Genomic DNA, 54,463 nt, shown 5'->3' with positions numbered 1-54,463 from the left:
CCGCGACTGGGATCCCGTCCCCCTCTCCCCGGTGGAATCCGTGCCCCTCATCGCCCCGACCCCCCTGCTGATAGTCCACGGCGACCGGGACGGCTATTTCCCGCTCGACCACCCGGAGATGCTGGCCGCTGCGGCGGGCGACGACGGGGAACTCTGGCTGGAGCGGGGGATGGGCCACGCGGAGAACGCGGCGAGCGTGGAATTGCTGGAGAGGATCGGGGAGTGGGTGGTGAAAGGGGTCGCGGACAGGGGCGTAGCCTGACCCCGTCACGACTCATACAAGAGGAACGCAGATGCCAAAGGGCACCGTCCGCTACTGGGCCGCAGCCAAGTCCGCAGCCGGCGTCGCCGAGGAGCCCTACGACGCGGCCACTCTCGCGGACGCCCTGACCGCCGCCCGTGACCGGCACCCCGGCGAACTCGACCGAGTCCTGCGACGATGCTCGTTCCTCGTCGACGGAAACCCCGTGGGTACCCGTGCGCATGAGACGGTACGTCTGGCCGAGGGCGGCACGGTCGAGGTGCTCCCGCCGTTCGCAGGAGGGTGACCCCCACATCATGAGCAACCAGCCGTACGGGTACGAGGGCCACCAGGGGCACGACCACCAGGGCAACCAGGGCTACGACGCGTACCAGCAGCCGCAGCCGCAGCCGCACTGGCAGGGCTACGACGACGGCCAGGCCGCCCACGCCCAGCAGTGGGAGGGGCAGACCTGGGAGACCCAGATGCAGCCCCGGACCTCGCCCGCCGCCAACCTGACGGAGACGGCGTACCTGCCCCAGCAGACGGACGCCGGCCAGTACGCCCCGCAGGCCCAGCACGACCCACAGCACCCGCACCAGCCCCAGCACCAGCCCCCGGCGCAGCCGCAGTTCCAGGCGCAGCCGCAGTACGCACAACCGCAGGTCCAGCCTCCGGCGCACGCTCAGTCCCAGGCCGCTCCGGACGCCGCTGCCGCCCCTTCCGCGCCCGGCTACGGTCCGCCCACCCTCACCGGCAACACCCGGGTCACCGACGCCCAGCGGGCGCGGGCCGAGGGCCGGTCGCCGATCATCGAGCCCGGCATGCAGCCGGCGCTGATCACGGCCGTACTGGGCCTGCTGCTGGCCGGTGCCGCGGCGATCGGGGAGTACGCCCTCGCCGTACCGCTGGTGGTCCTCCAGGCCGTGACGGCGGCGGGCTGGTTCCGGCTGAACGGCATGTGGCCGGCCAGGCAGGGCATCGTGCTGGCCTTCGCGGGCGCCCTCGCGTCGGACGCGGCCCTCTTCGTGGCCGGCCGGGAGCACGCGCCCGCCGCGATCCTCGGGACGCTCGGCGTGTGGGTGCTGCTCGGCATCGTGCTGGGGCTGCGCAGTCACGCGGACCCGGACGAGCGGATGTACGGCCTGATGGCGACGGTGGCCTCGTCGGCGCTGGCGATCGTCGCGACCGGCTATCTGGCGGCCGCGGCGGACGCGGTGACGGTCGGCGGGGCCGCGGTCGCGGCGGCCGTACTGGCCCGCGCGCTGCCGCTGCCCACTGCGGCCTCGGTGGTCGTCGCGCTGCTGGCGGCCACGGGTGGGGGTATCGCCGCCGGTGGTGCGACGGATCTGGGGACGTCCGGTGCGCTGCTCGGGGCCGGTGCCGGTCTCTGCGCGCTCATCGGCCACCGGGTCGCCGCCTACGACTACCCCTCTCGCTTCGTCCACTTCACCGCGGGGGTGGCGCTGCCGCTGACGGCTGCGGCGCCGGCGGTGTATCTGCTGGGCCGCGCGTTGGTCTGACGAGACGCCCCTAAAAGATCAGGCCCTGCGCCCCTGAAAAGCACGGGGCGCAGCCCCTGCTTTTCAGGGGCGCGGGGAACTGCGCGAGAAGTCCCACCGGAGCCGCACCCGACCACGCACCCGACCACGCACCCGACACCGCACCCCTGTCACAGCTGATCAACAAGGCGGGCCACTTCACCCCGCCCCCGCCCCCGCCCGATTACCCTCGCGTAGATACCGTTCGGCCGCCGAGTGGACTACGTGGGGAACACCGAGAGATGCGCGCACTGCGAATACTTGTCATCGTCGCCGTGATCCTGGGCGGCCTCTTCGTCGTCGCCGACCGCGTGGCCGTCGGTTTCGCCGAGGACGAGGCGGCCCAGCAGCTGAAGGCGAGCGAGGGCCTGACGAGCACCCCGGACGTGTCCATCAAGGGCTTCCCGTTCCTCACCCAGGTCGCGGGCGGCGAACTGGACGACGTCGAGGTCGGCATCGAGAACTTCGAGGCGAGCACCGGCAAGCCCGACGAGAGCATCCGCATCGCCGATCTGAAGGCGAACATGCGCGGCGTCGCCTTCTCCAGCGACTACAGCTCCGCCACGGCCACCAGCGCCACCGGCACCGCGACCATCTCGTACGACGAGCTCCTGAAGGCCGCCAAGTCGGAGCCCACCGACGTGGGGCTCGGCTTCACCGCCCGCGTCGTCGGCCTCTCCGACGGCGGCAAGGGCAAGATCAAGGTCAACGTCGAGATCGACCCGCCGGCCCTCGACCCGCAGACCGTCTCCGTCCTCAGCACCGTCAGCGTCAAGGGCGACAAGGTCGAGGTGCAGGCCGACTCCCTGCCCAGCCTGGGCGGCGCCGACCTCGCCGAGAACGTCGTCCGTTCGATCACCGACTTCCAGCAGGCCATCGACAACCTCCCCGGCGGCATCAAGCTCGACAAGGTCGAGGCGGCGCCGGACGGTGTGGACATCACGGTGCGGGGTTCGAACGTCAGGCTGGCGGGGTAGGACGACGGTCGGCTCACCCCCGTGGGCGTACTCTCGCGGTGTCCGAAAGGCGAGACAACGCCGTCCGCACCGCAGATGTGACGACGGCTACAAGGGCCCGGCGGCCCCACCACCACAGCCTCGACAGTCACTCCATCCCACATTCCGGACGATCGCGTCTCAGAATACGACATGCCGGTGACACGCCCGCCTGTCCGTCCCTACGATCGATCCCTATGAAGCGACAGGCGGACCTCACGAAGCGGCGGGCAGTAGACCTGTGCCGCGTCGCCGCCATGCTCTGTCGCACTTTCTGAGCGAGCGGCGGAGTCCTGCCGCCGCGTCCCCCCGATGCCTGCCCTGTTCGAGCCAGGGCCCATCCCCGCGCGCCCCGGCCGAACCGCCGGAGGCACCCGCACCCCGCCGTAACTGCCCCGGAGGAGAAAGAGCATGAGCCGCAGCGACGTCCTGGTAGACGCCGACTGGGTCGAGGCCAACCTCGACGACCCGAACATCGCCATCGTCGAGGTCGACGAGGACACCACCGCGTACGAGAAGAACCACATCAAGAACGCGATCCGGATCGACTGGACGAAGGACCTCCAGGACCCGGTCCGCCGCGACTTCGTCGACCAGGAGGGCTTCGAGAAGCTCCTGTCGGCCAAGGGCATCGGCAACGACACCCTCGTCGTCCTCTACGGCGGCAACAACAACTGGTTCGCTTCGTACGCCTACTGGTACTTCAAGCTGTACGGCCACGAGAACGTCAAGCTGCTCGACGGCGGCCGCAAGAAGTGGGAGCTGGACGCCCGCGAGCTGACCGACGAGGTGCCGGCGCGCCCCGCGACCGAGTACAAGGCCAAGCCGCAGAACACCGCGATCCGCGCCTTCCGTGACGACGTCGTCGCCGCGATCGGCTCGCAGAACCTGGTCGACGTGCGCTCGCCCGACGAGTTCTCCGGCAAGCTGCTCGCCCCGGCCCACCTGCCGCAGGAGCAGTCGCAGCGTCCGGGCCACGTGCCCAGCGCCCGCAACATCCCGTGGTCGAAGAACGCCAACGACGACGGCACCTTCAAGTCGGACGACGAGCTCAAGGAGCTCTACGCCGACGAGCAGGTGGACCTCGCCAAGGACACCATCGCCTACTGCCGCATCGGTGAGCGCTCCGCGCTGACCTGGTTCGTCCTGCACGAGCTGCTCGGCGTGGAGAACGTCAAGAACTACGACGGCTCCTGGACCGAGTACGGCAGCCTCGTCGGCGTCCCGATCGAGCTCGGCGCCAACAAGTAAGCACCGCCGGCACCACCAGCGGTACCCGCACACCCCCGTTCGTCCCGACCGGCCTTCCTCCGGTCAGACCCCTTATGGAGAAAGACATGTGTGGAGCGAAGGCCGGCGGCCCGGACGCCTCGACGATCAAGCCCGGTGAGACCACGATCCAGGGTCAGGTGACCCGCGACGGCGAGCCGGTGACGGGCTACGTCCGTCTGCTGGACTCGACCGGCGAGTTCACGGCGGAGGTCCCCACCTCCGCGACGGGCCAGTTCCGCTTCTACGCGGCCGAGGGCACCTGGACCGTTCGTGCGCTCGTCCCCGGCGGCACCGCCGACCGGACCGTCGTCGCCGAGAAGGGCGGCCTGGCGGAGGTCGCGATCGCCGTCTGAGACGGCTTCGTCGAACAGTCGAACAGCTGAGGGCCGCACTCCCCGGAGTGCGGCCCTCGGTCGTGCGCGGACCTACGCTGGAGGTATGTACGCCCGCCGGCGCCACCTGTACTTCGCCATGATGGGCACGTGCCTGGCCCTCTTCGTCCTGGCCTGGGGCGTCGTACGCCTCTGGTCGGTCCCGGTCGCGGTCGGCATGTGTGTGGTCGCGATGGTCATCCCGCCGCTCGCCGCCGTCGTCGCCAACCGGCGCGGCCCCGACGACCGCTGGTGGGACGACCCCTCGGGCGACCCGAAGTCCGACGAGTGGTGGGACGAGCTGGACGGCAAGAGACGCCGGCCGTGATCCGGAGGACGCGACGTCCGGATGCCGTCAGTACACGAGGGCCTGGGTGTCGTCCGTCATGGCCTCCTGCACGAACACCTGGGCGCCGGCGATCCGTACGCCCTCGATGACGTCCTTCTCGGTGATGTCCCGGCGGGCCGCGCACTGGGTGCACAGGGTGAGCCGGCCACCGGCGAGGACCGAGTCGATCAGGTCGGGCAGCGGGGCCGCGTGCGGCAGCTCGAACTCGGCGGCGCGGCCGGGCAGCGCGAACCACGCGGACTCGCCCGTCAGCCACAGGGACACCTCGACGCCGCTGGCGACGGCCACCGCCGCCACCGTGAACGCCTGCGAGCACCGCTCAGGGGCATCGGCCCCCGCCGTCACCTTGATCACGAGCTTCTTCGCCATGCCCGCATGCTAGTCCGAATCGTGATCATCCTCGGTGCAACCCCGTGTGCGGTCCATGGGTCTCCTGTGCGCGGATAAGGAGTCCGTGCTTCGCGTTCTTGTGGGGGAGTGCCTTGGAAGTGCCGGAAAGACCGGAAAGAGCTGAAGGGGAGCTTGCGGAGCAGCCCGTCGCCCGCGCGCCGCGCCGGGGGCGCGGCGTCCTGTTCGTCGCCGGGGCGGCGGTGCTGGGGATGATCGCCGGAACCTGTGCCGGATACCTCGTCCAGGCCGACCGGGAGCCCACCGAACTGCCCCCGCTCTCCCAGCCGGTGATGGACCGGGCCGAGGGTGAGGGACCCGAGCCGCTCTCCGCCGCCCAGGACCGCAAGGTGAGGACGGACGGCGATCTGCGCAGGCTGCTGCTGAAGAAGCCGGCGGGCGCCAAGAAGGCCGAGTGGCTGGAGGGCGCCGACGGCTGGATGACCATGGCCGACTACTCCGGCGACTTCACCGAGCCGAACGACAAGTTCGGCGCCCTCGTCAACGACGAGTTCCGCCGGGCCGCCGTCGTCGGCTGGGAGGTCGGCAACTCGTACAACGTGGAGATCCGGCTGGTCCAGTTCCGGCAGCACAACAGCATGGCCGCCGACGACTCCAGCAACAACCACCAGACCTGGGCGGAGGAACAGCCGGACGCCGACAGTTGGGCCATCAAGGGCACGGGGGACGGCATGGCGTACGTCCACACCCGGCCGGACACCGAGCCCGGATACGAGCCGATGTACAGGGCCGAGGCGCACGCCTGGCGCGGGGACGTCGCGATGGAGATCTGGGTCTACGGCGGCAAGCAGGTCCCCAAGAAGATGATCATGGATCTGGCCGAGCGGCAGATGGAGCGGTTGTGAGCGCGGACGAGACGCCGGGACCGGAGCCGGCGGGGCAGGAGCCGGCCGCCGTCGTGCCGGCCGCGCCAGGTGCCGGACGGCCCGCGCCGCGTCGCCGAATCGCGGTGGTCGCCGGGGCCGCGCTGCTCGTGGGGGCGCTGATCGCCGGTGTGGGGTTCACGGGAGTGACCGTACGGGGCGCGGACCGCGAGGCGGGTGCCCCGACCTGGAAGTTCCCCGACGACAAGGGTGAGAGCGAGAGCGAGGCGCGGGCCCGGGCGAAGAAGGCGACGGCACAGCCGGGACTCGCGGGACTGCTCGTGCCGTACGGCACCGACACCTGGGTCCAGGGGCCGGATCTCGCGGAGTTCGGCTCCGACGCGGAATTCAGTGGCGCCCAGGCCGCGTCCCTGCGCAAGAAGTCCCTGAGCGGTCTGCCCCGGGCCCAGCGCAAGCGGCTGGAGAGGCAGATCGACCGGCAGCGCATCAAGGGCATGGCGATGCGCAGCTACTTCAGCGCGGCTTCGTTCGGCTACCGGACCGACGAGGGCATCTCCTCGATCAGCATCACCCTCGCCCGCATGGAGAACAGGAGCGCCTTGCGCGACAGCTCGACGTTCCAGAACGAGTTCCTCGCCTCGCTGGACGTCTTCCGCGACGGCCCGCGGATCAAGGGCCACGACAACGCGAGGTGCTTCCTCACTCCGAAGGGCACCGACAAGACCCTGGACGGGATGTTCTGCTCCGCCTACGCGGGAGACGTCCTCGTCACCCTCACCGCGAGCGCGGCGAAGCCCCTCGACAAGCGGGGCGCGGCCGAACTTCTGCGCACCCAGCTCGACCGTGTCGCCGAACAGGGGGTGTCCGTATGAGCGAGCAGGCACGAACCACAGAGGAAGCCGTGCGGGAGACGCCGGAGACGTACGGCGCCCCGGCTTCGGCGGCGGACACCACGGAGCCGCCGGTCACGGAGCCCTCTGCCGTCGGGCCGGCTCAGCCCCCTGCCACCCGGCCACGCCGTGACCGTCGCGTCCTGCGTGCCCTCCTGCGGTGGACCGCCGCCGTCGCCGTCTTCGCCTCGGTGGGGACGGCCACGGCGTACGGGATCGCCGGGGCGCAGCGCACGGACGTACCCGGTCTGGCCACGGAGTCGGACGGGCGCTGGGTCTTCCCCCGGCTCGTCAGGCCGCCGCTGCCGTCCGGAAGCCCGGAGCCGTTCGCCGAGGACAACCCGGCCGGAGCCCATCACGCCGATCTGCGTGCCCTCGTTCTGCCCGCTCCCGAGGGGGCCACGGAGAACAAGGAGCTGCGGGGCTCGGACGGCTGGCTGCCGGTGAAGGAGTATCTGGCGGAGTTCGAGGCGGAGGACCGCGAGGAGCTGGGGCAGAAACTCGTGGACACCGGCCTGCGGCACATCGCCGCTCGGGGCTGGACCACTCCGGACGGCACCCGGACACGGGTCTACCTGCTCCGGTTCAACACGACGAACGTCGTGGACGCCGAGCTGGCGACCCACGCCCTGGCCCACGTCAGCCCGACGTACCGGATACGCGGTGCGGGGGAGGTCGAGTACGACGAGGACTTCCCGGAGGAGGCCGTCGTGACGGGGACCGCCCGGACCGCCTATGCCGAGGCGAAGCCGTACGGCGCCGAGCAGGTCCGCCAGGCCTATGTCTCGGCGGGGGACGTGTACGCGGTGATCCTGCAGTCCCGCGAGGCGGGGGCTCCGGCGGTCCCCTTCTGGCAGACCGTGGTCCTGCAGAGCCAGCTGCTCGGCTGAGGCCCCTCCCGGGGCGGGAAGGGCCGACCTCACGCCGGACCCCGGACCCCGGCCGCGTAAGCTGGGGTCCGGCCCTGTGTGCGTACCGCACGTCTCCCGCTCAATCGAGGAGCACCTCGTGATCATCTTCTTCGAGACCCTGCTGGTCCTGGTCGCCGTCGGCGTTCTCGCCTTCACCGGGCTGGCCGTGAAGAAGCTGTACCAGGGCCAGCGCTGACCCGCGTCCGACCGACGCCCAGGACCTCCAGGACTCCCAGGAACCGCCACTCATGATCGAGATCCCGTCCGACCTCCACAAGGACCTCGTCCCCCTCGCCTTTCTGCTCGGCGACTGGGCGGGCGCGGGCGTCCATGACTTCCCCGGCTCCGAGAAGTGCAACTTCGGTCAGGAGGTCACCTTCACCCATGACGGCCGGGACTTCCTGGAGTACCGCTCCCACACCTGGGTGCTGGACAAGGACGGCAACAAGGTCCGTCCGCTGGAGACCGAGTCCGGGTTCTGGCGGGTGGACGCCGACCGCAAGGTCGAGATCGTGATGACCCGTGACGACGGCGTCGTCGAGGTCTGGTACGGCGAGCTGGCCAAGCAGAAGCCGCAGATCGACCTGGTCACGGACGCGGTCGCGCGCACGGCGGCCTCCGGCCCCTACAGCGGCGGCAAGCGGCTCTACGGCTATGTGAACAGCGACCTGATGTGGGTCGGCGAGAAGGCCACCCCCGACGTCGAGCTGCGCCCCTACATGTCCGCGCACCTGAAGAAGGTCGTCACCCCCGAGGACGTCGAACGCTGGGCCAAGGCCCTGCCCGACGACATGCCGGACGACGGCATCGCGTTCTTCAAGTAGTTCTAGACTCGTGGTGTGGTGAGCACCGACTGGAAGAGCGACCTCAGGCAGCGCGGCTACCGGCTGACGCCGCAGCGTCAACTCGTGCTCGAAGCCGTGGACACCCTGGAGCACGCGACCCCCGACGACATCCTCGTGGAAGTGAGGAAGACGGCGTCGGGGGTCAACATCTCCACGGTCTACCGGACCCTGGAGCTCCTGGAGGAGCTCGGGCTGGTCAGCCATGCCCATCTGGGGCACGGGGCGCCGACGTACCACCTGGCCGACCGGCATCACCACATCCATCTGGTCTGCCGGGACTGCGAGAACGTCATCGAGGCCGATGTCTCGGTGGCGCAGGACTTCACGGCGAAGCTGCGCGAGACCTTCGGGTTCGACACCGACCTGAAGCACTTCGCGATCTTCGGCCGCTGCGAGAGCTGCACACTCAAGGCTTCAAGTACCAAGTCGTAGGCTAGGCATATGAAAAGCCCTCTGCTGTCCCTGCCCGGCGCCGTCCCCGCCGAGGGCGTGGACGAAGGCGTCGCCGCCCACTACGGCGACCTGTTCCGTGAACAGCGCGCCCTCGCCGACGGCACCGGATTCGTCGACCTCTCCCACCGGGGCGTGATCACCGTCTCCGGGGAGGACCGGCTCAGCTGGCTGCACCTGCTGCTCACCCAGCACGTCAGCGAGCTGCCCACCGGCGAGGCCACCGAGGCGCTGATCCTCTCCGCCAACGGTCACATCGAGCACGCGCTGTACCTGGTCGACGACGGGGCGACCGTCTGGGCGCACGTCGAGCCCGGCACCCAGGAGGCGCTGCTGGCGTACCTGGAGTCGATGAAGTTCTTCTACCGCGTCGAAGCGGCCGACCGGACGGGCGACTTCGCGGTCGTCCACCTCCCGGCCGGCTCGATCGCCGAGGTCCCGGAGGGCACGGTCGTCCGCGAGACGCCGTACGGCCGTGATCTGTTCCTCCCGCGCGCGGACCTGGAGTCGTACGCGGAGAAGACGGGCCCCGCCGCCGGGCTGCTCGCGTACGAGGCGCTGCGGGTCGAGCACCACCGGCCCCGCCTCGGCTTCGAGACCGACCACCGCACCATCCCGCACGAGCTGGGCTGGATCGGCACGGCCGTGCACCTCCAGAAGGGCTGCTACCGGGGCCAGGAGACCGTCGCCCGGGTCCAGAACCTCGGCAAGCCGCCGCGCCGCCTCGTCTTCCTCCACCTCGACGGCAGCGAGGTCCACCTCCCGCCGCGCGGCGCGGAGATCCGGCTGGCGGACGACGGCGCCGAGGGCCGCAAGCTCGGCTTCATCACGACCTCCGTACGCCACCACGAGCTGGGGCCGGTCGCCCTGGCCCTGGTCAAGCGGAACATCCCGGTCGACGCGCGGCTCCTCGCGGACACGACGGCTGCGGCGCAGGAGGTCGTGGTCGAGCCGTAGGGGCGCGAGCGGGCCCTGAAGGCGCGGGCCCGCGCCTTCAGGGTGCTCAGATCTCCAGCAGCACCGTGAACGGGCCGTCGTTCGTCAGGGACACCCGCATGGACGCGCCGAACCGTCCCGTGGCCACTGTCGCCCCCAGTGAGCGCAGCTGGGCGACGACCTCGTCCACCAGCGGCTCGGCGACGCCCCCGGGCGCCGCGGCGTTCCAGGTCGGGCGCCGGCCTTTGCGTGCGTCCCCGTACAGCGTGAACTGGCTGATGACCAGCAGCGGAGCGTCCACGTCGCTGCACGACTTCTCGTCGTGCAGCATCCGCACGGACCAGAGTTTCCGCGCCAGCTGCGCCGCTTTCTCCTTGGTGTCCTCGTGGGTCACCCCCACCAGGACGCACAGCCCCTCGCCCTCGATCGACCCGACCGTCTCACCGTCCACGACGACACTCGCGCCGTCGACCCTCTGCACCACCGCACGCATGCCGACCATGATGCCGCCGCCGTCCATCGGCCGTTCGCCAGGGGGTCCCTCTTACGGGGGGTTTGTGATCACGGGGGTTTGAAGAGCGCTTTGCCCGGTCTTTCTCATTGATCCATTACCGCCCATCTGGGGTGGATCGCGGGGACTCGGTCACAAAGCGGCCACGGAGAGTGGCACGATGCTCACACACACCGGTCGAGGGGACGGTTGAGGCGCATGAGCACATCGAGTACCGGGCAGCCCCCGGGCACTGCGACGTTTACCCGTACGACGCCGGGGGCCGCCCCCGGTGTCCGTCGGCCACCGGTCCAGCGCACGGACAGCGGACCACTTCCGCCGCCGGACCCGGCCGAGCACGAGCTGGCCCGGCTGCGGCTGCCCGAACTGCGCACGCTGCGCCGGGACGCCCAGCGGGACGAGGCCGATCTCAGCTATCTGCGGAGGCTGCTCCAGGGCCGTATCGACATCCTGCGCGCGGAACTGGCCCGCAGGGGCGGTGCGGCGGACCCCGTGGCACCGGCACCGGGCTCCGGTGAGCGCTCGGCGCTCGTGGACCGGCTGTCGGCGATCCTCACGGACGCCCCGGCCCGGCACCGTTCGTCGGCCCGCCATGTCACCGTGGGCACGCCGCGCGGCGAGGAGTACCGCCGGCTGGCCGCGGAGATGCTGGACGAGGTCGAACTGTCCGACCTCGGGGCCCGCACCGACGAGGAACTCACCGCGGGCCTCGCCCGCCTGGTCCACCACGAGCAGCAGATCTCCGGCCGCCGCCAGCACCTGCAGCGCACGGCCGACGACTGTAGCGCGGAGATCGCCCGCCGCTACCGGGAGGGCGAGGCCCAGGTGGACGACCTGTTGACGTAGAGGGGTGCGTTTTCGGCTGCGGGTGCGTGGGGGCTGGTCGCGCAGTTCCCCGCGCCCCTGAAAAAGCGGGGCTGCGCCCCTGCTTTTTCGCCCCTGAAATGGCCGTAGGCCTTTCAGGGGCGCGGGGAACTGCGCGACCAGCCCCCACCGGACGGACGCCTGGGGGTCGAAGGGGCGCAGCCCCTTGAGGGAGGGACGGGTAGGGGCGGCGGGGGCGAGGAAAACCCGGAAGACACACCGCCGACACCCCCCTAGCGTGACCCCATGCGCGCCTCCCACGACATAGCCGTACGCCCCGTCACCGACGACGAGATCCCGGCCTGGCTGAACGCCCTCAACATCGGCTTCCTCCGAGCTCCGGAAACCCTCACCCCCCAGGAGCTCAAGGACCGCTCGTCCCACATAGACCCGTCCCGAACACTCGCCGCGTTCGACCCCACCGCCCCCGCCCCCCAGCCCGTGGCGACCTTCCGCTCCTTCCCCCAGGAACTCACCACCGTCGGCGGCCGCACCGTCCCCGCCGACGCCATCTCGAACGTCACGGTCAGCCCCACGCACCGCCGCCGGGGCCTGCTCACCCGGATGATGGCCCAGGACCTCTCCGCCGCGAAGGACCGCGGCGACGTCGTCGCCACCCTGATCGCCGCCGAGTACCCGATCTACGGCCGCTACGGCTTCGGCCCCGCCACCTGGACCACCGAGTGGACCGTCGACGTCCCCCGCACCGGCCTGGACCCCCGTTGGTCCGGCCCGGCGGACGGCGGCCGGGTCGACCTCGTCGACGGCGCGACCGTACGCGCCCTCGGCCCCGCCCTGCACGACCGGCTGCGCGCCGCGCAACCCGGCGCGGTGAGCCGCGACGAGCGCTGGTGGCGGATCAACACGGGCGACCTGCGGATCCACGGCTCCTGGACCGAACCGTTCTACGCGGTCTACCGCTCGGCGACCGGCGAGGTCGAGGGCATGGTCTCGTACGAGGCGGACGACACCTGGCAGATGAAGCAGCCGCAGAACACGGCCGACGTCAACTGGCTGATCGCGACGACCCCCGCAGCCGAGCGCGCCCTGTGGCACTACCTCTGCTCGATCGACTGGATCACCAAGGTCAAGTGCGGCTGGCGGGCGCCCGACGACCTCCTGCCGCACTTCTTCCCCGACCCGCGCGCCGTGAGCGTCACCACTCACGCGGACTGGCTGTGGGTGCGGATCCTGGACGTCGTACGGGCGCTGGAGGCGCGTACGTACGCGGGCACCGGGACGCTGGTGCTGGAGGTCGTGGACAGGGACGGCTTCGCCGACGGGCGGTACCGGCTGGACGCGGGCCCGGACGGGGCGAGTTGTGTGCCGACGGGCGAGGACGGCGACCTCGTCCTGGACGTCGCGGACCTGGCGACGCTGTGGCTGGGCGACGAGTCCGCCGTACGGCTGGCCGCGCTCGGGCGGGCCCGGGAACAGCGGAAGGGCGCCGCCTCCGTGGCCGACGCCCTGCTGCGGACGTCCAGGCGCCCGTGGTGCCCGGACATCTTCTGAGGCCTCTGGGACCTCCGGGGACCTTTCTGGTGTGTGCGGTATCCGTAGCTGTTCAGTTGTGGTTGTGGCTGCGCATTCAGTTGTGGCTGAACCATTCAGTTGTGACGGTGCGGACCGGTCGAACTCCCGGCTCCCCTCCGGAAGGGAGGTCGATCGGTCGGTCTGTGGGACGGTCGGTGGCAGTTGCCAGAGTCACCAACCAGCCGAAAGTTTGACCATGTTGCGAAAGTTGGCGACCAACTTCACCTTACTTATCTCCGCTTGGAGTCGTCTCATAACCACCTTCCCACGAACTGCCCAAAGATGGCGAGAAGTTGTAGTGTTTGTGCGTGGAGCGGGAACGCACGGCCGTCGATGGGCGGAAGTCGTCACAGCGGCCCCAGAGGTCACACCACGAGGTGGCCGACGTGTTGCGCGGCCGGATCAGGTCCGGCGAGCTGCGACCGGGACAGCGCATGCCCACACAGGCCAAGCTGGCCGACGAGTTCGGCGTCGAGCGCGGAGCCGTACGGCAGGCCTTGCGCATCCTGCAGTCGGAGCACCTGCTCACCAACGTTTCCAAGGGCAGCCCGGCGACTGTCGCCCCACGCGTGGGCGCGGCGGCCGTCGGCGGGCCGGGTGCCGCGCCACGGCCGACGATGGTGGAGCTCGCTCCGCGCATATCCGCAGCCTTCGCGGCCCCGCACGTGAAGATCGACGCCCTGTGCCTGACGTCCGTGTCCCTCACGCTCGCCGTGGGTGAGTCGTTGCGCGAGATTCACGCGGGGCGCATAAAACCGGCCAGGGTCGACGTCCGGGTGATGCTGCCCAGCCGGGACATCCCGCTCGCCTTCCCGACCCCGGTCGACGCGTCGGTCGACGGCCGGCTCCAGCGCCGCTGGCTCGCCCAGCGCAACGCCCAGGGGCAGGTCCTCAAGCACAACCTGCTGGCGTTACGGTCCACGCACGGCGTGGACGTCCATGTGTCCTTCCGTGCCCTGCCCTTCACGCCGCCCGTGAAGCTGTACCTCCTCAACGGGCAGGAGGCGCTGTTCGCGTACTACACGGTGCAGCGGAAGGAGGCCGAGGTGGACAGCGAGCAGCTGGAGATGTACGACGCCGAGGGCACCCAGTCCACGCTGTTCGCGTTCGAGCGGAGCGCGGTCGCCGCACCCCGGGACACGACCTTCGTCGAGCAGTCCCGGCTGTGGTTCGACGCGCTCTGGGAGACCATCAGCTCGGACCTGCTGCTCACGAGCTGAGGACGGCCGGCTCACATCGCCGGGCCGGCGAACATCAGCGTGAGGATGACGGCGCCGATCGAGCTGCACGTGTGGTTGTTCGCCTTCAGCCCGACCGTGAGGAACAGCAGGCCGACGATTCCCATGGTGCCGTAACGCCATTCGACGAAACGCTGGAGGGCGACGACGGCGAGGGCGGAGACGAGAGCGAGGGCAGCGGGCATGGTGGTACCTCCTCCGAGGGGCTGGGGCGGGCGGAGCCTGAAGAAGGAGAACTTCAGCCAACTTGGAAAAGTTGGCAACCAACTTCGTTTAAATGGTTCCCATTTGGTCTATGTTCATAACCACCTTCGCGCGAACTCCCCAAAGATGGGTGAGAGTTGTAGCGTTTGGTCGTGACTCAGGAGAACGTTGCAGTGAACGACGGCAGAAAGCTCTCGTCCCAGGAGATCGCCGCCACCCTGCGGGACCGCATCCGCGGCGGCCACCTCAGGCCCGGCGAACGCCTGCCCACCCAGGCGGAGCTGGCCGAGGAGTTCGGCGTGGAGCGCGGCACGGTCCGGCAGGCCCTGCGCGCCCTCCAGGACGACGGCCTGCTGAGCAACGTCAGCAAGGGCAGCCCGCCCCGGGTCGCCGAGGTCGGCCCCGCCGCGAGCAACGAGCCGCAGCCGACGATGGTGGGCCTCGGCCCGCGTCTGGCGGATGCCTTCTCCACGCCGCACGTCCGCATCGACGCGGCCTGCCTCACCGCCGAGACCCTGATGCTGGCCCTCGGCGAACCGGTCCGCCGTATCCATGAGGGAACGATCCGCCCGGAGTCCATCGACGTCCGTATCCTGCTGCCCTCCAGGAAGATCAACCTGGCGTTCCCGGTGCCGGTGGAGGGGCGTGGCGAGGACGACGAGGAGGACCCCGTCCACAGGCGCTGGCTCGATCAGCGCAACGCCCAGATCCGCGTCCTGCGCCACAACCTCCAGGCCCTGCGCACCTCGCACAAGCTCGACGTCAGCGTGACGTTCCGGGCCCTGCCCTTCACCCCGCCGGTCAAGCTCTACCTCCTCAACGGGCAGGAGGCCCTGATCGCCTACTACATGCTCATGAAGCGCGAGGAGCAGATGGCCGACGGGCCCCTGCAGATGTACGACGCCTTCGGCACCCAGTCCCTCCTCTTCTCCTTCGAGAAGGAGACCGGCCCCCGCGACGCCGCCTTCGTCGATCAGTCCCAGCAATGGTTCAACGCCCTCTGGGAAACCATCACGACGGACCTGACACTCTCCTAGTGACTCCTGACACGGCTGATACGGCGCAGACTGAACCGGTGACGGAAGAGACAGAGCCCCTTCGAGCGCTTCGAGAACTGATCACCCCGGTCCGCTTCGTGCTCTGGGACCTGGACGGGCCGATCTGTCGACTGTTCTCCGGGCATCCCGCGCACCAAGTGGCCAGGGATCTGGTGGGGTTGATCGACAGGCGGGGGCTCGGGGGTCTGCTGACGGAGCGGGAGCGCGATACGGCCGACCCGCAGGTGGTTCTCCTGGGTCTGGGCCGGCGCCACCCGCGCAGCGACCTGATCATCGACGTGGAGGAGTGGCTCACCCAGCAGGAGCTGACCGCCGCGCCCAAGGCGTACCCCACCACCTGGGCCGACCCGCTCATCCGGACCTGGTCACGGCGGGCCCGGTTCGCCATCACCACCAACAACTCGGCGCTCGCGGCGTCCCGTTACATCGCGACCCGGGGTCTGACCGACTGCTTCCCGTACATCTACGGCCGTACGCGCGACCTCGACCGTATGAAGCCGCACCCCCACACCCTGCGCCAGGCCCTCAACGCGATGGGCGCCGAACCGTCCCGCGCCCTGATGCTCGGCGACGCCCCCACCGATTTCGAGGCGGCCCGCGAGGCTGCCGTCCCCTTCCTCGGCTACGCGCGTAACGAGCACAAGCTCAAGGCCCTGCTGGACGCGGGCGTCCCCCTCGCGCACACGGTGAACTCGCTGAAGCCGGTCCTGGACGTCCTCCGCACCCACCTCCCGGATCAGGCCTGAACCATCAGGAGGAGGAAGAGGAGCGCCGTCCACCAGGCCAGGCGCGCCTGGCCGATCCGCAGGGCCACGGCCACGACGACCATCAGGAGGAGTCCGAGAGGGCCGAGGGCCCGCCCCACCAGATGGGCCGCGAGGAATTGGACCGCTGCCACCAGCACTTCCCAGAACACCATGTTCTCCACCCCCGTTCGGCCGACTGCCCCGGCAGTCAGTCCAATTGGCCAGTGATTGACCTGTAATTGGTGTTCCCGATTGGACTGATCCCTTAACTAGCAGTCCAGTTGGGCTGCTAGCTGACCGGAACTGGTTTGCCCGTGGGCGGGGAGCGGTACGGTCGGGAGGTGGGCGATACATGGACCGGTGAGGCCGGCGGCAGCAAGTTCGAGCATGTCCTGGAGGCACTGCGGGCCAGGATGGAGGACGGCACATACCCGGAGGGGACGTCGCTGCCTCCCCAGCGGAAACTCGTCGAGACGCTCAACGTCTCCCGTGACACCCTCCAGAAGGTGCTGGCCCGGCTGAGGGAGGAAGGCCTGGTCGAGACCCGGCGGGGGAGCGGCACCCGGGTGCTGGGGGCCCGGCGGGCGCGGCCCCGGGCGGCGAGCAAGGTGACACCGCGCTCGTTCTTCGACTCCGCCTTCGAGCAGAGCGAAGTGCTCCTGGACATCCACACCCTGACGTCGGAGTCCTTGAGCACGCACATCCGGCTGCAGGCGGAGCGGGTGCGCGACCGGGAGATCACCCCGGAGCGCATCCTGCTGCGCATGCTTCTGCCCCGCGAGTCGATGCCCCTGCCGTATCCGACGGTCAGGGGGTCCCAGGAGGACACACGGCCGCGGGAACGCCTTCGGGACATCACCCGGGTGCAGGAATCATCGCTGCGCGAGGCGCTGGAGGATCTCCAGCGGGTGGGGCTCGTCCCCCAGGTCGACGTCCTGGTGCGGCATGTGCCGATCACGCCGACCTTCAAGGTGTATCTGCGCAACCAGACCGAGGCGCTGCACGGCTTCTACACGGTCGTCGAACGCCCGATCGAGGTCGGCGGGGGCGAACTGGTCGACGCCCTCGACGTACTCGGCCTGGGCGCCACGCTCACCCACCACGTCAAGGGCGCCGATCCGTCGTCCCCGGAGAGCGTCTTCGTCGATTCCGCGCAGGCCTGGTTCGACTCGGTCTGGAACCTGCTCACGGACGAGGGTGACGGAGCGGCGGGGACTGACTGAACCCTTGAGGGTGAGGGTCCGGCCCAGGCGCGCAGGCCTCGACCAGTTCGATGTGCGAGGCGACCACGGTGCGCGCGCCCGCCCGGCGCAGCCGGCGGTCCCGCTCGGGGTCCGGTGCGTAGCCCAGGAACCGTACGCCGGCGGACGCGGCCGCCCGGAGATCGCCGGGCTGGTCGCCGATCAGCACGGCGGCCTCCGGCGCGATGTGCCCCAGGTGTTCCAGAGCGAGCCGCACCACGCTCGGATCGGGCTTCATACGGCGCGGGTCGCGCGGGTCGCGGCCGCAGACAGCCTCGAACTTCCCGGACATCTTGTGAAGCCCGAGGAACTTCCGCACAGGTCCTTCCGCGTTGTTCGTCACGATCGCGAGCCGCTTCCCGTGCTCGGCCAGGCTGTCCAGCAGCAGATCGACCCCCGGTGCCGGCACCGCGGCGTCCACGGCCTCCTCCTCGTACCGCGTCACGATGTCGCTCGCCGCACGCAGGACGGCGGGGTCCAGGGCGGGGGCGAGGGCGGTGGGGCCGAGGGCGGCGTCCCTCCTTCGGTCCAGCATGTCCCGGAGGAGTTGAAGGACGGCGTGCGAGTCGTCGCACGCCTCCACGGCGGGGTCGAGCACATTCCACTTCTCCCGTGCCATGGCCTTGATCTCCCTGGCGACAGGCCGGGTCGACCGTCCGGCGAACAGGTCGCAGACCGGGCCGTCGAAGTCGAGGAGGACGGCTCGGGCCCCGCCGAGCAGCTGGCGCGGTCGGAGCGGCTCGGTCGTCTCGGGGAGGGTGGGGTTCATGGCAGTCATCGTGATCAGTGTGGTGCAGTCGGCCGTCCGACCCACGCGTGGGACACCTTCGGACAGTCGCGCGATGCGTGTCAGTACGGGCCCGGGCACGTGAGCGTTCAACCGGTGGACAGCCACCTGCGAAAGCCCGGCTTCTGCCACGATGCTCGCCTTCGGAGGAGTACCGTGCCTCCACTTCCTGGATTTCACCACGGGTGCGACCACGGCGAGAGAACGGGCAATGCCAGCTGATTCGGATTCCAAGGGGCGGCGCCGCGCCGATGAGATGAGCGCCGACCCGGGTGCGGTGGAGGGACCACTCAGCGGCTACCACCACGAGACCTATGTCTTCCGGCTGCCCCCCGAGGCCGGTGCCGGCATGGAGACCGGTTCCGGCGGGGCCGTTCGCTGGAAGTGCCGTGAGCCGCGCGAGAGCCTGCTGTGGTTCGACCGTCGCTGCTTCGACTCGGAGGAGCGCCTGCTCACCGAGCTCCAGGGGCGCATCGACAACATCCCCGAGCTGATCGAGGTCGAGGGCACCGTCCTCCAGCGGTTCGTCGAGGGAGAGACGCTCGGGGCGCTCCACCCGTCCGGTACGCCCGTCCCCGACGAGGAGTTCGGGCAGATCCTCGCCCTGTTCCGGCAGTTGGTCGCCGTGCGCCCCCGGAGCCTGCTGGTGAAGCGGAGGTGCCAGCGGCGGGACCGCGCGGGGGAGGGCGACAGCGCGGGCTTCCTCGACCGGCTGATCTGCTTCACCGAGGACCGGGTGTACGGGGACAATCTGCCGGAGTACGGCGACCTGTTCGCGGAGCTGAACCTGGACTCCGACTCCTTCAAGCAGCTCAGGAAGCATGTGTCAGGTCTGCGTGAGCGCCCCTTCTGCCTCCTGCACGCCGATCTCCACCGAGAGAACCTCATCGTCGACCGCGACCGCCGCCTCTGGGCCATCGACTGGGAACTCGCGATGTTCGGCGACCCGCTCTACGACCTCGCCACCCACCTCTACCTGATGCGCTACCCGCCGGAACAGGAACGGTGGATGACGCAACGCTGGTGCTCGCTCGTGGAGGAGGTCCGGTCGGGGAGCTCCCGGGGCTGGCGGGAGGACCTGCCGAAACTCCTCGACTACAAGAAGGCCCAGTCGGTGTTCACCGATGTCATCCGCACCTCACAGGCGCTGCGTCTCGCGCCCGCGACGGATCGCGCGACGCGGCGGGCCATGCTTCGCAGCGCGAGCTGGACGGTCTGGGACGTGCTGAGCCGGGGCGCGTACCCGCTGGGTGTCGAGAAGGTCCCGGGCGTGACGGCGATCGAAGCCGCGCTGACCCGGTGGCTCCGGCCGCGTGCCGGTGGTGCCTAGGCTCGACGGCATGAGCGAGAGCGGCAGCGGCGTCGGTAGTGGCGTCGGAAGTGGTGGCGGGAGCGGGAACGGCGGCGGGAACGGCAGCGGGCACGGGAGTGGTGGCGGGCTGCGGGAGCGTAAGAAGCGGCGGATGTACGAGACGGTCTCGGACGTGGCGATCCGGCTGTTCCTGGAGAAGGGGTTCGACGCGGTGTCCGTGGCCGAGGTGGCCGCGGCGGCGGAGATCTCGAAGCCGACGCTCTTCCGGTACTTCCCGGCCAAGGAGGACCTCGTCCTGTACCGGATCGCCGATCACGAGGACGAGACGGCGCGAGTGGTCGCGGGGCGGGCCGAGGGGGAGTCGGTGGTCGGGGCCGTGCGGGCGCACTTTCTGGACGGGCTGGCCCGGCGGGACCCGGTGACCGGCCTGAGCGACCATCCCCAGGTGCTCGCCTTCCACCGGCTGCTCTACGGGACGCCGTCGCTGGTCGCGCGGGCCTACGGCCATCTGGAGCGGGCCGAGTCCGCGCTGGCCGAGGTGCTCGGCGGCGGGCTCGACGCGCGGGTCGCCGCCGGGCAGATCGTGACCGTACGGCGGGTCCTCGCGGAGGAGAACCGGCGGCGGGTGGAGCGAGGGGATCCGCTGGAGGAGGTCGAGCGGGACGCCGTCACCGCTGCCGAGCGCGTGTTCGGGCGGTTGGAGGGGGCGCTGCCGCTCGGGATGCGGGGAGGGGGCCGTCGAGGGTGATTGATCCTCGGTAATAAATTTAACTCGGTCACGTTTTTCGGTACGCTCGGCGGAATGACGCCTCGCGAACCCGCCGACCCCGCCGCCGGCCCCGCCCTCCTCCAGGACGTCCTGGCCCACGAACGCGCCTACCACGACACCTGCCGTGCCGCTCTCGCCGCGATGGTCGAGGGGGCGGGCGAGCAGGTCGTCGTCGGCGAGGACGTCTCCGCCTCGGGCGCCGACGCGGAGGTGCTCGGGTATCGGCTGCGCAGCCGGGCCAAGGAGATGCGAGAGCTGCCGGAGGGTCCGTTGTTCTTCGGGCGGCTCGACTTCGCCGCTCAGGCCGACAGCGACCACGCCGGGCAGAGCTATCACCTCGGGCGGCTGCGGATCAGCGAGGACCCTGCCGCGCCGCCGCTCGTCGTGGACTGGCGGGCACCGGTTTCGCGGGCCTTCTACCAGGCGAGTTCGCGTGACCCCCAGGGCGTCGCCGTCCGGCGTCGCTTCGGGTGGGCGCCGGGGAGCCGGGGGGACTCGACCGACCTGACGGGGCTGGAGGACGAGCACCTGGCCGGTTCCATTCCTGGTGCTGGTGCTGGTGCTGGTGCTGGTGCTGGTGCTCGTGTGGATACGTCCACCCCGGGGAGTCTGCTCGCCGCCGAGATCGAGCGGCCCCGGCTCGGTCCGATGCGGGACATCGCCGCCACCATCCAGCCGGAGCAGGACGATCTGGTGCGCGCGGATCTCGCGACCTCCGTCTGTGTGCAGGGCGCCCCCGGCACCGGCAAGACCGCCGTCGGGCTGCACCGCGCCGCGTACCTCCTCTACACCCACCCCCAGCGCATCCGTCGCGGCGGTCTGCTGATCCTCGGCCCCAACCGCACGTTCCTGTCGTACATCGCGGAGGTGCTGCCCGCGCTGGGCGAGACGGGTGTACGCCAGTCGACGGTCACGGACGAGATCGCCCGGCACGAGGTGCGGGCCGAGGACGACGAGCGGGCGGCGGTCGTGAAGCACGACGCCCGGATGGCGGAGGTGCTCCGACGTGCGCTGTACGCCGGCGTCGCGAGTGGGGAGCGGGCGCGGGCGGAGGCGTTCGGGACCCTGGTGCTGGCGGAGGGCTCGTACCGCTGGCGGGTGGCCGGGGACGAGTTGCGGCGGATCGTGGCGGGCGTACGGGCCGAGGAACTGCCGTACGACGTCGGGCGGGAGCGGGTCCGGGCACGGGTGGTCCGGCTGCTGCAGGAGCAGGCGGAGCGGCGGGCGGGGCCGCGCCCGAACGCCTGGCTGTACCGGATCTCGCGGTCGCGGCCGGTCGGCGCGTACGTCGACGCCGTATGGCCGAAGGTCCGGCCGGAGGAGGTCGTGGCCCGGCTGCTCGGGGACCCGGACGTGCTCGCGGGCGCGGCGGAGGGGCTGCTCGACGCGGACGAGCAGAAGGCCGTGGCCTGGGCGAAGCCCCCGCGCACCTGGCGGTCGGCGCGCTGGTCCGCCGCCGATCTCGTCCTCCTCGACGAGGTCGCGGGGCTCCTCGCCCACCCCGACGGCTACGGCCATGTCGTCGTCGACGAGGCCCAGGACCTCTCCCCGATGGAGTGCCGCGCGATCGCCCGCCGGGCGGCCTACGGCTCGGTGACCGTCCTGGGCGACCTCGCCCAGGGGACCACGCCGTGGGCCGCCCGCGACTGGCCCGGCCTCCTCGCCCACCTGGGCAAGCCGGACGCCCATGTCGTCCCGCTGACCACCGGGTTCCGGGTACCGCGGGCCGTCGTGGGACTGGCGAACGGGTTGCTGGACCGCCTGGGCGTGGACGTGCCCGCCGCCCGGTCCCTGCGGAGGGACGGGGAGCTGCGGATCAGGAGGGTGGAGGGGGCCGAGGTCGTCGCCGAGGCCGTGGCCGCCGTGCGGGACGCGCTCGCGTGTGAGGGGTCCGTCGGGGTCATCGCTGCCGACGGACCCGACGTCGTACGGCTGTGTCAGGCGCTCGACGAGGCCGGCATTCCGGTGGGCGGACCGGACGAACTCCGGGCGCGGGTCACGGTGTTGGGGGCCGGGGTCGCGAAGGGCCTGGAGTACGACCATGTCGTGGTCGTCGAACCGGTGGCGATCGCGGCGGCCGAGGAACGGGGACTGCACCGCCTGTACGTCGTCCTCACCCGGGCGGTGTCGCGACTGGACGTGGTGCACGCGCGAGCGCTGCCGTGGTGACCCGGACCGGGGGCGTGTTACCGGAAGGCGGCGGAGTCATGACCGTACCGGCACCTCGCTGATCAGGGCCGTGGCTACGGTGAGCGGGTGCCGGTGAGCGGCGGCGCGAGCTCGATCTCCCTCCCCCCGGGGGGCTCGTGCGCCGCTCACCGGTGGGTCACGCGGTGCGGAGGCCGGCCTCCGTGCCCCTCTCACGAGGCCTCGGTCCAGTCCCCTCTCACGAGGCCTCGGTCTCGTCCTCGCGTTCCGCCGTCCACTCGGCGGGCTGCACCGCGGCTTCCAGCGCCGGGATCAACTGCTCCTCCTCGTAGGTGAGATGGGCTTCGAGTTCGTCGATGAGGCGCTCGACCTCGGGGAGTACGGAGGCGGGGTCGGCGTTCTCGGCGGTCACCACCCGGCGCAGGTCCTCGACGAGGGCGGCGATGCGCTCGTGCTCCTCGTGGAGGCGGCTCAGGGCCGGGGCCAGCTCGGGGTGGTTCTCGCCGAGGAAGGGGAACAGGCCCATGTCCTCGCCGGTGTGGTGGTTGTGCATGCCCTGGCAGAAGGTGAGGCAGTTGACGCGGAGCTGCGCGCCGAGGCCGGCCCGGCCGCCGCTGGCGGTCAACTCCTTCTTGATCAGGGCGAGTTCGCGCCGGAAGGCGTTGTGGACGACCTTGAGGGCCTCGCCCATGGAGTCGGCGTTGATGTTCGGCGGCCCTGCCACGGGCAGCTCGCGCAGGGCGACGACCGGGATCGTCCGGTCCGTCTTCGCCTGGTACTCGGCCCACCCCGGTTCGTCCTCGACGGCCCGCGCGAACGCCCGGTCCCGTTCCTCGCCGTGCAGGACGACGGCCTCGGCCTCGTAGGTGAAGGCGCCGGTCTCCACGGTGACCCGGGGGTCGGCCGTGATGTTCCGGTACCAGTCGGGGTGCTTCGGCGATCCCCCGGCCGACGCGATGACGAGGACCGAGCCGTCGCCGTCGTGGAGGTAGCCGAGAGGGGTGGTGTGCCGGTTGCCGGTGCGGGCGCCGGTGGTGGTCAGGAGGATCAGACGGGCGCCTTCGAAGTAGCCGCCGACCTCGCCGTGACGGGAGCGGAATTCGTCGATGACTTGCTGGTTGAAGGGGTTGGGCATTCTCTGCTTTCGGTGGACGGCGGCATGGTCTGCCGCGAAAGGGCGTATTGGGGAAGGGTGTATTCGGGAACGGGAAGGGTGTGTTCGGGCATGGGTGATTGCCGCGGCGCGTGGTTCGGGGCATGACCGCCGGAATGCATGCCGAAAAGACGTGCATGCCGAAAGACTTGGGTGTCGAAAGGCATGGGTGTCGAAAGGCATGGGTGTCGGCGGAGTGCGCGTCCGAATACGGCGCGGTGAAATGTGGCGCGGCACTTGCGGCGCGGCAATTGCGGCGCGCGGCGGAGTGCGGCGCGGTGGAGCGCGGCCTGGCGAAATGCGGTGCGGCGCAATACCACGGTGTGGTGTGGTGTGGTGTGGAGTGGCCGCAGCACGGTGTGGGAGGACGTCGCGTCGTTGTCGGACGTCATCGTCTGGCGCGCGGAAATTCGACGGGCGGGCTCCTGGCCCGCCCCGGCCTCACTCGGAGGCCGGGTAACCCATCCGCTCACGGCTCAAGGCCGACCCGGCAGTCATGCGCCCATGATAAGGGGTGGCGGTCGGGCCGGGCAATATGGATTCGGCCGGAATTCCGGCTGATTCGGGAGGTGGCCCCACCGTGAGCGGAAAGGGCGACCTCATACCTCACGCCTTTGTGTCGGCCTCCTTGGCCGCGCTTTCCAGCCGGTTCCGGTAGTCCTCCCACCACGCCGGGTCGTTCGACGGGATGCTGGTGTTGCCCTCGTTCATGCCCACCGCGCCGTCGATGAGTTCCCGGACGATGTCGGCCTGTCCGGCATGCCGGTGGGTGTCGGCGATGACGCGGACGACGGCATGGTGCAGCGTCACCTCGTCCCGGCCGTCCGGCCACCACGGCACCCGGCCGACGGTGTCCAGCGGCAGCGCCTCGATGGTCGCGTCCGCGTGGGCCCAGGCCCGGCGATAGAGGCCGACGATGTCCTCGCGGGACTCGGCGGCGGTGGCCCACATGTCCGCATTGGGCTCGGCGTCGGCGTCGAGCCAGGGCAGCGGCTGCTCCGACGGCCGTCCGAAGGTGTCGCCGAGGTAGCCGAGTTCGACGCTCGCGGTGTGCTTCACCAGCCCCAAAAGGTTGGTGCCGGTCGGTGTCAGCGGGCGGCGGGCGTCGTACTCCGAGAGTCCTTCGAGCTTCCAGAGCAGGGCATCGCGGGCGGATTGCAGATAGTGGTGGAGGTCGGCCTTGGCGTCTGTTTCGGCGGCGGTCATGACGTCAGTCTCCCGCCCACACGATCTTTGTCCACCGCCTGACCGCTCTCCCCTGTGTACGTCGAGGATCGCGCCGCAGGGCCGCTCCTATGAGGGCGAGGGCGAGGGTGAGGACGAGGGTGAGGGCGAGAACTCGTACACCGTGAAGTCGGTGAGCCGGACGTATCCGAGGCGTTGATAGAGGGCGTTGCTGGTGGGGTTGCCGGGGTCGGTGAAGAGCACGACCTCCTTCGCGCCCGCGGCCAGCGCGGCGCGGCTCGCCTCGACCGTGACGGCCGCAGCGTAGCCCCGGCCCCGGACGTGGGGCGGGGTGTAGACGGGGTCCACCCTGACCATGCCGCCGACGATCGAGGTCGCGGCCGCCATGGAGACGGGGGTGCCGTCCGGCGTCTCCCAGAACGTGAAGTTCCTGTCGCCGAAACGGGATTCGGTCCAGGCGCCGGCGTCGATCAGGTCGATGGAGTACTGCTCCCCGACGTCGACGCAGAACTCACGGCACCAGCGGACGACTTGCTCACGGTCCTGCTCGCCGACGACGTGCCCCCGGCCCTCGGGGAAGGGGTCCGGCGGGGTGAGCGTGCCGAGACGGTAGAGGTGCAGCCGCGTGGTGACCACCGGCTCCGCGCCCGTCCGCCGCTGCCAGGCCTCGGCGAAGGCGGACGACGCGTCGTGGTCCGCGCTGACGCCGGGTACGGGGTGACCCAGGTCGGCCAGGCGGGCGGCGAGCGCGTCGGCCTGCCCGGGGGTGACGGAGGTGAGGCTCAGGGGGCCGGTCGGGGAGCGATGGTAGAAGCCGGCGTGGACTTCGCCGTCGTGCTCCAGCCGGCCGAACACGGGGGTCTCGGGGCGGTGCGAGGGCGTGCCGTTCGCGGGCGTTTCGTTCGCGGTGGTGCCGGTCGCGGTGGTGTTGGGCGCGGGTGTTCCATTTGCTCGATGCTTCTCGGTCACCGTCAGCTGCATGGTGTGCAGGGCGGGGCGCGAGCGCAGGAAGTCCCCGGCTCGGGAGAGGAACTCATGGACGTCTTCGGTGAGGTGCCAGTCATCCGGGCGCATGCCTCATGATTTCCCGCGCCCCGGAGATGCCTCGTGCTTTTCCGCCAGAGCGGGGGAGCAGGGCCCCCAAGAGGGGCGGTGCGGGGCGGGACCGTCGGCGGTGCGGGGACGGGGTGGTGGGCGAGGGCGCCGCCGCGATCGTTGTCCGGAAAACAGCGGCGCGGGGGTGATGCCACCTCCGGTGTTCGGTGGCGCCATCGAGTGCCGCATGGCGCCATGCGGCGCTACGCAGTGCCATGTGGCGTCAGGTGGACGCCACATGGTGCCAAGCGGTGCCACGCGGCGCCAGCCAGTGCCATGAGGTGCCATGCGTATGCCGATCAAGGCAGTCGATGGCTCGCTGGGCACCCGCTTGCGCCGTTCCGTGTGGCGCACCGTAAAAGCCGCCTGACCTGCGCGGAGTACTCCATCCTCGCCCAGGTGTCGACCCGGTCGGCGCCTCGCCTGTGCCATTCCGGCTTCACGTGGCGCCATTGATGTGCCATGATGGCGTCATGGACCTCACCCCCTACGTCGACCGCCTCCGCCAGGAGCTCGTCGTCGCCGCCGAGGCCGGCGGTGACGAGGCCCGGGCGCTGGCCGAACGTCTCGTCGCGCCCCTCGACTCCGCCACCCGCCTCACCCTCCTCACCGCCCTCTCGGCAGCGATGGGCGAGGTCACCCGAGAGCTGGCCCCGGGCTCGGTCGACGTACGACTCCGGGGCGCCGACCCGGAGTTCGTGGTGACCCTGCCGCCCGCGCCGGTCCAGGAGGCGGCCGCGTCCTGGGTCGAGTCGCCCGCCCCGCCCCCCTTGCCGGAGAGCGACGACGGTGCCTCGGCCCGTATCAACTTCCGCCTCCCGGCCCATCTCAAGGCCCGGCTGGAGGAGGCGGCCGGCCGCGAAGGGCTCTCCGTCAACGCCTGGCTGGTCCGCGCCACCTCCGCCGCCCTCACCCCGGGACCCGGCGCCCGTACGGCCGCGCCGCCCGCCTCCGGGCCGAACCGCGCACCCGGCGACCGGAACTTCACCGGCTGGGTCCGCTGACCGTTCCTGGGGACTGAGCATGAGTGAGCCCGCCCAGCCGCACGCCCCGAACGGTCTTGGGCGTACTGGTCCCCGGCGTACTCAACCCCAGGGCGGCGACACGCATCCTGTGCGTGGTCCGATCCCGGGAGGCCGGTTCCCTCACGACCTGGCCAAGGGGGTACGGACAGAGGGCGACGGAGAGGCCCCAGACCTTCCCTCCGGAGGAAAGGGGGCTCCGCACGCTGGCTCCGTTCCCGGCGTCCCAGATCGCCCGCTCACCGTAGCCCGAACAGCCCACACCGCCGCAAGCCGGGAAGCCGACCATCACACGATCGAGCTCATTCACCCTCGTACGCACCCCCCCCGGCAAGCAGTTGGCAACCCCTGCTCCAGAGCCCCGCACTCGCACTCCACCCTCACCCACCCCTTCAGAGAGGACGGGAGATCCGTCATGCCTTCGTACGACACCCCTGAGCCGATCACCGCGATCGTCGAGTACTCCATCGGCAGCACCCGGATCATCGCCTCCGACCGCACCGACACCGTCGTAGAGGTCCAGCCCGCCAACCCCTCCTCCGACGCGGACCTCAAGGCCGTCGGCCAGACGAAGGTGACCTGCTCCGGCGGCGTCCTCACGGTGAAGGGGCCGCGCAAGAACTCGCCGTTCGGGAAGGTCGGCGGCATCGACATCACCATCGCCCTGCCGGCCGGCTCCACCCTGGAGGGCACCACCCAGGTCGGTGACTTCCACTGCTCCGGACGCCTCGGCGAGACCCGGCTGCAGACCTCGGTCGGCGACCTCCACGTCGAGGACGTCGCCGCCGCCCGGCTGAAGAGCGAACTCGGCATGGTCCACCTCGACCACGCCACCGCCTCGGTCGAGATCATCGCGGCCGGCCGTGTCACCGTCGGCACGGTGAAGGGCGGCCTGGTCGTCAAGAACGGCAACGGCGACACCGAACTCGCCGAAATCACGGGCACTTTGGAGGTCTCCTCCGCCAATGGCCGTATCGATGTCGGCGCCGCCCACGCCGACGTGGAGGCCAAGTCCGCCAACGGCGGTATCCGGGTGGGCCGGGTCACCCGCGGCAAGGTCACCCTGCGGGGCTCCACCGGCGACCTGGAGGTCGGCATCCCCGAGACGACCGCCGCCTGGCTCGACGTCCACACCAAGGTCGGCGTCCTGCGCAGCACCCTCGGCTCCGCCGACGGCCCCGGCGACGCCGCCGACACGGTGGAGGTCACCGCCCGCACCTCGGTCGGCGACATCCACATCCGCCGGGCCTGACGGCTACGGGCGCCTGAGGGCTACGGGTACCTGACGGCTACGGGCGCGACGTACGCCCGTAGCCCCTGCTCCGCCCTCTCCTCCTCGCCCCTCCGGGCCTTCGCCCCGCCTCCGTCCCCGCCTTCGCCTCTCCTTCCGCGCCCCGCGCCCCCTTCTCGTACTCCGCCAAGGAGCTGTCTGTCATGCCCATGTCCACGCCCACTCCCGCGCCCTCTTCCCCGTCCGGCACGTCTGGCACATCCAGCGCCACGAGCCCCCCACCCCCCAACCCGCACACGACCACTGCCGGTCCCACCGTCACTGGCGCCACCGCCACTGGCGTCACCGCCACCGGTCTGACCAAGTCGTACGGCGACAAGCAGGTCCTGCGCGGTATCGACCTCGACATCCCCGGCGGCACCGTCTTCGCCCTGCTCGGGCCCAACGGCGCGGGCAAGACCACGACCGTCCAGATCCTGTCGACGCTCATCGCCGCCGACTCCGGCACCGCCCGTCTCGCCGGTCACGACCTGGACCGCGAAGCCGATGCCGTACGCAAACTCATCGGTGTCACCGGCCAGTTCGCCGCCGTCGACAACCTCCTCAACGCCGAGGAGAACCTGATGCTCATGGCGGACCTGCACCATCTGTCCCGCCGCGAGGGCCGGCGCCGTACGGCCGATCTGCTCGCCCGCTTCGACCTCACCGAGGCCGCCCGCAAGCCCGTCGCCACGTACTCCGGCGGGATGCGCCGCAAGCTGGACCTGGCGATGACGCTGGTCGGCGACCCGCGCATCATCTTCCTCGACGAGCCCACGACCGGCCTGGATCCGCGCTCCCGCCGCACCATGTGGGAGATCATCCGGTCCCTGGTCGACGAGGACGGCGTGACGATCTTCCTCACCACCCAGTACCTGGAGGAGGCCGACCAACTGGCGGACCGGATCGCCGTGCTCGACGGCGGAAAGCTGGTCGCCGAAGGTACGGCGGAGGAGCTCAAGCGTCTGATCCCCGGCGGTCACATCTCGCTCACGTTCGCCGATGCCGAGGCCCTGGAGCTGGCCGCCTCCCACTTCGCCGCGACCGCCCGCGACGACGAGGAACTCACGCTCCAGATCCCCTCCGACGGCACGGTCCCCACCCTGCGCGCGGTCCTGGACATCCTCGACGGCGCCGGTGTCACCCCCGAGGCGCTCTCGCAGCACACCCCGGACCTCGACGAGGTCTTCCTCACCCTGACCGGCGACAAACAGCAGGAGACCTCCCGATGAGCAGCCTCACCTACGCGGCCCGTGACTCCGTCACCATGTTCCGCCGCAACATGAAGCGCGCGATCCGCTACCCGTCCGTCGTCGTCACCATCGTGATGATGCCGGTCCTCTTCCTGCTCCTCTTCAACTACGCCTTCGGCGGCGCACTCGGCGCCGGTATCCAGGGCCCGCAGGTGCCGCAGGGCGAGGGCGTCGCCGGCACCGACTACATCGACTACGTCGCGCCCGGCATCATCCTGATGACCGTCGCCACCGGCTGCATCGGAGCCGCCCTCAGCGTGTGCATGGACATGACCGAGGGCATCGTGAACCGCTTCCGTACGATGTCGATCTCCCGGGCCTCGTTCCTCACCGGCCACGTCCTGGGCAACCTCGTCCAGACGGTCCTCGGCACCGTCGTGGTCACCGGCGTGGCCCTGGCCATCGGCTTCCGGCCGGACGCCACCGCCCTGGAGTGGCTCGCCGCCGTCGGCCTGCTGACCGCCCTGGCCCTCGCCCTGACCTGGCTCGCGGCCGGCATGGGCCTGGTCGCCAAGACGGTCGAGTCCGCCAGCAACATGCCCATGCCCATCACCTTCCTCCCCTTCCTGGGCAGCGCCATCGTCCCCACCGACTCCATGCCGACCGGTCTGCGCTGGTTCGCCGAGCACCAGCCCTTCACCCCCATCAACGAAACCCTGCGCGGGCTGCTGATGGGCACCGAGATCGGCAACAGCGGCTGGATCGCCCTGGCCTGGTGCGCGGTGATCGGCCTCACGGGCTACCTCTGGTCAAAGTCCGCCTTCAAGCGGGGCGTCCGCGGCTGAGCCAGCTGCGCCCGCGGAGCCCTTCCGCCCCGATCGCAGAGCCCTTCCGCCGAACGCGCGGAGGGGCTCTGCGGCTACGGCTGTCGGGGCGCGGGCGTCTCCGCGTGGGTCTCGTGGTCGGGGAGGGGTTCGGTGTTGCGGCTGCTGAGGCCGTCGAGGGAGATGCGCAGGAGGCGGCGCCACTCGCCCGGGTGGCTGTCGCCGGTCGTCAGGACGGCCTGGCTCAGGGAGCCGCTGAGCAGGACCAGATCGGCGGTGGTGACGTCGGGGCGCAGGCGCCGCCGACCACACCGCCCTGCCCATCGCCGGCGACGACCCACAGGCCAGGGCGGAAGCCGCCGACCTGATCAGCCGACTCGGCTTCGACACGGTCGACGCGGGCCCGCTGGCCGAGAGCTGGCGCTTCGAGCCGGAGACGGCCGCGTACGCACTGCTGTACTTCATCGACCCCGACGCCGTGACGGCCTTCTGGGCGCGCATGCGCGAAGCCCTCCGCTCCAGCACCCTGCCCCAGACGCCGCCCCCCACCGACGGCGGGCGCCCCGATGCCCGCCGCGAAGCTGCTCACCCTCCTCGCCGACACTCCCCGCAAGCTCACCGCCGACCGCCTGATGGCCTGACGGACCGACGGACCGACGGACCGACGGACCGACGGGCTGCCGGGCTGCCGGGCTGCCGGACTGCCGGACTGCCGGACTGCCGGAATGACGACTAACGACTGACGGCCGGAGTGCCTATCGCACGGCGACGTGGTCCCCGGTCGACGACTTCGCTCCGGAGGTGGAGTTCCCGTAGTACGTCCACCGCCACGTCCCCGCCCCGGTGGCCTTCACCGTGGCCCTGAGCGCACCCGTCGTGCTCGATGTCGCCTTCGCGACGGTCGTGTACGAGGAGGCGCCCGCCGCCTTGAACTGCAGGCTCACCGTGCGGCCCGCGTAGCCCTGGTACGTGTGGGTGTCCCAGTTCGCCCGTGTGATCCGGCCGGTCACGGTGAGGGTCTTGCCCTTCGTGACCGGCTCCGGCGAGGCGTTGACGGTGACGCGGGTGGCCCGCTGGATCCGCAGGGGGAGGTTCTCGTCGTCGGCGTCGTGGCCGTCGCCGGCGAGGAAGACCCGGGCGCCGGTCCGCCAGGTGCCGGCGTCCTCGTTCCCGAAGTCGAGGTGCCGCGGGTCGATGTACAGCCACTCCTCGAAGTCGCAGATCCCCTTCGCCTTGTCCACGACCTCGCAGTCACTGGTGATGACGGCGCTGTGCACGGTGTCCGCGTTGTCGAGCTTCCCCCGGTAGGGGAACACGGTCGGCCCGAAGTCGTACTTGAGCTTGGTCGTCATCCGGAAGGCCGCACGCACCTCGACCTCCTCCTTGACCCCGATCACGATCGGCTTGCCCCCGTTCACCGTGACCCGGCTGAAGGAGACCCCGCCTTCCGCGGCCCCGGCCGGCACCGCCGCCACCCCCGTGAACGCGATCGCCGCTCCACCGGCCACCACCGCTCTCCACAGCGACTTCCTCATCCTGCGCCCCACCCATCTCCTCGCCTCCTGGCCCGAGCGCGTGGGCGCACCGGCCGGAGACTCATCCGCACGACTGAAGGTGGGACAGCGAAGGGCCGTGCCCGGTTGTACGCGACGCGACAACGATTCGATCACCACCGCCGGGTGGCGTAGCGCACTTTTGCAAGCGGGTGCTTGCAATAGTTAGCGAGGGTGGGGCATGGTGGAGGCATGGCATCGCTCAACGTCGGCAATCTCGGTGAGTACCTGCGTGAACAGCGGCGGAACGCGCAGCTGTCGCTCAGGCAGCTCGCCGACGCCGCCGGGGTGTCCAATCCGTATCTGAGCCAGATCGAGCGCGGGCTGCGCAAGCCGAGCGCGGAGGTGCTGCAGCAGGTCGCCAAGGCGCTGCGGATCTCCGCCGAGACGCTGTACGTGCGGGCCGGCATCCTCGACGCCGAGCGGGACCGGGACGAGGTCGAGACACGTGCCGTCATCCTCGCCGATCCCACGCTGAACGAGCGGCAGAAGCAGGTGCTGCTCCAGATCTACGAGTCCTTCCGCAAGGAGAACGGATTCGAGATCGAGGCCGACACCGACACGGACACCGACGTTCGCGTCGATGTCGCGGCGGCGGAGACCGGCACCGGCACTGGTGCAGACACGGGCACAGACACAGCGGCGGGCGCCGAGGAAGCCTCGGCCCCCGGCACTCGTACGGCCGACGGCGGCGGTGCCGGTCCGCGACGGACGGCGAGTTGACCACGACCATGTCAGCGACATCGACCACGACGACCACGACGACCACGACCGTGACTCCGACCGCGTCGACGTCGGCTTCCACGACCGTGACCGCGCCGTCGATCCGGACCGGAACGACACAAAACCCTCAGCTGCAAGCAACCCGGAGGACCATCACCATGGCCATCACCGACGACATCCGCAAGGCCGTCACCGACCCGACCCCCTTCTACTTCGCCGCCGGCACCGCCGACCTCGCCCTCCAGCAGGCGAAGAAGGTCCCCGGCCTCGTCGAGCAGCTGCGCGCCGAGGCGCCGGGCAAGATCGACGCCGTGCGCCAGACCGACCCGAAGGCCGTGCAGGAGAAGGCGACCGCCCGCGTCAAGGAGACCCAGGAGAACCTCCAGACCAAGGTCACCGAGATCATCGGCACCCTCGACACCGACCTGAAGAAGCTCGGCGAGACCGCTCAGGACCTCGCGCTGCGCAGCGTCGGCGTCGCCGCCGAGTACGCGGTGAAGGCCCGGGAGACGTACGAGCGCGTCGCCGAGCACGGTGAGCAGGCCGTGCGCACCTGGCGCGGCGAGGCCGCCGAGGAGATCGAGGAGCTCGCGATCGCCGTCGAGCCGAACTCTCAGCCGGTCGAGGTCAAGGACGAGCCGGCCACCGCGAAGCCGGTCCCGGCCCAGGCCGCCCCCGCGCCCGCGCCCGCCGCCAAGAAGACCGCGCCGAAGAAGGCTCCGGCGCGCAAGACGACGGCCGCGAAGAAGACCACCCCGCCCGCCAAGTAAGCGACACGGCGAGCCGCCGAGTGGGCGACATAGCCGACGACGCAGTCGGTGACAGAGCGAGAGGCACGCGTGCGAGGCCTCTCAGTACCTCGCGGTACGGAGACGGGCCGGGCACCTTTGGGGTGACCGGCCCGTTCTACGGGTACGGTGGCCGCGTGGGAGAAACGGTCGGCATTCTTATGCGTGAACGGAACGGGCGGTGGTGGGCACCATGCTGATGAACGGCTTCGCGGGGTTCATGGGGCTGTTGCAGCTCGCCGTGATCGCACTCGCCGCCTTCGCGGTGATCGACGCCGCGTTCCGGCGGGAGGACGCGTTCCGCGCGACGGACAAGCAGACCAAGGTGTTCTGGCTGATCATCCTCGGGATCGCGCTCGTCGTGAGCCTGCTGTTCCCGCTCCTGTCGTTCCTGCCGATCATCGGTCTCATCGCCAGCATCGTCTACATCGTCGACGTACGCCCCGCCGTGCGGCAGATCTCCGGCGGTGGTGGCCGGGGCGGCAGCCGAGGCTCCAGCAGCGACGGTCCGTACGGCCCGTACAACGGCGGCCGGTGACCTCCTCGGAGGTCGGACCTGTCAGACCTCCCGGTCCAGCAGCAGGACCGCCACGTCGTCGGTCAGTTCGCCGCCGTTGAGGGCGCGGACCTCGTTCACGGCGGCCCGCAGCAGTTCCTCGCCGCGCAGACCCTCGGCGAGCTGACGGCGGACCATCTCCACCATGCCGTCCTGGCCCAGCCGCTCCTTGCCCTGGCCGATCCGGCCCTCGATCAGGCCGTCGGTGTAGAGCATCAGACTCCAGGCGGCGCCCAGTTCGATCTGGGTGCGCGGCCAGCGGGCGTTCGGGAGCAGCCCCAGGGCGGGACCGCCGTTGTCGTACGGCAGCAGTTCGGCCGGCGGGGTCGGCCGGCCGCCCTGGCCGTGCCGGGCTATCAGCGGGGACGGGTGGCCCGCGAGGCAGAGGCCGGCGCGGCGGCCGTCGGGGGCGATGTCGACCGTGCAGAGCGTCGCGAAGATCTCGTCGCTCTCGCGCTCGTGCTCCAGGACGCGTTGGAGCGTGGACAGCAGTTCGTCGCCGCAGAGCCCCGCGAAGGTCAGCGCCCGCCAGGCGATGCGCAGCTCCACGCCGAGCGCCGCCTCGTCGGGGCCGTGCCCGCAGACGTCGCCGATCATCACGTGCACCGTGCCGTCCGGGGTGCGGACGGTGTCGTAGAAGTCGCCGCCGAGCAGCGCGCGGGAACGGCCCGGCCGGTAGCGGGCCGCGAACCGCAGGGACGAGCCCTCCAGCAGGGGCGTCGGCAGCAGGCCGCGCTCCAGGCGGGCGTTCTCCTGGGCGCGCAGCTTGGACTCGGTGAGCCGGCGCTCGGCCGTGTCGGACCGCTTGCGCTCCACCGCGTAGCGGATCGCGCGGCTCAGCAGGCGGCCGTCCACTTCGTCCCGGAACAGGTAGTCCTGGGCGCCCACCCGGACCGCCTCCGCGCCGCGTTCGGCGTCGCCGGAGTCGGTGAGGGCCAGGACGGCGTGGCGGGGGGCCAGGTCCAGGACGTGCTTGAGGACGGCGAGTTCGTCGTCCGGGTGGTCGGCCGACTCGGTTTCCGGGTCGGCGGGGCGGGGCGGGGCCGGCAGGGCCAGGTCCAGGAGGATGCAGTTGACGTCGTCGGTCAGCAGCCGCTGGGCCTCGGTGAGGTTGCGGGCGGTGCGGACGCGGATCGGCTTGCCCGCCGAGTCGAGCACGTCGGGCACGTTGAGGGAACCCGCCGGGTCGTCCTCGATGAGGAGCACCGTGAGGTTGGTGGGGCCGGGCTGCGCGGCCGGGCCCGTGGTGCCGGGGCCGGAGGCGTGCGGGCCGGGCGGGTTCGTGGAGTTGTCTGCAGGGGCCAGGGCCGAGGCGTTCAGGGCAGCCCCCTCTCCGGACGGTCCGCTGGGCGCGGACACGGCGTGCGCCTGACCACTTTCCGCGGCCGGGATCGTTCTCTGCCGCGGTACGGGTACGGGCATCGTGTTGGGTTCCTTCCCTCCCCCCGAGGGCACGGCGGGCGAGGGACCTCGACCCACCGACGGGGACCTTAGCGCCAGGCGCCGCCGCAACGGAATGGGCGGCGGGTCGCCGGGTGGCAAACGGCCGCCGTCATATGCCGCATCCCCTACCGCACTTGGACATGGCAGGGCTTTCTCCTGGGATGACGAATGTCACGCGCCGGAGGTTGAGCCCGACGGGGAAGGTGGCGAGAGTCACGTGGGGTGGCTCACGGGGGGAGGCGGTGCGCGGGCTGGGGAGGGCGAGGGGGGTGCGGCCGCCGTACGTCTGCCGCAGGCCCCGGGTCCACACCAGGCCCGGCCTCGGCTTCACGCCGACCCTGGCCTTCGGCTCACGCCGACGCCGGGCCGTCGGCTCACGCCAACGTCGGCCTCCGGTTCACGCCGACCCCGGCCTTCAGCTCATGCCGACCCCAACCTCCCGCTCAACGCACGCCCCCCGCTCAACGCACGCCTCCCGCTGGATCCCGGCTCCCGATCGACCCCCGGCTCACGCGTCCGGGCGTACGACTCCCAGGATCTGCATCGTGCCCGCGCCCGCGATCGTCACCTTTCGGTTGGGGCGAGGGGCGTGGACGATCGAGCCGTTGCCCAGATACATGGCGACATGGCTGGCGTCGGCGTTGTAGATGATGAGGTCGCCGGGGCGCATGTCCTGGATGTCGATGTGCTTGAGCTGTCGCCACTGTTCCTGGGAGGTGCGGGGGATGGTCAGCCCGGCGGCGGCCCACGCCTCGCTGGTGAGGCCGGAGCAGTCGTAGGTGTCGGGGCCCTCGGCCCCCCATTCGTACCACTTGCCTATTTGCTTCGTGGCGAAGTCGACCGCCTTCTTGCCCTGCGGCGACGCCTTGCCGTTGATCTCGGCGAGGATCCCGGAGTCCAGCCACGCCGCCTGCGACTTCTGCGCGGCCTCGTCCTCCAACTGCGCCAGCCGCTCCCGCTCGTCGTCCTCCAGCTGCGCTTCCAGCTCCTCGGCGGCGGCGATCTGCTTCTTGATCTTCTTCTTGGCCTTCTCCTTGGCCTTGCGGTTGGTCTCCAGCTTCTCCCAGCGCGCGGAGGCGTCCTTGGAGTACTGCTCCAAGTCCTGCTGCGTGCGGGTCATTTCGGCGAGCAGACCCTTGGTCGCGAGCTGGCCCTGGCGCAGCCGGTCCGCCCCTTCCAGGAAGTCCTGCGGGTTCTCGCTCAACCACAGCCGCACCTCGGGCGGGAGACCGCTGCCCCGGTACTGGGCGCGGGCCGCGGCGCCGATGAGGTCCTGCAACTTGTCCAGCTTCTGCTGGCCCTGGACGACCTCATGGGCCAGGTCGACGAGCTCCTCGGACTGCTTGTCGGCCTTCTCCTCGGCCGCGTTGTACGCGTCCGTGGCGACCGCGGCGTCGTGGTAGAGGCCCTCCAGCTTGGTGCGGACGCGCTCCAGGTCCTCGTTCGTCACGGGGGTCGACCCGGGGGCGGGCGACGCCGAGGACGAGGGGGTCGGCGTCGGACTCGGGGTCGGCTCGGTCGGACTCGTCTGGCTCGCGTACGCGGTGACCGGTGCGCCCAGGACGGTCATCGCGCAGACCACGGCCACGGCCGCCATGGTCAGGTTCCGCTTGCCGACTGCCATACCTCTAGCCCCCCACCCCAGTGGAAACAGAATTGATTAACCGTCAGTAACTTGCCGGTGCCCGGGTGATCGTGTCACGGCGTCGCGGAATGCGACAGAGGTGGGCAAGAACTCACTTCTTCCCACCGCCACTTCTCTCCTCCCCTGCTCCCACCTGCGTGGCATCGTCCCCGCCTGTCTGACGAACGGCCCGAGGGGATCGTTCCCCTGCGTCACAAAATTGTCGCTCTCCGTAATTACAGTCCGCGCGGCGCGCTCGACGGCGCCCGCCCACCGAACGGCCCGCGACGACCCGCGCCCGCCCCCCCGAACGGCCTTCGTCGACCCGCGCCCGCCCGCCGAACTGCCCAGCTGTCCAACTGCCTTCAGCCGGACGTCAGCCGCCGAATCGCGGCGCCAACGCCTCCCAGGCCACCGTGACTTCGCCCTGGCGCCAGCGCGACACCCCGTCCCGCACCGGCCAGTCCGCGCTCAGCGCGCGGATCGTGCGGATCCAGCGCTGCCGCGCGCCGTACGAGGCGTACGGTGCCGCCGCCGCCCAGGCGTGGTCGAAGTCGCGGAGGAAGGCGTGGACCGGTTCGCCGGGGACGTTGCGGTGGATCAGGGCCTTCGGCAGGCGTTCGGCGAGGTCGGAGGGGTGGTCCAGGGAGCCGAGCCGGGTGGCGAAGGTGACCGTACGGGGTCCCTCCGGGCCGAGGGCGACCCAGACGTGCCGACGGCCGATCTCGTCGCAGGTGCCCTCGACGAGCAGACCTCCGGAGGGGTACGGGGTCGTGGGGGAGTGGGGACCCGTGGTGGGTTGGGGACCCGTGGCGGGGCGTGGGCCCGTGGTGGGGTGGGCCCGGCCGGGAGGAGGCGGTGCGGCCGGTTCGAGGCGGGCGCACAGGCGGGCCCAGACGGCGGCGACCTCGTCCTCGTCGTACTGACGGAGCACGTTCGCGGCCCGGATGAGGGTGGGCCGGCCCGGTACCGGCACCTCGAAGCCGCCGTGGCGGAAGGTCAGGCCCTCGCATGCGTAGGGCTCCGCCGCTGTGACCCGGGCCGGGTCGATCTCGACGCCGACGACCTGCGTGCGGGGCGCTGCCGTGCGGAGGCGGCGGAGGAGTTCGACGGCGGTCCAGGGGGCGGCGCCGTAGCCGAGGTCGACGGCGAGAGGGGCGGCGGCGCGGCGGAGTGCGGCACCGTGGGTCGCCGCGATCCAGCGGTCCATGCGGCGCAGCCGGTTGGGGTTGGTGGTGCCGCGCGTCACGGTTCCGACTGGTCTTGCCATGGGGCGAGCGTATGTCCGCCGCTCGGACCCGCGCCCCGCACCCACCTCATCCGATCCCGGGGCGCGGCACCCACCTCATCCGATCCCGGGGCGCGGCACCCACCTCATCCGATCCCGGGGCGCGGCACCCACCTCATCCGACCCCATCCCATCCCAGGGCGCGGCACCCACCTCATCCGTTCCCAAGGCGCGGCCCCCACCCCCACTTCCCAAGCGCTCGAACGGTTGAGCGAAGCTCGGTAATAATTGTGCAAAGGGGAAATGGAACAGCCTCCTCCGGTGTTCCCCCTCCCGAGAGGGACCCCACGCCCTCCCAACGGCATGCCCGGAGCGAGGAGGAACCGCCACGTGAGCCACTACGTCAGCAGGCTCGGGCGACGTTCCCCGGTCGGCGCGGGGCGGCTTCGGCTGCACCGGAAGCCGCGCCGGGTCGCGATGCTCTCGGTCCACACGTCACCGCTGCACCAGCCCGGCACGGGCGACGCGGGCGGGATGAACGTCTACATCGTGGAGCTGGCGCAGCGGCTGGCCGCCCAGGGCATCGAGGTGGAGATCTTCACCCGCGCCACGACCGGCGCCCTGCCCCCCAAGGTCGAGCTGGCCCCCGGTGTCCTGGTCCGGCACGTCGACGCGGGCCCGTACGAGGGGCTGGCCAAGGAGGAACTCCCGGCCCAGCTGTGCGCCTTCACGCACGGCGTGATGCAGGCCTGGGCGGGCCACCGCCCCGGTCACTACGACCTGGTCCACTCGCACTACTGGCTCTCCGGCCACGTCGGCTGGCTCGCCGCCGAACGCTGGGGCGTCCCCCTGGTGCACGCCATGCACACGATGGCCAAGGTCAAGAACGCCGCGCTCGCCGTCGACGACACCCCCGAACCCGCCGCCCGTGTCATCGGCGAGACCCAGATCGTCCGCGCCGCCGACCGCCTCATAGCCAACACGGCGGAGGAGGCCGACGAACTCGTCCGCCACTACGACGCCGACCCGGCCAAGGTCGCCGTCGTCCACCCGGGCGTGAACCTCGACCGGTTCCGTCCCGCCGACGGCCGCGCGGCGGCGCGGGCCCGCCTCGGTCTTCCCCCGGACGCCTTGATCCCTCTCTTCGCGGGCCGTATCCAGCCACTGAAGGCGCCCGACGTGCTCCTGCGCGCCGTCGCCGTCCTTCTCACCGAGCGCCCTGAGCTGCGGTCGCGGATCGTCGTGCCGGTGGTCGGCGGGCCGAGCGGGAGCGGGCTCGCCAAGCCGGAGGGCCTGCAGAAGCTGGCCGCGCGGCTCGGCATCGCCGATGTCGTACGGTTCCGGCCGCCCGTCGGGCAGGAACAGCTCGCGGACTGGTTCCGGGCGGCGTCCGTGCTGGTCATGCCGTCGTACAGCGAGTCCTTCGGGCTGGTGGCCATCGAGGCGCAGGCGGCCGGTACGCCGGTGCTGGCGGCCTCGGTCGGTGGCCTCCCGGTCGCCGTGAAGGACACGGAGACCGGCTTCCTGGTCCAGGGCCACGATCCCGTCGCGTACGCGCGCGTGCTGCGCGATTTCGCCGACGCCCCCGAACTGCCCGCCCGTATGGGCGCGGCCGCCGCCCGCCACGCCGAGTCCTTCGGCTGGGACACGTCGGCGGCCGCCACGGCGGACGTGTACACGGCGGCCCTGCAGGACCACCGCCGCCACCGGGTGCGCGCCCACTACGGGTGAGCCCCGCCCTTTACCTGGGGCCGGCCCCCGAGGCCGCCCCTGGGGCGCGCCCCAGGGGCCGCCGCCCCTGTTGAAACGCCTCCGCGCGGCTTCCCGGTCGCCCCGCTCGTACCGGCGGGTACGCTCGCCCCATGGCTGACGAAGCGGCGATCATCGAGCAGGTCCTCACCGAGGCCGAGCTGGAGTGGGAGAGCCCCGGGCCCGGCTCCTACGTCGTGAAACTCCCCGGCACCCGCAAACTCTCGACGACCGTCTCCCTCATCGTCGGCCGCCACTCCCTCTCCCTCAACGCCTTCGTGATCCGCCATCCCGACGAGAACGAGGCGGGCGTCCACCGCTGGCTCCTGGAGCGCAACCTCAAGCTGTACGGCGTCAGTTACGCCGTCGACCCGCTCGGCGACATCTACGTCACCGCCCGGCTGCCGCTCTCCGCCGTCACCCCCGAGGGCATCGACGGCCTCCTCGGCCAGGTGCTGGAGGCGGCCGACGGCGCCTTCAACACCCTCCTGGAACTGGGCTTCGCCTCCGCGATCCGCAAGGAGTACGCCTGGCGCGTCTCACGCGGCGAACCGACCCGCAACCTGGACGCGTTCAGCCATCTGACGCGGGACGTGGTGGCCGACCGTTCCGATAGCGGCCAGGGGTGACCCCGACCCACCGTCCGAAGTGCCGCGTCAGGTGCGCCTGGTCGTAGAACCCGGCCTCGGCCGCCGCCTCGCCCGGCCGCATGCCCTCCAGCAGCAGCCGCCTGGCCCGCTCCACCCGCCGGGACATCAGGTACTGGTGCGGTGCGATCCCGAAGGCCGCTCCGAACGCCCGTACGAGATGCGCGGGGTGGGCCTGGACCGTCCCCGCGGCCTCCTCCAACGTGATCCCGTCCGCGACCCGCTCGTCGAGGAGTTCACGGAGCCGATGGGCGACGGAACGAGCGCCGGGAGCGGCCCCCGCACCGGCACCTGACGTCGTGCTCTCCGGTGCGGCCGACGGTCGCAGATGCCACCGCAGCCGTTCCCCGACCAGTGCGAGCCGGCTCTCCGCCTCCAACTCGTCGCCCGGCCGCGCGAGCGCCGCGTGCAACTGCCCCACCCGCCGCCGTAGTACGGGATCCCGCAGGTCAGGGCCGTCCACCGCCGCCCCCACGAGGCTCGCGTCGAGCGCGGCGAGGGGTGCGTTCGGGTCCAGGTACAGCACCCGCTTCCGGAATCCCCGCTCCGTCACCGGCGCCCCGTTGTGCGGCACGAACGGCGGCAGCAACGACACCGTGTCGTGCGGCGTCCCGTGCTCGTGCCGGTCCAACTCGTAGCGCACAGCCCCGTCGTCCACGATCAGCAGCGTCCACACGTCGTGCACATGCATCGGGTACGCGTACTCCGTGTAGTGCGCGTGGAAGACCTCGACGACGCCGGACACCCGCGGCCGCCAGGCGGTGACGTCACGCCGGGGGGAACCGGACCGCTGGGCGGAACCGGACTGCTGGGGGGAACCGGACCGCTGGGAACCCATGCAAAGAACGTACAAGACGGGATCGTCCGGCGATCGGCAGTCTCATCCCATGAACAGCGACACGCTCGACGAGGCCCCCGGCGCGACCGCCGTGCCCTCCGTGGGTACGCCCCCCATCCGCTTCGACACCAAGATCGCCGTCCTCCTCCGCGACGACCTCGCCACCTGGCAACGCCTCAACGTCACGTCGTTCCTGGTCAGCGGTCTGGGCCCGACGGTTCCCGAGGTGATCGGCGAGCCGTACGAGGACGCCGACGGGGTGGGCTACCTGCCCATGTTCCGGCAGCCGGTCCTCGTCTTCGAGGCCACGAAGGAGGTCCTGAAGGCAGCGCACACGCGCGCGCTGTCCCGCGCCCTCCCGCGCGCCCTCTTCACATCCGACCTCTTCGGCACCGGCAACGACCGCGACAACCGCACAGCCGTACGGTCCGTCGCGACGGGGGAGCTGGACCTGGTCGGCTTGGCGGTCTACGGCCCGCGCAACGGAGTGGACAAGGTGGTGAAGGGGGCGCGGATGCACCCGTGAGGCACCGCCGGGGACGGCCGGGGTCGTACGGCCGGGTCGTATCGCCGAGGCCGTGACCCTACGCCCGGCCCGAACCGGCGGCCTCGCCCAAGGCGGAGGCCGACGTCTCCACCGGCGCGGCGGCGGTCACCTGCCCAGGCACGGTGACGGGCACCTCCTGCGGCACCGCGCCGGCCCCCTCCACCAGATCCGTACCCGTACCCGTACCCGTATCCGTCATCCGGCGCATAAGTGCCCAGTACCCCACCCCCGCCACGGTGCCGATCACCGCGCACAACCCCCACAGCCACTCCGCGCCCCACCGGTCGATGACGACGCCGGACATCAGCGGAGCGACGAGCGCGGCGACGGACCACGACATCGTGTACATGCCCTGGTAGCGGCCGCGCTCCCGGGCGGGCGAGAGGCGGACGACGACCCCGGTCTGGGTCGGCGCGTTGACGACCTCGGCGAGTAGTTGAGGGAGAACGCGCGGACGCGGTCCTCCGGCCGGACGATGTCCGCCATCATCGCCTGCACGGCGGGGCGGGACGCGTTGCCGGCGGCGCCGACGAGGAAGGCGACCGCGGCGATCGCGACGGGATCGTGCACGAAGCCGAGCAGCGCGACCGACAGGGCCGTCGAGACCTGCGCGACGAGCAGCGTGGGCCGCCGCCCGAGCCGGTCGGCCATGACCCCGCCGCCGAGCGACGAGACGATTCCGCCGAGCCCGTGCAGCGAGGCGACGAGTCCGGCGTACGAGGCGGAGTACCCGCGGTCCAGCGTCAGGTGCAGCGCCATGAAGATGGCGACGAAGGCGCCGAGCCGGTTCACCAGCGTGCTGATCCACAGCCACCAGAACTCGCGGGCAGCCCCGACACCGTTTCCCGGACGGCGCGTCTGGCAGCGACCACCCGATCAGCAACCCCAGTCAACTGTCATGGGAGGGGAGCAGGAGCGTGTCCGCCTGTCGGCCGGACGTATGACGGTTCTCGGCCGTCGATTACGCTCGGGGCCATGGCCGACGCACCGTACAAGCTGATCCTCCTCCGCCACGGCGAGAGCGAGTGGAACGAGAAGAACCTGTTCACCGGCTGGGTGGACGTCAACCTCACTCCGAAGGGCGAGAAGGAGGCGACGCGCGGCGGTGAGCTGCTGAAGGACGCCGGCCTGCTCCCGGACGTGCTGCACACCTCCCTCCAGCGACGCGCCATCCGCACCGCGCAGCTGGCCCTGGAATCCGCCGACCGCCACTGGATCCCGGTCCACCGCAGCTGGCGCCTGAACGAGCGCCACTACGGCGCCCTCCAGGGCAAGGACAAGGCCCAGACCCTCGCCGAGTTCGGCGAGGAGCAGTTCATGCTGTGGCGCCGCTCGTACGACACCCCGCCGCCCCCGCTCGCGGACGACTCGGAGTTCTCCCAGGCGACCGACGCGCGCTACGCGACGATCCCGCCGGAGCTGCGCCCCCGCACGGAGTGCCTGAAGGACGTCGTCACGCGCATGCTGCCGTACTGGTACGACGGCATCGTCCCCGACCTCCTGGCCGGCCGCACGGTCCTCGTCGCCGCCCACGGCAACTCCCTCCGCGCCCTCGTCAAGCACCTCGACGGCATCTCGGACGCCGACATCGCGGGCCTCAACATCCCGACCGGCATCCCCCTCGCCTACGAACTCGACGCCGACTTCAAGCCCCTCACCCCCGGCGGCACCTACCTCGACCCCGAGGCAGCGGCAGCCGCGATCGAGGCGGTCAAGAACCAGGGCAAGAAGAAGTAAGCAGAGCGGAACAGCCCCCCCGGCCGCGGTTCGTCCGTGAGCGGGGGGCCTGTTCCGTTGTGCGCTGGCTAGGTGTCGTCTACGCCGCGCCCTTGATCTCAGGGGCGACGAAGCGGCGGTGGAGGGGGCTGAAGGTGGTGTGGGGGGTGCCTGTCAGGCCCGCTTTCTCGATCACCGGGGCCAGGCGTTCGGCGAAGAACGTCTCGAACGCCTGCTGGGACTCCCACACGTCGACGACGTGGAGCCCTTCGTCGTCGAACCAGGCCACGTGGATCTGGCCCCCGGCCGCCGGTACCCCCTCCCAGTCGACCGCGTCTCGCACGGTGTCGTACTGCTCCGGAGTCACCTCGGGCCAGTGCATCGACATCACTACGGGCATGTGCAGAACCCCCTTGTTCCTGCCGGTTGCGGCAAGGGGATGCTTCCATCCGGCGAGCGTCACCGGACAGGGCGTGCGGAGGTGGTGAAGCGGCTGACCGCGCCGACCGAGAGCTCGCGCGCGCTGGTTGCGCCGGCCCGTCCGCGCCGTACGTGACCAGTGCGGCTAGATCATCAGCGGTACCGGGTGGATCTCGTCCGCCTTGTGGCCCGCGCGTTCGTGGATGCGCTGGACCGCTTCGGCGGAGGGGGCCTCGGAGAGGCAGTAGACGGTGCCGGACGCGGGGTCGGCCCAGGCGCGTTCGAAGTGGACGTTCTCGTCCTTCTCGATGTCGAGGTCCGCCTTGTGCGCGGCATGCAGCTGGTCCTCCGTGATGCCCTTCATGTTGTGGTGGACGTCCATGAACTTGGTCATGACCCGCACCTCCTTCGTCCTCGCCCCCGTTTTCCTTGTCCCGTCCCCTTCCCTCCCCTTCCTCCCCTCCTCATGCTGCGCCCGTACGGTCGTTCGGGCGACTCCGCGGCGTGCGAAAGGGGGCCCGTCACGAGTGACAGGCCCCCTTCTCCCGCGTACGAGAAGAGCCGCCGCGGCTGGTCTGCCGGTCGGCAGGTCGGCTGGTCGGTGTCAGCCGCACTGGCACGGGTTGCCGGACTGGCATCCGCACCCGCATCCGGAGCCGCAGCCGCAGGCGCCGAAGAGAGGCAGGGGCTTGCGGTCGACGGGTTGATGGGTGTCCCGGACCTGTGTCGGGTCCGGCGTGCTGGGGCTGGCGGGGGATTCGGCCATGGTCCCTCCTCGAAGGGATGGAAGGCGAAGCGCGGACGCGAGCACAGAAACGCAGTACGAACGTGCAGTACGAACGGGCAGTACTGGCAAGCGGTACGGACATGCAGTACGCACACGCAGCACTGACGCGCAGTACGGACACGCGGCGCCGACCGCGGCGACCGCGGTGTCTGTGTCCGTTGATTGCCCCATTTCACGCTCGTTCAGCCGGGCGCATCAACGGCGCATGGAGGCGTTCACACGCCCTGCCCGGCCTTCGAGCGCCGGAGCCCGCAACCCGAGCCCCGCGCGCACCACCCAGCCTCCTTGAGCCTGAAGACCCCCGGGACCCCGGGACCCCCGGACCCACCCCCTACGCCCCCTCCACCCCCGCAACCGGCTGCACCGGCTGGATGTCCGCCTGGAGTTCGTCCGCGTGTTCGCCCGTCACCAGGTACACCACCCGCTTCGCGACCGACACCGCGTGGTCCGCGAAGCGCTCGTAGTAGCGGCCGAGGAGGGTGACGTCGACGGCGGTCTCGATGCCGTGCTTCCAGCGGTCGTCCATGAGGTGCTGGAAGAGCGTGCGGTGGAGCAGGTCCATCGCGTCGTCGTCGCTCTCCAGCTGGAGCGCCAGGTCGACGTCCTTGGTGATGATGACCTCGGCGGCCTTGGCCATCAGGCGCTGCGCGAGCTGGCCCATCTCCAGGATCGTGGCGTGCAGGTCGCGCGGGACCGCGCGCTCGGGGAAGCGCAGCCGGGTCAGCTTGGCCACGTGCTGGGCCAGGTCGCCCGAGCGCTCCAGGTCGGCCGACATGCGCAGCGACGTCACGACGATGCGGAGATCCGTCGCCACGGGCTGCTGCCGGGCCAGCAGGGCTATCGCGCGGGCCTCCAGGTCGTGCTGGAGGTCGTCGACCTTCTTGTCGGCCTCGATCACGCTCTCGGCCAGCTTCAGGTCGGCGTCGAGCATCGCCGTCGTGGCGCGACCGATCGCCGACCCCACCAGTCGGGCCATCTCGACCAGGCCCTCACCGATCGAGTCAAGTTCCTCGTGGTACGCGTCCCGCATCAGGGTGTCCCTCTCTTACGTACGTCTGCTCGTGGGTGACCGGAAAAGCCGTTCCGGAAGCCGTTCCGCCAGGCCGGGCCAGGACGGCCGTACCCCGACCACCGTGTGCACGGTCGACGGCGAACGGTGACCGGGAGCCCCGGACAATTCCCACGCTCCCACGTTCCGGCCCTTACGCGTCCGTTTCCGCCACCCCAAATGAACCAATACTGGCTCCAAGGTGAACTCTGGGCGACGAGTGTTCGAGGTCGCCCTCCGATCGCTGTGGGGATGTCCGACCTCGTGCCTAACCTGGATGCATGGACGTGAACGCGGCGGTCGCCGCAGCGGCAGCGATCGCCGGAGTGCTCACCGGTGTCATCGCCATGCTGGCGTTCCGCTTCAGCGAGCGCGAGCAGAAGCGTCCCACCAGAACCTCCCTGCACACCGACCCGGTGCTCCCGCCCGGCGTCGACACCGTGCTGTCCGTGCTCCGCTCGTCCGCCGTCGTCCTCGACGAGGCGGACGCCGTCGTCAAGGCCAGCTCCGCCGCGTACGCACTCGGGCTCGTGCGGGGCGGCAAGCTCTCCATCGAGCCGATGCTCAAGATGGCCCGCGACACCCGCCGCGACGGCGAGATACGACAGGTCGAGCTGGACCTGCCCCGGCGCGGCACGGGACGCGGCGAGGCGCTCGCCGTCTCCGCGCGGGTCGCGCCGCTCGGCTCCCGGCTGGTGCTGCTCCTGGTCGAGGACCTCACCGAGGCCCGCCGGATAGAGGCCGTGCGGCGGGACTTCGTCGCCAACGTCAGCCATGAGCTGAAGACGCCCGTCGGCGCCCTCTCCCTCCTCTCCGAGGCGGTCATGGGCGCCTCGGACGACCCGGAGGCGGTGGAACGGTTCGCCGGGCGCATGCAGATCGAGGCCACCCGGCTCACCAACCTCGTGCAGGAGCTGATCGACCTCTCCCGGGTGCAGAACGACGACCCGCTGGAGGACGCCGAGCCGGTCCGGGTGGACGAGCTGGTCGCCGAGGCCGTCGACCGCTGCCGCCACCAGGCCGGCACCAAGCAGATCACCATGGCCGCCGGCGGCACCGCCGAGCTGCGTGTCTGGGGCAACCGCGGTCAGCTGGCCGCCGCCCTCGGCAACCTCGTGGAGAACGCCGTCAACTACTCCCCGGCCCGCACCCGCGTCGGCATAGCCGCACGCCGGGTGACCGCCCCCGGCGGGGACCATATCGAGATCGCCGTGACCGACCAGGGCATCGGCATCTCGGACAAGGACAAGGAGCGCATCTTCGAGCGCTTCTACCGCGTGGACCCGGCCCGCTCCCGCCAGACCGGCGGTACGGGACTCGGTCTCGCGATCGTCAAGCACGTGGCCGCCTCGCACGGCGGGGAGGTCACGGTGTGGAGCTCGGAGGGACAGGGCTCCACGTTCACGCTCAGGCTGCCGGAGGCGGGCGCCGCCCGTGACCGCGTGGCCCAGCACCCGGACCTCGACGACGAGGACGGACAGCCTCACACCGACAGATCCCCGTACGAACCGTACGGACCGCTTCCCGCCCCGGAGGTCCTTCCGTGACCCGAGTGCTCGTCGTCGAGGACGAGGAGTCCTTCTCCGACGCCCTGTCCTACATGCTCCGCAAGGAGGGCTTCGAGGTCGCCATCGCGACCACCGGGCCCGACGGCCTCGACGAGTTCGAGCGCAACGGAGCCGACCTCGTCCTGCTCGACCTGATGCTGCCCGGGCTGCCGGGCACCGAGGTCTGCCGTCAGCTGCGCAGCCGCTCCAATGTCCCGGTGATCATGGTGACCGCCAAGGACAGCGAGATCGACAAGGTCGTGGGCCTGGAAATAGGAGCCGACGACTATGTCACCAAGCCCTTCTCCTCCCGCGAGCTCGTCGCCCGTATCCGGGCCGTACTGCGCCGCCGCGGCGAGCCCGAGGAGGTCACCCCGGCCGCGCTGGAGGCCGGTCCCGTCCGTATGGACGTCGACCGTCACGTGGTCACTGTCTCGGGCTCCAAGGTCGACCTCCCCCTCAAGGAGTTCGACCTGCTCGAGATGCTGCTGCGGAACGCGGGCCGAGTCCTGACCCGTATGCAGCTCATCGACCGAGTCTGGGGCGCCGACTACGTCGGGGACACCAAGACCCTCGACGTCCACGTCAAGCGCCTCCGCGCCAAGATCGAGCCGGACCCGGGCGCGCCTCGGTATCTGGTGACGGTCCGTGGTCTCGGGTACAAGTTCGAGCCGTAGGCCCTACGGCCGCACACCCGCCGTACGCCGAAGGGCGGCACCCCTCGCAGGGGGTGCCGCCCTTCGGCGTACGTGCTCACGGACCTCGGCGGCCCGGTGGCCGACGTGGCCGGTCTCAGTGGCCCGTGGTCTCCCCGGCGGCCGAGGACGACGGCGAGGCCGTGGAGCCGGCGGCGGTGCCCTCCTCCTCGGTGGCCGTCGCGTCGGCGGACGGCGAGCCCGTGGCGTCGGGGGAGGCGGAGCCGCTCGCCTCCTCGGACGGGGAGGCGCTGGCGGCGGGGGCCTCGGGGATGTCGGACGGGCCCCACTTCTCGAAGTAGTGCTCGGCGGGGACCACGAAGGCGCGCAGGGAGACCTTGCCGGTCTCGCTGAACTCGAAGGTGACCTGCTGGGCGTTGCCGTCCTTGACCGCGTCGGTGACCTCGGACAGGACCGCGGAGGCGTTCCCGGTGCCGCCGAGGACCACGGAGCCGCCGGCCGGGACGACGACCTTGCCGCCCTTGCCCTTGCCCTTGGCGGGCGTGAGCTCGACGGTGCCGCCGCCCTCGACGGTGACGGAGTCGAGGGTCTGGTCGGTCGTGGCGGCGTTGAAGAGCGTCGCGGAGACCACGGCGGGGCCCTTGGTCTCGGTGCCGGGCTGGGTGACCACGATCGCGTTCTGGATCTTGATGTCGCCGACGCTGGTGGCCGCGTTGTCCGGCTTGACCTCCAGCGTCTGGGCGTTGTTGCCGGCGGCGCACGCGGCGAGTGAGGCGATCGAGAACGCGATGGCGGCGGCGGCGAGGGCGCCGCGTCGAAGGCTGCTGCTCACGGCGGCGGCAACTCCTAGAACGTGGGCGGTACGTGGTCTGTAGCGGCCTCAGGTTACCGAGCCGTCCCGTCGCCGCCGCACCCGACCCTCCCCAAGTCCCCGACATGTCACCGGAGGCAATTGACGGACGCGTCACACCCCCCGGTCGGCATTCGCAAAACCGCCGTCGATCTCGTCGTGGCCGCGTCCTGGATTTCCGGTAAGGAATGCGCTCCTCCGCGAAAAATCGATCAACTGCCAGAACGCCGCGGGAACAGCGCCAGAACACGATCCGGTAACGGCGGAACAGGGGCCCTTGAACGAACTCCTTGATCAATTCCGGATTCGTCTCGTACCCGACTCCATGCATCGAACGGAGTAGCGGAAGTCGCACACTTGGAGTCGGACAAAGCGGGACGTTAGGATGCGCCCGGCGCCCTCCGGATGCGTGTAACGTACGCGTTTCACTCCGCCCGGAGAGCCGCTCCCACCTGCGAATACCCTCTTCCGTTCGGGCCCCGCAGCACGTTCCTGTTGCAGTTGTCAAGCCCCGAGATATGCCCTGACCTGCGAAAACGCCATTCAGAACCCGCCGTATCCGTGTTACCCTGGATAGCCACGGAAGGGGTACCTGTCACATGACGTTCAAGGTTGGCGACACCGTGGTCTATCCCCATCACGGGGCCGCGCTGATCGAGGCCATCGAAACTCGCCAGATCAAAGGCGTGGACAAGACCTACTTGGTGCTCAAGGTCGCTCAGGGCGACCTGACGGTGCGTGTGCCAGCGGACAATGCGGAGTTCGTCGGCGTACGTGATGTGGTCGGGCAGGACGGCCTGGACCGGGTCTTCGAGGTGCTGCGCGCGCCGTATGCCGAGGAGCCCACGAACTGGTCGCGTCGCTACAAGGCAAATCTGGAGAAGCTCGCCTCCGGCGATGTCATCAAGGTCGCGGAAGTCGTGCGTGACCTGTGGCGTCGTGAGCGCGAGCGCGGACTGTCCGCCGGTGAGAAGCGCATGCTCGCCAAGGCCCGCCAGATCCTGGTGAGCGAGCTCGCCCTCGCGGAGAACACCAACGAGGACAAGGCCGAGGCCCTGCTCGACGAGGTTCTCGCGTCCTGAAACTGACCGCAACTTCGAACTGACCTACGGCAGGCAGCCAGCCCGCACGGCCTTCAGTTCAGCCGTTCAGTGCAGCAGCACATCGAAATGCCGCGGTGCCCGATGACGCATGATGTCGCCGGGCGCTGCGGCATGTTCGTACCCGGATGCCGAACGCCTGAATGGGGTCCCTGATACTCGGCGATACTTGGCGTGCCCCGGTGCTCATGAGTACGCGGTACTCGTACTAGGCGTGCCGGGCCCGGGCAGCTGGCTCGACCAGATGTCACGGAAGGGTCCGGTCAAGGTGTCGCGCCCGGCACGCTGTGGCCATACCCACGTAGGCCGAGCACACAAACCTGACAGGAACCGATGTCTGACGATTCGCGCCCTTCCCCTTCCGGAACCGGTACGGCGACCCGCACGGCGGCCGTGATCCCGGCCGCCGGCCGGGGCGTACGCCTCGGTCCGGGCGCCCCCAAGGCGCTACGCGCGCTGAACGGCACCCCGATGCTGATCCACGCGGTGCGGGCCATGGCCGCGTCCCGTGCCGTCTCCCTGGTGATCGTGGTGGCGCCTCCCGACGGCGCCCCCGAGGTCAAGAGCCTCCTCGACGCGCACGCGCTGCCCGAGCGGACCGACTTCCTCGTCGTACCCGGGGGTGAGTCGCGCCAGGAGTCGGTGAAGCAGGGCCTGGACGCGCTGCCGCCCGGCTACGACATCGTCCTCGTCCACGACGCGGCCCGTCCGCTGGTGCCCGTCGACACGGTCGACGCGGTCATCGAGGCCGTACGGGAAGGCGCGCCGGCCGTGGTGCCCGCGCTGCCGCTCGCCGACACGGTCAAGGAGGTCGAGCCGGTGGACGCGCCGGGGGCGCCGGAACCGGTCGTCGCCACGCCGGAGCGGGCGCGGCTGCGGGCCGTGCAGACACCGCAGGGCTTCGACCGGGAGACGCTGGTGCGCGCGCACGAGACGGTCACCGGGGAGGTGACCGACGACGCGAGCATGGTCGAGCGCCTCGGGCTCGGGGTCGTGGTCGTGCCCGGGCACGAGGAGGCCTTCAAGGTGACGCGACCGCTGGACCTGGTGCTCGCGGAGGCGGTTCTGGCGCGCAGGAGGCTGAACGATGGGTTCTGAGACGACACCGGGGGCGCTGCCGGGGTCCCTGCCGGGGTCCGTGGTGTTGCCGCAGGTCGGGATCGGTACCGACATCCACGCCTTCGAGGAGGGGCGGGAGCTGTGGTGCGCCGGGCTGAAGTGGGAGGGGGAGGGGCCGGGGCTGGCCGGGCACTCCGACGCGGACGTCGTCGCGCACGCGGCCTGCAACGCGCTGTTCTCCGCGGCCGGCATGGGGGATCTCGGGCAGCACTTCGGGACGGGGCGGCCGGAGTGGGCCGGGGCGTCCGGGGTGACGTTGCTGGCGGAGGCCGCGCGGATCGTGCGGGCCGGGGGGTTCGTCATCGGGAACGTGGCGGTGCAGGTGGTGGGCGCCCGGCCGAAGATCGGGAAGCGGCGGGACGAGGCGCAGAAGGTGTTGTCCGAGGTGGTGGGGGCACCGGTGTCGGTCTCGGGTGCGACGACGGACGGGCTGGGGTTTCCGGGACGGGGTGAGGGGTTGATGGCCGTCGCCACCGCGTTGGTCGCCCGGGTGGGGTGAGCGCGTCGCCGGGTGCGGGGCGGTGGGGCTTCTCGCGCAGTTCCCCGCGCCCCTTACGGGGCGCGGGTTCTCCCGAACGTCACGAAACCGTGGTCCTTGGGGTGATCGGGGCGGGACACGCGTCGGGGCCTACTACTCTTGAGGCGTGACTATTCGCCTGTACGACACCAGCGCCCGGCAGATCCGTGACTTCGCCCCGCTCACGCCGGGTTGTGTCTCGATCTACCTGTGTGGCGCCACGGTGCAGGCGGCCCCGCACATCGGTCACATCCGCTCGGGGCTCAACTTCGACATCATGCGCCGGTGGTTCGAGTACCGCGGGTACGACGTGACGTTCGTCCGCAACGTCACGGACATCGACGACAAGATCATCACGAAGGCGGCCGACCAGGGCCGCCCGTGGTGGTCCATCGGGTACCAGAACGAGCGCGCCTTCAACCACGGGTACAGCGTGCTCGGTTGCCTGCCGCCGACCTACGAGCCGCGTGCCACCGGGCACGTGACCGAGATGGTCGAGATGATGCGCGGGCTGATCGAGCGCGGACACGCCTACGAGGCCGACGGCAACGTCTACTTCGACGTGCGGTCCTTCCCGGGGTACCTCCAGCTGTCCAACCAGGAGCTGGACAACCTGCTCCAGCCCTCGGGCGAGGGCGAGACCGGCAAGCGCGACCCGCGCGACTTCGCCATGTGGAAGTCGGCGAAGCCGGGGGAGCCGACCTGGGAGACGCCCTGGGGCCGGGGGCGGCCGGGGTGGCACCTGGAGTGCTCCGCCATGGCCCACAAGTACCTGGGCAGCGCCTTCGACATCCACGGCGGCGGCCTCGACCTGATCTTCCCGCACCACGAGAACGAGATCGCGCAGGCCAAGGCCTTCGGTGACGAGTTCGCGAAGTACTGGGTGCACAACGCCTGGGTCACCATGAGCGGCGAGAAGATGTCGAAGTCGCTGGGCAACAGCGTCCTCGTCTCCGAGATGGTCAAGCACTGGCGGCCCATCGTCCTCCGGTACTACCTGGGCACCCCGCACTACCGGTCGATGATCGAGTACAGCGAGGACGCCCTGCGCGAGGCCGAGTCGGCGTTCGCCCGGATCGAGGGCTTCGTCCAGCGGGTCCTCGAGAAGGCCGGCGGGATCGTCGAGCCCGCGGCCGAGGTGCCGCCGGCGTTCGCCGAGGCCATGGACGACGACCTGGGCGTGCCGCAGGCGCTCGCCGTCGTGCACACCACGGTCCGCCAGGGCAACAGCGCGCTGGCCGCCGACGACAAGGAAGAGGCCGTGGCGCGGCTCGCCGAGGTGCGGGCCATGCTCGGAGTCCTGGGCCTCGACCCGCTGGACGCGCACTGGGCCGGTGACGGCGCCGACCGGGGCGAGGACCTCCACGGGGTCGTCGACACCCTCGTCGGGCTGGTCCTCCAGCAGCGGGAGGCGGCGCGCGCCCGTAAGGACTGGGGCACCGCGGACGCCATCCGCGACCAGCTCAACCAGTCCGGTCTGGTCATCGAGGACAGCCCGGACGGCCCCCGCTGGACGCTCGGCCCGCGCTGAGCCGGACGTCCGGTCAACCTTGATCGATTGTGCCGCCCGGGCCTCCGGGCGGCACACTGCATTGAGCACACACGAAATACGTACGCACGAAGACGTACACACGATGTCGTACACACGCTTGCGTACGCAGGCACGCATCTCAGGAGACGGGTAGGTCATGGCCGCTAACAACCGCCGCATGTCCGGCAAGAAGGGCGCGCAGGTCGGCAGTGGCGGCCAGCGGCGCAAGGGTCTTGAGGGCAAGGGCCCGACCCCGCCCGCCGAGATGCGCAAGAAGCACAAGGCGAACCGCATCGCCAACGCCAAGGCGAAGCAGGCCGCCCGCCGTCCCACGCCGCGCGGGCGGGGCGGCAAGGGCACGTCCGAGATGGTCGTGGGCCGCAACCCCGTCGTCGAGGCGCTGCGCGAGGGCGTGCCCGCCTCGACGCTCTACGTCCAGCAGTTCATCGACAACGACGAGCGGGTGCGCGAGGCGCTCCAGCTCGCGGCCGAGCGCGGTGGCATCAACCTCATGGAGGCGCCGCGCCCCGAGCTGGACCGCATGACCAACGGCCTCAACCACCAGGGGCTCGTCCTCCAGGTCCCGCCGTACGAGTACGCGCACCCGGAGGACCTGGTGGCCGCCGCGCACGACGAGGGTGAGGACCCGCTGATCGTCGCCCTCGACGGGGTGACCGACCCGCGCAACCTCGGTGCCGTCGTCCGGTCCGTCTCCGCGTTCGGCGGGCACGGGGTCGTCGTGCCCGAGCGGCGCGCGGCCGGCATGACCGCCGGCGCGTGGAAGACGTCCGCCGGTACGGCCGCCCGTACGCCCGTCGCCCGCGCCACCAACCTGACGCGCGCGCTGGAGGCCTACAAGAAGGCCGGTGTCGTCGTGGTCGGCCTCGCCGCCGACGGCGAGGCCGAGGTGGGCGAGTTGGCGGCCCTGGAGGGTCCCGTCGTGATCGTGGTCGGCAGCGAGGGCAAGGGCCTGTCCCGCCTCGTCGGCGAGACCTGTGACTTCCGGGTGCGGATCCCGATGCCGGGTGGGGCGGAGTCGTTGAACGCCGGTGTGGCGGCGGGAGTTGTGCTGTACGAGGCGGCGCGTCGGCGGTCTTGACGGCGGTGGGCCGGCAGGCGAAGCCCGCCGGTCTGAGGCCGGCGCAGCCGTCCGAAGCCGCGCAGCGTGCGAGGGCGGCAGACAGGAGGGGTCCTGTGACTTCCGGGTGCGGATCCCGATGCCGGGTGGGGCGGAGTCGTTGAACGCCGGTGTGGCGGCGGGAGTTGTGCTGTACGAGGCGGCGCGCCGCA

General features: G+C 70.9%; 58 protein-coding genes and 1 pseudogene (1 of these 59 running past the window's edge). 40 read left to right on the top strand and 19 right to left on the bottom strand.

The features are described 5' to 3' along the window. From HW837_RS31965 to HW837_RS31935, 7 genes are all read left to right on the top strand, one after another. On the top strand, nucleotides 1-262 hold the end of the coding sequence (locus tag HW837_RS31965) for an alpha/beta hydrolase (protein ID WP_193381482.1). 668 nt of this gene lie to the left of the window's left edge; 262 of the gene's 930 nt are visible here — the last part of the coding sequence; the start codon falls outside the window, past its left edge; its stop codon occupies nucleotides 260-262. Nucleotides 263-293: 31 nt separating this feature from the next. After that, complete coding sequence (locus HW837_RS31960; RefSeq protein WP_045555936.1) at nucleotides 294-548, top strand: MoaD/ThiS family protein; 255 nt, start codon at nucleotides 294-296, stop codon at nucleotides 546-548. A 10-nt stretch (nucleotides 549-558) separates the two neighbouring features. After that, nucleotides 559-1,764 (top strand): hypothetical protein, encoded by a 1,206-nt coding sequence (locus tag HW837_RS31955; RefSeq protein ID WP_045555937.1) that lies wholly within the window; start codon nucleotides 559-561, stop codon nucleotides 1,762-1,764. A 260-nt stretch (nucleotides 1,765-2,024) separates the two neighbouring features. Then, the gene (locus HW837_RS31950; RefSeq protein WP_045555938.1) at nucleotides 2,025-2,759 is read left to right on the top strand and encodes an LmeA family phospholipid-binding protein; all 735 of its coding nucleotides are present in this window, start codon (nucleotides 2,025-2,027) and stop codon (nucleotides 2,757-2,759) included. 429 nt (nucleotides 2,760-3,188) lie between these two features. Next, entirely contained in the window at nucleotides 3,189-4,028 is an 840-nt protein-coding gene (locus HW837_RS31945) for a sulfurtransferase (RefSeq protein ID WP_045555939.1), read from the top strand. An 86-nt stretch (nucleotides 4,029-4,114) separates the two neighbouring features. Then, nucleotides 4,115-4,402: a DUF1416 domain-containing protein gene (locus HW837_RS31940; RefSeq protein ID WP_019755963.1), complete on the top strand. Its 288-nt coding sequence runs from the start codon at nucleotides 4,115-4,117 to the stop codon at nucleotides 4,400-4,402. Between the two features lie 85 nt (nucleotides 4,403-4,487). Beyond that, nucleotides 4,488-4,748 (top strand): DUF3099 domain-containing protein, encoded by a 261-nt coding sequence (locus HW837_RS31935; protein ID WP_045555940.1) that lies wholly within the window; start codon nucleotides 4,488-4,490, stop codon nucleotides 4,746-4,748. A 27-nt stretch (nucleotides 4,749-4,775) separates the two neighbouring features. Here HW837_RS31935 and HW837_RS31930 read toward each other — a convergent pair whose 3' ends face one another. Then, the gene (locus HW837_RS31930; RefSeq protein ID WP_045555941.1) at nucleotides 4,776-5,138 is read right to left on the bottom strand and encodes a DsrE family protein; all 363 of its coding nucleotides are present in this window, start codon (nucleotides 5,136-5,138) and stop codon (nucleotides 4,776-4,778) included. 119 nt (nucleotides 5,139-5,257) lie between these two features. Here HW837_RS31930 and HW837_RS31925 point away from each other — a divergent pair, with 119 nt between their 5' ends. The 6 genes from HW837_RS31925 (at nucleotide 5,258) to ygfZ (ending at nucleotide 10,054) form a co-directional block, all read left to right on the top strand. Next, nucleotides 5,258-6,022, top strand: coding sequence for a hypothetical protein (locus HW837_RS31925; protein WP_313895589.1), 765 nt, complete (start codon nucleotides 5,258-5,260; stop codon nucleotides 6,020-6,022). After that, nucleotides 6,019-6,873 (top strand): hypothetical protein, encoded by an 855-nt coding sequence (locus HW837_RS31920; protein ID WP_313895590.1) that lies wholly within the window; start codon nucleotides 6,019-6,021, stop codon nucleotides 6,871-6,873. The genes HW837_RS31925 and HW837_RS31920 overlap by 4 nt, the downstream gene beginning before the upstream one ends. Continuing rightward, nucleotides 6,870-7,781 (top strand): hypothetical protein, encoded by a 912-nt coding sequence (locus HW837_RS31915; RefSeq protein WP_093789874.1) that lies wholly within the window; start codon nucleotides 6,870-6,872, stop codon nucleotides 7,779-7,781. The genes HW837_RS31920 and HW837_RS31915 overlap by 4 nt, the downstream gene beginning before the upstream one ends. A 269-nt stretch (nucleotides 7,782-8,050) precedes the next feature. Next, entirely contained in the window at nucleotides 8,051-8,626 is a 576-nt protein-coding gene (locus tag HW837_RS31910) for a heme-binding beta-barrel domain-containing protein (RefSeq protein WP_045555944.1), read from the top strand. 15 nt (nucleotides 8,627-8,641) lie between these two features. After that, the gene (locus HW837_RS31905; protein ID WP_045555945.1) at nucleotides 8,642-9,079 is read left to right on the top strand and encodes a Fur family transcriptional regulator; all 438 of its coding nucleotides are present in this window, start codon (nucleotides 8,642-8,644) and stop codon (nucleotides 9,077-9,079) included. Nucleotides 9,080-9,088: 9 nt separating this feature from the next. Beyond that, nucleotides 9,089-10,054, top strand: coding sequence for a CAF17-like 4Fe-4S cluster assembly/insertion protein YgfZ (gene ygfZ, locus HW837_RS31900; protein ID WP_045555946.1), 966 nt, complete (start codon nucleotides 9,089-9,091; stop codon nucleotides 10,052-10,054). Between the two features lie 46 nt (nucleotides 10,055-10,100). Here the strand turns inward: ygfZ and dtd are convergent, their stop codons facing one another. Then, nucleotides 10,101-10,526 (bottom strand): D-aminoacyl-tRNA deacylase, encoded by a 426-nt coding sequence (gene dtd / locus HW837_RS31895; protein ID WP_193381483.1) that lies wholly within the window; start codon nucleotides 10,524-10,526, stop codon nucleotides 10,101-10,103. Between the two features lie 216 nt (nucleotides 10,527-10,742). On the opposite strand from dtd, the gene HW837_RS31890 reads away from it, so the two are divergent. The 3 genes from HW837_RS31890 to HW837_RS31880 all read left to right on the top strand — a co-directional run bounded on the left by HW837_RS31890 (nucleotide 10,743) and on the right by HW837_RS31880 (nucleotide 14,161). Continuing rightward, nucleotides 10,743-11,390, top strand: coding sequence for an RsiG family protein (locus tag HW837_RS31890; RefSeq protein WP_093789873.1), 648 nt, complete (start codon nucleotides 10,743-10,745; stop codon nucleotides 11,388-11,390). Between the two features lie 264 nt (nucleotides 11,391-11,654). Beyond that, nucleotides 11,655-12,920 carry a GNAT family N-acetyltransferase gene (locus HW837_RS31885; RefSeq protein ID WP_045555948.1) on the top strand — a complete coding sequence of 422 codons (1,266 nt, stop codon included), beginning with the start codon at nucleotides 11,655-11,657 and terminating at the stop codon, nucleotides 12,918-12,920. A 323-nt stretch (nucleotides 12,921-13,243) separates the two neighbouring features. Further along, on the top strand, nucleotides 13,244-14,161 hold the full coding sequence (locus HW837_RS31880; protein ID WP_177261864.1) for a winged helix-turn-helix domain-containing protein: 918 nt from the start codon (nucleotides 13,244-13,246) through the stop codon (nucleotides 14,159-14,161). Between the two features lie 11 nt (nucleotides 14,162-14,172). Here the strand turns inward: HW837_RS31880 and HW837_RS31875 are convergent, their stop codons facing one another. Continuing rightward, nucleotides 14,173-14,364 carry a hypothetical protein gene (locus HW837_RS31875; RefSeq protein WP_045555950.1) on the bottom strand — a complete coding sequence of 64 codons (192 nt, stop codon included), beginning with the start codon at nucleotides 14,362-14,364 and terminating at the stop codon, nucleotides 14,173-14,175. Between the two features lie 165 nt (nucleotides 14,365-14,529). Here HW837_RS31875 and HW837_RS31870 point away from each other — a divergent pair, with 165 nt between their 5' ends. Together HW837_RS31870 and HW837_RS31865 are read left to right on the top strand one after the other, a co-directional pair. Further along, a complete protein-coding gene (locus HW837_RS31870) occupies nucleotides 14,530-15,420 on the top strand; it encodes a GntR family transcriptional regulator (protein WP_177261863.1) in 891 nt (296 codons plus the stop codon). After that, nucleotides 15,369-16,187 carry an HAD family hydrolase gene (locus tag HW837_RS31865; RefSeq protein WP_078853304.1) on the top strand — a complete coding sequence of 273 codons (819 nt, stop codon included), beginning with the start codon at nucleotides 15,369-15,371 and terminating at the stop codon, nucleotides 16,185-16,187. The genes HW837_RS31870 and HW837_RS31865 overlap by 52 nt, the downstream gene beginning before the upstream one ends. Here the strand turns inward: HW837_RS31865 and HW837_RS31860 are convergent. Further along, the gene (locus tag HW837_RS31860; RefSeq protein ID WP_143110717.1) at nucleotides 16,178-16,360 is read right to left on the bottom strand and encodes a hypothetical protein; all 183 of its coding nucleotides are present in this window, start codon (nucleotides 16,358-16,360) and stop codon (nucleotides 16,178-16,180) included. The genes HW837_RS31865 and HW837_RS31860 overlap by 10 nt on opposite strands. 168 nt (nucleotides 16,361-16,528) lie before the next feature. Between HW837_RS31860 and HW837_RS31855 the strand changes: the two genes are divergently transcribed. Further along, nucleotides 16,529-17,410: a GntR family transcriptional regulator gene (locus HW837_RS31855; RefSeq protein ID WP_313895591.1), complete on the top strand. Its 882-nt coding sequence runs from the start codon at nucleotides 16,529-16,531 to the stop codon at nucleotides 17,408-17,410. On the opposite strand, the gene HW837_RS31850 is transcribed toward HW837_RS31855, so the two are convergent. After that, nucleotides 17,373-18,206, bottom strand: a complete 834-nt coding sequence (locus HW837_RS31850) for an HAD family hydrolase (RefSeq protein WP_234442432.1) — start codon at nucleotides 18,204-18,206, stop codon at nucleotides 17,373-17,375. The two genes, HW837_RS31855 and HW837_RS31850, sit on opposite strands and share 38 nt — an antisense overlap. Nucleotides 18,207-18,426: 220 nt before the next feature. On the opposite strand from HW837_RS31850, the gene HW837_RS31845 reads away from it, so the two are divergent. The 3 genes from HW837_RS31845 (at nucleotide 18,427) to HW837_RS31835 (ending at nucleotide 22,465) form a co-directional block, all read left to right on the top strand. Continuing rightward, entirely contained in the window at nucleotides 18,427-19,545 is a 1,119-nt protein-coding gene (locus HW837_RS31845; RefSeq protein WP_193381484.1) for an aminoglycoside phosphotransferase family protein, read from the top strand. A 133-nt stretch (nucleotides 19,546-19,678) separates the two neighbouring features. Beyond that, complete coding sequence (locus HW837_RS31840; protein WP_045555955.1) at nucleotides 19,679-20,275, top strand: TetR family transcriptional regulator; 597 nt, start codon at nucleotides 19,679-19,681, stop codon at nucleotides 20,273-20,275. 54 nt (nucleotides 20,276-20,329) lie between these two features. After that, on the top strand, nucleotides 20,330-22,465 hold the full coding sequence (locus HW837_RS31835; RefSeq protein ID WP_193382466.1) for a HelD family protein: 2,136 nt from the start codon (nucleotides 20,330-20,332) through the stop codon (nucleotides 22,463-22,465). A gap of 217 nt (nucleotides 22,466-22,682) precedes the next feature. Here HW837_RS31835 and HW837_RS31830 read toward each other — a convergent pair whose 3' ends face one another. From HW837_RS31830 to HW837_RS31820, 3 genes are all read right to left on the bottom strand, one after another. Then, complete coding sequence (locus tag HW837_RS31830) at nucleotides 22,683-23,579, bottom strand: nitroreductase/quinone reductase family protein (RefSeq protein WP_093789871.1); 897 nt, start codon at nucleotides 23,577-23,579, stop codon at nucleotides 22,683-22,685. Nucleotides 23,580-24,203: 624 nt separating this feature from the next. Then, complete coding sequence (locus HW837_RS31825) at nucleotides 24,204-24,803, bottom strand: DinB family protein (RefSeq protein ID WP_045555958.1); 600 nt, start codon at nucleotides 24,801-24,803, stop codon at nucleotides 24,204-24,206. An 87-nt stretch (nucleotides 24,804-24,890) separates the two neighbouring features. Next, nucleotides 24,891-25,856 carry a GNAT family N-acetyltransferase gene (locus HW837_RS31820; protein WP_193382465.1) on the bottom strand — a complete coding sequence of 322 codons (966 nt, stop codon included), beginning with the start codon at nucleotides 25,854-25,856 and terminating at the stop codon, nucleotides 24,891-24,893. 494 nt (nucleotides 25,857-26,350) lie between these two features. On the opposite strand from HW837_RS31820, the gene HW837_RS31815 reads away from it, so the two are divergent. The 4 genes from HW837_RS31815 to HW837_RS31800 all read left to right on the top strand — a co-directional run bounded on the left by HW837_RS31815 (nucleotide 26,351) and on the right by HW837_RS31800 (nucleotide 30,207). After that, nucleotides 26,351-26,881, top strand: a complete 531-nt coding sequence (locus HW837_RS31815; RefSeq protein ID WP_193381487.1) for a toxin-antitoxin system HicB family antitoxin — start codon at nucleotides 26,351-26,353, stop codon at nucleotides 26,879-26,881. Between the two features lie 433 nt (nucleotides 26,882-27,314). Then, nucleotides 27,315-28,151 (top strand): DUF4097 family beta strand repeat-containing protein, encoded by an 837-nt coding sequence (locus tag HW837_RS31810; protein WP_045555961.1) that lies wholly within the window; start codon nucleotides 27,315-27,317, stop codon nucleotides 28,149-28,151. A gap of 182 nt (nucleotides 28,152-28,333) precedes the next feature. Next, the gene (locus tag HW837_RS31805; RefSeq protein WP_237270457.1) at nucleotides 28,334-29,401 is read left to right on the top strand and encodes an ATP-binding cassette domain-containing protein; all 1,068 of its coding nucleotides are present in this window, start codon (nucleotides 28,334-28,336) and stop codon (nucleotides 29,399-29,401) included. Next, complete coding sequence (locus tag HW837_RS31800; protein ID WP_045555962.1) at nucleotides 29,398-30,207, top strand: ABC transporter permease; 810 nt, start codon at nucleotides 29,398-29,400, stop codon at nucleotides 30,205-30,207. Before HW837_RS31805 ends, HW837_RS31800 begins: the two co-directional genes overlap by 4 nt. A 74-nt stretch (nucleotides 30,208-30,281) precedes the next feature. Here HW837_RS31800 and HW837_RS31795 read toward each other — a convergent pair whose 3' ends face one another. Then, a complete protein-coding gene (locus HW837_RS31795; RefSeq protein WP_237270456.1) occupies nucleotides 30,282-30,527 on the bottom strand; it encodes a hypothetical protein in 246 nt (81 codons plus the stop codon). A 414-nt stretch (nucleotides 30,528-30,941) separates the two neighbouring features. After that, entirely contained in the window at nucleotides 30,942-31,721 is a 780-nt protein-coding gene (locus HW837_RS31790; protein ID WP_045555964.1) for a hypothetical protein, read from the bottom strand. 210 nt (nucleotides 31,722-31,931) lie between these two features. Here HW837_RS31790 and HW837_RS31785 point away from each other — a divergent pair, with 210 nt between their 5' ends. The 3 genes from HW837_RS31785 (at nucleotide 31,932) to HW837_RS31775 (ending at nucleotide 33,788) form a co-directional block, all read left to right on the top strand. Further along, on the top strand, nucleotides 31,932-32,462 hold the full coding sequence (locus HW837_RS31785; RefSeq protein WP_045555965.1) for a helix-turn-helix domain-containing protein: 531 nt from the start codon (nucleotides 31,932-31,934) through the stop codon (nucleotides 32,460-32,462). 158 nt (nucleotides 32,463-32,620) lie between these two features. After that, nucleotides 32,621-33,232, top strand: a complete 612-nt coding sequence (locus tag HW837_RS31780) for a hypothetical protein (protein WP_045555966.1) — start codon at nucleotides 32,621-32,623, stop codon at nucleotides 33,230-33,232. 211 nt (nucleotides 33,233-33,443) lie between these two features. Beyond that, nucleotides 33,444-33,788 (top strand): DUF2516 family protein, encoded by a 345-nt coding sequence (locus HW837_RS31775; RefSeq protein WP_045556370.1) that lies wholly within the window; start codon nucleotides 33,444-33,446, stop codon nucleotides 33,786-33,788. Nucleotides 33,789-33,809: 21 nt separating this feature from the next. Here the strand turns inward: HW837_RS31775 and HW837_RS31770 are convergent, their stop codons facing one another. From HW837_RS31770 to HW837_RS31760, 3 genes are all read right to left on the bottom strand, one after another. Next, nucleotides 33,810-35,228 carry a response regulator gene (locus HW837_RS31770; protein ID WP_045555967.1) on the bottom strand — a complete coding sequence of 473 codons (1,419 nt, stop codon included), beginning with the start codon at nucleotides 35,226-35,228 and terminating at the stop codon, nucleotides 33,810-33,812. A 529-nt stretch (nucleotides 35,229-35,757) separates the two neighbouring features. Continuing rightward, the gene (locus HW837_RS31765; protein WP_045555968.1) at nucleotides 35,758-36,873 is read right to left on the bottom strand and encodes a C40 family peptidase; all 1,116 of its coding nucleotides are present in this window, start codon (nucleotides 36,871-36,873) and stop codon (nucleotides 35,758-35,760) included. A gap of 376 nt (nucleotides 36,874-37,249) precedes the next feature. Then, the gene (locus HW837_RS31760; RefSeq protein WP_045555969.1) at nucleotides 37,250-38,143 is read right to left on the bottom strand and encodes a hypothetical protein; all 894 of its coding nucleotides are present in this window, start codon (nucleotides 38,141-38,143) and stop codon (nucleotides 37,250-37,252) included. Between the two features lie 348 nt (nucleotides 38,144-38,491). On the opposite strand from HW837_RS31760, the gene mshA reads away from it, so the two are divergent. Beyond that, nucleotides 38,492-39,832: a D-inositol-3-phosphate glycosyltransferase gene (gene mshA, locus HW837_RS31755; protein ID WP_045555970.1), complete on the top strand. Its 1,341-nt coding sequence runs from the start codon at nucleotides 38,492-38,494 to the stop codon at nucleotides 39,830-39,832. 131 nt (nucleotides 39,833-39,963) lie between these two features. Then, nucleotides 39,964-40,479 carry a type III secretion system chaperone family protein gene (locus tag HW837_RS31750; protein WP_045555971.1) on the top strand — a complete coding sequence of 172 codons (516 nt, stop codon included), beginning with the start codon at nucleotides 39,964-39,966 and terminating at the stop codon, nucleotides 40,477-40,479. On the opposite strand, the gene HW837_RS31745 is transcribed toward HW837_RS31750, so the two are convergent. After that, a complete protein-coding gene (locus HW837_RS31745; RefSeq protein ID WP_045555972.1) occupies nucleotides 40,424-41,335 on the bottom strand; it encodes an AraC family transcriptional regulator in 912 nt (303 codons plus the stop codon). The genes HW837_RS31750 and HW837_RS31745 overlap by 56 nt on opposite strands. Before the next feature lie 49 nt (nucleotides 41,336-41,384). Here HW837_RS31745 and HW837_RS31740 point away from each other — a divergent pair, with 49 nt between their 5' ends. After that, on the top strand, nucleotides 41,385-41,861 hold the full coding sequence (locus HW837_RS31740; protein WP_086798315.1) for a DUF2000 domain-containing protein: 477 nt from the start codon (nucleotides 41,385-41,387) through the stop codon (nucleotides 41,859-41,861). A gap of 58 nt (nucleotides 41,862-41,919) precedes the next feature. On the opposite strand, the pseudogene HW837_RS31735 reads toward HW837_RS31740, so the two are convergent. After that, a pseudogene (locus HW837_RS31735) lies at nucleotides 41,920-42,754 on the bottom strand (MFS transporter). A 103-nt stretch (nucleotides 42,755-42,857) separates the two neighbouring features. Here HW837_RS31735 and HW837_RS31730 point away from each other — a divergent pair. Continuing rightward, a complete protein-coding gene (locus tag HW837_RS31730; RefSeq protein WP_045555973.1) occupies nucleotides 42,858-43,619 on the top strand; it encodes a phosphoglyceromutase in 762 nt (253 codons plus the stop codon). 79 nt (nucleotides 43,620-43,698) lie between these two features. Here the strand turns inward: HW837_RS31730 and HW837_RS31725 are convergent, their stop codons facing one another. From HW837_RS31725 to phoU, 3 genes are all read right to left on the bottom strand, one after another. Then, nucleotides 43,699-43,998, bottom strand: coding sequence for a hypothetical protein (locus tag HW837_RS31725; protein WP_093789862.1), 300 nt, complete (start codon nucleotides 43,996-43,998; stop codon nucleotides 43,699-43,701). A 165-nt stretch (nucleotides 43,999-44,163) separates the two neighbouring features. Further along, nucleotides 44,164-44,412 carry an SCO4226 family nickel-binding protein gene (locus HW837_RS31720; RefSeq protein WP_045555975.1) on the bottom strand — a complete coding sequence of 83 codons (249 nt, stop codon included), beginning with the start codon at nucleotides 44,410-44,412 and terminating at the stop codon, nucleotides 44,164-44,166. 724 nt (nucleotides 44,413-45,136) lie between these two features. Further along, complete coding sequence (gene phoU, locus HW837_RS31715) at nucleotides 45,137-45,835, bottom strand: phosphate signaling complex protein PhoU (RefSeq protein ID WP_045555976.1); 699 nt, start codon at nucleotides 45,833-45,835, stop codon at nucleotides 45,137-45,139. A gap of 299 nt (nucleotides 45,836-46,134) precedes the next feature. Between phoU and phoR the strand changes: the two genes are divergently transcribed. Together phoR and phoP are read left to right on the top strand one after the other, a co-directional pair. After that, the gene (gene phoR, locus HW837_RS31710; protein WP_045555977.1) at nucleotides 46,135-47,400 is read left to right on the top strand and encodes a two-component system sensor histidine kinase PhoR; all 1,266 of its coding nucleotides are present in this window, start codon (nucleotides 46,135-46,137) and stop codon (nucleotides 47,398-47,400) included. Continuing rightward, a complete protein-coding gene (gene phoP / locus HW837_RS31705) occupies nucleotides 47,397-48,077 on the top strand; it encodes a two-component system response regulator PhoP (RefSeq protein WP_033322296.1) in 681 nt (226 codons plus the stop codon). Before phoR ends, phoP begins: the two co-directional genes overlap by 4 nt. Nucleotides 48,078-48,192: 115 nt before the next feature. Here phoP and HW837_RS31700 read toward each other — a convergent pair whose 3' ends face one another. Next, nucleotides 48,193-48,888 carry a copper chaperone PCu(A)C domain-containing protein gene (locus tag HW837_RS31700; protein WP_045555978.1) on the bottom strand — a complete coding sequence of 232 codons (696 nt, stop codon included), beginning with the start codon at nucleotides 48,886-48,888 and terminating at the stop codon, nucleotides 48,193-48,195. A 617-nt stretch (nucleotides 48,889-49,505) separates the two neighbouring features. On the opposite strand from HW837_RS31700, the gene HW837_RS31695 reads away from it, so the two are divergent. From HW837_RS31695 to rlmB, 5 genes are all read left to right on the top strand, one after another. Beyond that, nucleotides 49,506-49,988: a CarD family transcriptional regulator gene (locus HW837_RS31695; protein WP_003953493.1), complete on the top strand. Its 483-nt coding sequence runs from the start codon at nucleotides 49,506-49,508 to the stop codon at nucleotides 49,986-49,988. Nucleotides 49,989-50,339: 351 nt separating this feature from the next. After that, nucleotides 50,340-51,104: a 2-C-methyl-D-erythritol 4-phosphate cytidylyltransferase gene (ispD, locus tag HW837_RS31690; protein ID WP_045555979.1), complete on the top strand. Its 765-nt coding sequence runs from the start codon at nucleotides 50,340-50,342 to the stop codon at nucleotides 51,102-51,104. Next, nucleotides 51,094-51,624: a 2-C-methyl-D-erythritol 2,4-cyclodiphosphate synthase gene (gene ispF / locus HW837_RS31685; RefSeq protein WP_045555980.1), complete on the top strand. Its 531-nt coding sequence runs from the start codon at nucleotides 51,094-51,096 to the stop codon at nucleotides 51,622-51,624. Before ispD ends, ispF begins: the two co-directional genes overlap by 11 nt. 145 nt (nucleotides 51,625-51,769) lie before the next feature. Then, a complete protein-coding gene (gene cysS / locus HW837_RS31680; RefSeq protein WP_045555981.1) occupies nucleotides 51,770-53,173 on the top strand; it encodes a cysteine--tRNA ligase in 1,404 nt (467 codons plus the stop codon). A 157-nt stretch (nucleotides 53,174-53,330) separates the two neighbouring features. Further along, entirely contained in the window at nucleotides 53,331-54,272 is a 942-nt protein-coding gene (gene rlmB / locus HW837_RS31675) for a 23S rRNA (guanosine(2251)-2'-O)-methyltransferase RlmB (protein WP_193381489.1), read from the top strand. Nucleotides 54,273-54,463 lie beyond the last annotated feature (191 nt).

Origin of the sequence: Streptomyces caniscabiei, assembly GCF_014930365.1 — a bacterium.
GTDB lineage: Bacteria > Actinomycetota > Actinomycetes > Streptomycetales > Streptomycetaceae > Streptomyces > Streptomyces caniscabiei.
This window is presented reverse-complemented; position numbering and strand designations above follow the sequence as displayed.

Coding starts and splice junctions, on each gene's coding strand:
- HW837_RS31960 (WP_045555936.1), top strand. CDS start 294: ATGCCAAAGGGCACCGTCCGCTACTGGGCCGCAGCCAAGTCCGCAGCC.
- HW837_RS31955 (WP_045555937.1), top strand. CDS start 559: ATGAGCAACCAGCCGTACGGGTACGAGGGCCACCAGGGGCACGACCAC.
- HW837_RS31950 (WP_045555938.1), top strand. CDS start 2,025: ATGCGCGCACTGCGAATACTTGTCATCGTCGCCGTGATCCTGGGCGGC.
- HW837_RS31945 (WP_045555939.1), top strand. CDS start 3,189: ATGAGCCGCAGCGACGTCCTGGTAGACGCCGACTGGGTCGAGGCCAAC.
- HW837_RS31940 (WP_019755963.1), top strand. CDS start 4,115: ATGTGTGGAGCGAAGGCCGGCGGCCCGGACGCCTCGACGATCAAGCCC.
- HW837_RS31935 (WP_045555940.1), top strand. CDS start 4,488: ATGTACGCCCGCCGGCGCCACCTGTACTTCGCCATGATGGGCACGTGC.
- HW837_RS31930 (WP_045555941.1), bottom strand. CDS start 5,138: ATGGCGAAGAAGCTCGTGATCAAGGTGACGGCGGGGGCCGATGCCCCT.
- HW837_RS31915 (WP_093789874.1), top strand. CDS start 6,870: ATGAGCGAGCAGGCACGAACCACAGAGGAAGCCGTGCGGGAGACGCCG.
- HW837_RS31910 (WP_045555944.1), top strand. CDS start 8,051: ATGATCGAGATCCCGTCCGACCTCCACAAGGACCTCGTCCCCCTCGCC.
- ygfZ (WP_045555946.1), top strand. CDS start 9,089: ATGAAAAGCCCTCTGCTGTCCCTGCCCGGCGCCGTCCCCGCCGAGGGC.
- dtd (WP_193381483.1), bottom strand. CDS start 10,526: ATGCGTGCGGTGGTGCAGAGGGTCGACGGCGCGAGTGTCGTCGTGGAC.
- HW837_RS31890 (WP_093789873.1), top strand. CDS start 10,743: ATGAGCACATCGAGTACCGGGCAGCCCCCGGGCACTGCGACGTTTACC.
- HW837_RS31885 (WP_045555948.1), top strand. CDS start 11,655: ATGCGCGCCTCCCACGACATAGCCGTACGCCCCGTCACCGACGACGAG.
- HW837_RS31875 (WP_045555950.1), bottom strand. CDS start 14,364: ATGCCCGCTGCCCTCGCTCTCGTCTCCGCCCTCGCCGTCGTCGCCCTC.
- HW837_RS31865 (WP_078853304.1), top strand. CDS start 15,369: ATGGTTCAACGCCCTCTGGGAAACCATCACGACGGACCTGACACTCTC.
- HW837_RS31860 (WP_143110717.1), bottom strand. CDS start 16,360: ATGGTGTTCTGGGAAGTGCTGGTGGCAGCGGTCCAATTCCTCGCGGCC.
- HW837_RS31850 (WP_234442432.1), bottom strand. CDS start 18,206: ATGACTGCCATGAACCCCACCCTCCCCGAGACGACCGAGCCGCTCCGA.
- HW837_RS31845 (WP_193381484.1), top strand. CDS start 18,427: ATGCCAGCTGATTCGGATTCCAAGGGGCGGCGCCGCGCCGATGAGATG.
- HW837_RS31840 (WP_045555955.1), top strand. CDS start 19,679: ATGTACGAGACGGTCTCGGACGTGGCGATCCGGCTGTTCCTGGAGAAG.
- HW837_RS31835 (WP_193382466.1), top strand. CDS start 20,330: ATGACGCCTCGCGAACCCGCCGACCCCGCCGCCGGCCCCGCCCTCCTC.
- HW837_RS31830 (WP_093789871.1), bottom strand. CDS start 23,579: ATGCCCAACCCCTTCAACCAGCAAGTCATCGACGAATTCCGCTCCCGT.
- HW837_RS31825 (WP_045555958.1), bottom strand. CDS start 24,803: ATGACCGCCGCCGAAACAGACGCCAAGGCCGACCTCCACCACTATCTG.
- HW837_RS31820 (WP_193382465.1), bottom strand. CDS start 25,856: ATGCGCCCGGATGACTGGCACCTCACCGAAGACGTCCATGAGTTCCTC.
- HW837_RS31815 (WP_193381487.1), top strand. CDS start 26,351: ATGGACCTCACCCCCTACGTCGACCGCCTCCGCCAGGAGCTCGTCGTC.
- HW837_RS31810 (WP_045555961.1), top strand. CDS start 27,315: ATGCCTTCGTACGACACCCCTGAGCCGATCACCGCGATCGTCGAGTAC.
- HW837_RS31805 (WP_237270457.1), top strand. CDS start 28,334: ATGCCCATGTCCACGCCCACTCCCGCGCCCTCTTCCCCGTCCGGCACG.
- HW837_RS31800 (WP_045555962.1), top strand. CDS start 29,398: ATGAGCAGCCTCACCTACGCGGCCCGTGACTCCGTCACCATGTTCCGC.
- HW837_RS31790 (WP_045555964.1), bottom strand. CDS start 31,721: ATGAGGAAGTCGCTGTGGAGAGCGGTGGTGGCCGGTGGAGCGGCGATC.
- HW837_RS31785 (WP_045555965.1), top strand. CDS start 31,932: ATGGCATCGCTCAACGTCGGCAATCTCGGTGAGTACCTGCGTGAACAG.
- HW837_RS31780 (WP_045555966.1), top strand. CDS start 32,621: ATGGCCATCACCGACGACATCCGCAAGGCCGTCACCGACCCGACCCCC.
- HW837_RS31775 (WP_045556370.1), top strand. CDS start 33,444: ATGCTGATGAACGGCTTCGCGGGGTTCATGGGGCTGTTGCAGCTCGCC.
- HW837_RS31770 (WP_045555967.1), bottom strand. CDS start 35,228: ATGCCCGTACCCGTACCGCGGCAGAGAACGATCCCGGCCGCGGAAAGT.
- HW837_RS31765 (WP_045555968.1), bottom strand. CDS start 36,873: ATGGCAGTCGGCAAGCGGAACCTGACCATGGCGGCCGTGGCCGTGGTC.
- HW837_RS31760 (WP_045555969.1), bottom strand. CDS start 38,143: ATGGCAAGACCAGTCGGAACCGTGACGCGCGGCACCACCAACCCCAAC.
- HW837_RS31750 (WP_045555971.1), top strand. CDS start 39,964: ATGGCTGACGAAGCGGCGATCATCGAGCAGGTCCTCACCGAGGCCGAG.
- HW837_RS31745 (WP_045555972.1), bottom strand. CDS start 41,335: ATGGGTTCCCAGCGGTCCGGTTCCCCCCAGCAGTCCGGTTCCGCCCAG.
- HW837_RS31740 (WP_086798315.1), top strand. CDS start 41,385: ATGAACAGCGACACGCTCGACGAGGCCCCCGGCGCGACCGCCGTGCCC.
- HW837_RS31730 (WP_045555973.1), top strand. CDS start 42,858: ATGGCCGACGCACCGTACAAGCTGATCCTCCTCCGCCACGGCGAGAGC.
- HW837_RS31725 (WP_093789862.1), bottom strand. CDS start 43,998: ATGCCCGTAGTGATGTCGATGCACTGGCCCGAGGTGACTCCGGAGCAG.
- HW837_RS31720 (WP_045555975.1), bottom strand. CDS start 44,412: ATGACCAAGTTCATGGACGTCCACCACAACATGAAGGGCATCACGGAG.
- phoU (WP_045555976.1), bottom strand. CDS start 45,835: ATGCGGGACGCGTACCACGAGGAACTTGACTCGATCGGTGAGGGCCTG.
- phoR (WP_045555977.1), top strand. CDS start 46,135: ATGGACGTGAACGCGGCGGTCGCCGCAGCGGCAGCGATCGCCGGAGTG.
- HW837_RS31695 (WP_003953493.1), top strand. CDS start 49,506: ATGACGTTCAAGGTTGGCGACACCGTGGTCTATCCCCATCACGGGGCC.
- ispD (WP_045555979.1), top strand. CDS start 50,340: ATGTCTGACGATTCGCGCCCTTCCCCTTCCGGAACCGGTACGGCGACC.
- ispF (WP_045555980.1), top strand. CDS start 51,094: ATGGGTTCTGAGACGACACCGGGGGCGCTGCCGGGGTCCCTGCCGGGG.
- rlmB (WP_193381489.1), top strand. CDS start 53,331: ATGGCCGCTAACAACCGCCGCATGTCCGGCAAGAAGGGCGCGCAGGTC.